Origin of the sequence: Nocardioides coralli (assembly GCF_019880385.1) — a bacterium.
Lineage (GTDB): Bacteria > Actinomycetota > Actinomycetes > Propionibacteriales > Nocardioidaceae > Nocardioides > Nocardioides coralli.
The window spans coordinates 1,856,428-1,911,885 of record NZ_CP082273.1 but is presented as its reverse complement, the minus strand read 5'-3'; the positions used below and the strand labels follow the sequence as shown (position 1 = coordinate 1,911,885).

Sequence of the window (55,458 nt, the reverse complement as noted above, 5' to 3'; positions counted from 1 at the left end):
CCACCGTCGTCGACCTCGTCACCAGAGCGAAGTCGCACATCGAGAACCTGACACCTGCCGAGGTCGCCGTGGAGCAGGAGCGCGGCTGCCTGCTGGTCGACCTGCGCGAGCCGAGCGAGCGGGAGGGGGGACACATCAGCGGCTCGGTGTCGGCTCCGCGGGGGATGCTGGAGTTCTACGCTGACCCGACCAGCCCCTACCACCGCGCCGAGTTCGACCCCGACCGCCGCACCATCCTCTTCTGCGCCTCGGGCGGCCGTTCGGCGCTCGCCACCATGGCGCTCCGCGAGCTGGGCTACCGCGACATCGCCCACCTCGACGGCGGCATGAAGGCCTGGGTCGCCGAGGGGCGTCCGACCGCGACCGACTGACCCGCTCGAGTCCGCACCGGGACGGGCGCCCGCCGAGCGGCGGCGGCCCCGTCCCGGGGGCGGTGGGACGCCAGCGCAGACCCGCCGACCAGCGGTGTCAGAGCCAGGCGTGCAGCCGGACCGTGGTCCCGTCCGCGCTGGATCGCAGCTGCACCAGGTCGCACAGGTGGTTGGCGAGGTAGACACCGCGACCGCCGTGACCGTTGAGCGACGGGGGCCGACGACCGACCAGCGGGTCGGTGATGCGGCCCGCGTCCTCGAACTGGCACACGAGCACCTCGGGCTCCTGCCAGAGCCGCACCCAACCGGCGCCACCGCCGTGCCGCACGCTGTTGACGGCCACCTCCCACGCGGCCAGCACGAGGGCGTCCCGGGTCGAGGGCGGCAGGTCGTGGGCGGCGGCGTGGTCGGCCACGACCGTTCGGACGCCGACGACCGTGGTCTCGTCGAAGTGGTGCACGACCGCGTGCTCGGGTGGCGCGGGCAGGGGCTCGGCGAACGCCTCGTGGACCGTCGCGGCGTCGTAGCCGGGGTTGGTGTGGCTCAGCCCGGACTCGAGACGGCTGGGATGGGTCCGCAGCGCTTCCACGACCGACTCCTCCGGCAACCGGGTGGCGTCGTAGGGGCAGACCAGCCACCACGGCGCACCGCCGTCGAAGGCGGTGTTGAGGAGGAGCTCGTGCAGCCGGCACTCACCGAGCTCGAGCAACCGCCGGCCGGGCCAGGCGGGCTCCCCGATGCCGCGCATGCCACGCCCGGCGGCCTGGCTGCGGCGGACGAAGTCCTCCCAGACCGCGATGATGCGGGCGGGGTTGCGGCCGATCTCGACCATGTCGAAGAACTCGACGGCACCGGCGTCCTCGCCGAGGTGCTCCCGCAGGACCTCGATCTTGTCCTGGGTCTCCGCAACAGCGACGTTCTCGTCGGACCGCAGGCCGTCGAGGACGAAGCTGGTCATGTCGCGGGCGAACTGCGCGGGGGAGTCGTAGACGTAGGCCTCGTGCCGGAACCCCTCCAGGCTCGCGACGGGCATGCCGGCACCCCCGGTCACGTCCTCACCTCGGTCAGCGCAGGTGGCAGCCACCGCGAGAACCCGAGAATCCCCCAAAGTCGGCGGAAGGCGTCAGTCGCCCCGATCAGCTCGACGGACGTCCGCCGCGCGAGGTCGCGCAGCCACGCCTCGAAGACCACCGAGGCGTGCCCGTCGATGAACCTCAACGAGGAGACGTCCACCGTCACCGGCTCCTCGCCGGCGTGGCTCGCGTCGAGCAGCCGCTGGAACCGGTGCACGCCGAACGCGTCGAGCTCACCGGTGAGGACCAGCCGGTGCTGGTCGAAGAAGAAGCGGAACGCCGGCTCCGTCGCCGTTCCTCCGCTGGCGGGGTGGACCGCCGCCAGGTCCTCCAGCCCCGACGCCGACAGCCCGTCCCGGGGGTAGGCGCACAGCGCCGACATGCCCGCACCGGTGCCCATGAAGTAGTCAGCCAGGTGCTCCCAGCGCAGCTGCAGGTGGACGTCCTCCACGGCGGACAGGTCTGCGAGGACCCACAGGCCGGAGTAGCCGTCGGCGAGGGCCTTCCTGGTCATGTCCTCGTAGTAGGTGAGCTGGTCACGCAGGTCGCCGGTGTAGACGGCGTCGGCGGCCGCCACGGTCAGGCTGCCGGAGGAGAGGAGCCTCTCCGCGTCGGGAAGGCCGTCCGGGTCGTGGGCCGTCGCCTCCGCGAGAGGTCCCACGCACAACAGGCGGTCGCCTCGTTGGGCGCCCTCGATGAGGAAGCGACGTGCCAGCGCACGGAACTGTCGTTCATCGTCGTAGACAAAGCATCGGTGAGTTCCGTCGGCGCCGGTGTGGGCGGCGGCGCCCTGGGGTCGCATGGCCCTGACGTTACGCCTCGCCGGGCCCGGGGGGAATGGTTCAGGCGGGTGGGCTTCGGCCTGACCCACCTCGCGACCGTCCGGTGGCCTCAGGACGACCTCATCAGCCCGAGGCTCTCGGCCTGGGTGTAGCCGGGGAACACCGACGCGGTGCTGACGTCGAACCGGGCCGCCACGACCTCCGACAGGACTGCGCGGTAGTCGGTGGTCACCACCAGGTCGCTGTCGAGCTGGCCGCTGAGACCCGGCCACGTGCCGTAGTACTGCCCACCCCGGACCCCCGCCCCCAGGACGAACATGACGTTGCCGTGACCGTGGTCGAGACCCACGTTGGCGTTCTCCTTCACCCGGCGGCCGAACTCGCTGAGCACGACCACCGTCACGTTGTCACCGTGGCTGCCCAGGTCCGTGAAGAAGCCGGCGAGGGCGCTGCCGAGCTGCTTGGTGAGGTTCTGCATCCGTCCCCACTCGAGCGTCCCCACGTTGGTGTGCATGTCCCAGTCGCCGTGGTCGACGGTCAGGACCTCCACGCCCACGTTCCCCTTGATCACGCGCGCCGCGGTCTGCAGCGCCCTCCCGAGGTCCGAGCTGCCGTAGCTGGCGCCGTTCGCGGGGCCGGCCGGCGTCTGCCGGACGGGCTGGAGGTCGCGGATCGCGCGGAACACCGACCGCATCGCCCCGCCTAGCTCGGCCGGCGCACCGTCCCACATGGTCTGCAGCGACCGGACGCGGCGACCCTGCGGGTCCCACTCGTCGTCCCCGGCGATCCGCAGGTCGTCGACGTCGTCGGCGGCGAGGAACGGCTCGGGTCCCAGCAGGGAGGTCGGGGCGACGCCGCCACCGACGGCGAAACCCTGGAGCGGCGAGCGGTCGCCGTCGGTCCCGAGCAGCCGGTTCAGCCAGCCGACGCGCGCCGAGGACCCCGGGTCGGCGTCCTCCACCTCCTCCATGGCCGCGAAGTGGGAACGGTTCGCCACCGGCAGCCCGGTGGCGTGGACCGCCGCCATCCTCCCGGCCTGCCACAAGGGGAGCAGCGGCCGGAGGTCGGGGTGGAGCCCGAAGAAACCGTCCTTGGCCAGCAGGGCGCTGGACGGTACGGCGATGCGGGGCCGGGCGGAGTAGTAGACCGGGTCGGCGTGGGGGACCACGAGCGAGAGCCCGTCGGCCGCGCCCCGCAGCGACACCACGACCAGCACCGACCGGGCGACCCCGGCGGCGCTGGCCGCCGTGGTCAGCAGGGTGGAGCCGAACAGGGTGCTGGTACCGGCCAGGGCGACGCCGGTGAAGAGGCCACGTCGCGTCATCGCGGCGTACTCGGGGCAGCAGGAGTCGGTCATGGCGTCACCGGGTGTAGAAGGTCGGGGAGTCGAGGATCGTGGCGAGCAGCCGCGGCATGCCCCACCGGATCAGGGCATGGTCGCGGGTGATGCGCTCGCGCTTGCCGATCTCCGTGGCCTCGCAGCAGGCCTGCAGCAGCACGGGTGTGGCGGGTTGGTGGAGGATCGTCCGGGACAGGTGGTCGACGAGGCGGTCGAAGCGCATGGGGTAGCGCGGCACCCACGCGGCCGGCCTCCGGTAGCGCGCGTCCTCCTTGGGCCACCAGCCACCGCCCATGGCCCAGTGGACCTGCATCGAGGCCATCATCCGGGCGGGGGAGGACCACGCCTGGTTCGTCAGCGGCAGCCCGTCGGGACGGGGCCACGCCTGCGGGAAGGCACCGAGGCTGCCGGTCTGCCAGAGAATCGCGTGGGCAGCGCTCTTGTCGCCGGTGGGGCGCTTCACCTTGACACCCAGGGCACGGTAGGTCGCCACCACGTCCTCGCTCGGTGTCCTCACCTTGGACCCCTTCGAGCCCCGGAACTCCGGGGAGTCCACGAGGGCCCGCAGCACCGGACGGATCGCGGTGTCGTTGTCGAGGTAGACCCGGGCCAGCCGGTCGACGAGACCCGCTGGGGGGTCGTCACGGACGAACTTCACCGCCAGCCGGTGGGCGATGCGCTCCGCGGTCGCGGGGTGGTGGGCGAGGTAGGTCAGCAGCCGGCGCGTGACCGCACGGCCGTCCGGGCTGGCGTTGGGGTCGCTGAAGCCCAGGACGCGGACGGGCCCGGTGGCGTGAGCCGCCTGGTCGTAGAAGGGCTCCCAGGTCTTGAACTGGTCGACGCGCCACCCCGTGAGGATGCGCGCCGTGTTCTTCACGTCGTCCTCGGTGTGGTTCTTCCGGCCGACGGTGTGGAGCTCGAGCATCTCCCGGGCCAGGTTCTCGTTGGGGTGCTTGGCGGTCGACACGGCCTGGTCGAGGTACATGAGCATCGCCGGGTGCGTGATCGCCGCCTGCAGCAGGTCCTCGAACCGGCCCAGCGCGTGCGAGCGGATCGTGTCGCCGTAGTCCTTGCGGTGCACGAAGAACGGCTCGCCGTTGGCCGGGACGTTGAGGTGGTGCTCCCAGAACTCCGTCATCACCTCGTGCACCTGCCGCCGCGTCTTGATGCGGCGCAGCAACAGCCAGCGCTGGTAGTCGAACATCAGCGTCCAGCCGGGCTGGACCTCACTGACGTGGCGGTTCCACGCGTCGGCACCGGAGAAGGCCAGGCCGGGCCACCAGCCCGCGAGGTCCGCCACGCCCCGGTCACGGATCTTCTCGGGCTGCAGCTGCCACTCGAACCAGTCGGTGGCCCCACCGCGGGAGCGCACCTGCTTGGCCAGGCCCGGGGTGAGCCCGTAGGTGAACCGGCTCACGACGAGCCGGGAGTAGCCGCCGAGGACGCGTCGGCGCGCGCGCGAGGCCTGGGGAGCCACCGTCATGCCTATCTCCTGGTGGCCGCGTCCGGGGGGTGGTGACGCCGCCACCGGCAAGGTTAGGTCGCGGCAGCCCGGCGCGTGGGAGAACCGGCAAAGTCAGTACAGTGGCCTCCTCCGACCCCGATCGAAGGAACGACACAGCTTCATGGACGGCCCTCAAAGTAGCCGCTCACCCGAACCGTCCGCCCCGGAGCGCCTCCCGTGACCGAGCTGCTCCTCCTGGCGACGTCGCTGCTGCTGATCGTGGCCTGCGGGCTCTTCGTGGCGGCGGAGTTCGCCTTCGTCACGGTCGACCGGAGCCAGGTCGACCAGGCTGCCGCTGCCGGTGACCACCGCGCCCAGGGCGTGCAGAGCGCCCTGCGGTCGCTGTCAACGCAGCTCTCCGGGGCACAGGTCGGCATCACCGTGACCAACCTGGCGATCGGCTTCCTCGCCGAGCCCGCCGTCGCCCGGCTGATCGACGACCCGCTCGAGAGCGCCGGCCTGCCCCGCGGCGCGGTCACGCCGGTCGCCATCGGCATCGCGCTCACGCTGAGCACCGTGCTGACCATGTTGTTCGGCGAGCTGGTCCCCAAGAACTTCGCGATCGCCCGCCCGCTGGCCACCGCTCGGGCCACCCAGGGTTTCCAGCGCGGCTTCACCGCGGTCAACCGGGGGGCGATCCGCCTGCTCAACGGCTCCGCCAACGCGCTCGTACGCCGTCTCGGGGTCGAGCCGCAGGAGGAGCTCCGCTCGGCGCGGAGCTCGAGCGAGCTGGCCTCGCTCGTGCAGCGGTCGGCCGACCAGGGGACCCTCGACGCCCCCACCGCGGAGCTGATGGAGCGCTCGGTCGAGTTCGGCACCCGCACCGCCGGTGAGATCATGACCCCGCGGGTGCGCAACCTGACCCTGGAGGAGGGTGACCGGGCCTCTGCGGTGATCGAGCTGGCCCGCGAGAGCGGCCACTCCCGGTTCCCGGTGCTCGACAACGACGACCAGGTGGTCGGGACGGTCCACGTCAAGAACGCGGTGGCGCTGCCGGTCCCGGAGCGGGCCACCACCCGCGTGAAGCACATCATGGTCAAGCCGATCGTGGTGCCCGACACCATCCGGCTCGACCCGTTGCTCAACCTGCTGCGCGAGGACGGCTTCCAGATGGCCGTGGTCCTCGACGAGTACGGCGGCCACGCGGGCATCGTGACCCTCGAGGACGTCATCGAGGAGATCGTCGGCGACATCGCCGACGAGCACGACCGGCTGGGCGCGCGCGCCCGGCAGCGCCGGGACGGCAGCTGGCTGCTCTCCGGGCTGCTGCGGCCCGACGAGGTCGAGGACCTCACCGGGATCGAGCTCCCCGAGGACGAGAACTACGACACGGTGGCCGGCCTGGTGATGCAGACCCTGGGGCGGATCCCGTCGGCGGGCGACGTGGCCGAGGTGCCGGTCCCCGACCGCTCGGACCCGGAGGAGGTGCGTGAGCAGCTGGCCACGCTGACGGTGCTGCACATGGACGGCCTGCGCGTGGACCGGCTGGCCCTCCGGCTGCTGCAGGGGACCGCCGCGGGGGAGGAGACGCCATGAGCACCGGCACCGCCATCACCATCGCGATCGTGCTGCTGCTGGCCAACGCGTTCTTCGTCGGCGCCGAGTTCGCGCTCGTGTCGGCACGACGCAGCCAGATCGAGCCGCGGGCCCTCGAGGGGTCACGGATGGCGCGGACGACGCTGCGCGCGATGGAGAACGTCAGCCTCGTCATGGCCGGTGCCCAGCTCGGCATCACCGTGTGCTCCCTGGGCCTCGGTGCCGTCGGCGAGCCGGCCGTCGCCCACCTCATCGAACCGCTGCTGCACGACCTCGGGGTGTCCGACCAGCTGCTCCACCCGATCGCCTTCGCGATCGCGCTCTCCATCGTGGTCTACCTCCACGTCGTGCTCGGCGAGATGGTCCCCAAGAACATCGCCATCGCCGGCCCCGAGCAGTCCGCCCTCATCCTCGGTCCGCCGATGATGGGCGTGGTCACCGTGCTGAGCCCGGTGATCCGGGGACTCAACGCGATCGCCAACGCCACGCTGCGAGCGGTCAAGGTGGAGCCGAAGGACGAGGTGAGCTCCAGCTACACCCGTGAGGAGGTCGCGGCCCTGGTCGAGGAGTCCCGGGGCGAGGGCCTCCTCGAGCAGCAGGAGTACGACCGGCTCGCCGGTGCCCTCGGGTTCACCGAGAAGACGGTGGCGGAGGTCCTGATGCCCGCCGATGACCTCGCGACCGTCCGCCGGGGGTCGACCGTGGCCGACGTCGAGTCGCTGTGCGCGGCGACCGGCTACAGCCGGTTCCCGGTGGTGTCGGAGGACGACCAGCTCGTGGGCTACCTGCACATCAAGGACGTGCTCGAGACCGACGAGGCGCGCCGCGACCGGGTGGTCGACGACAAGTGGGTCCGCCCCTTCGCGCCGGTGCGCGAGGGCGACTGGCTCCACGACGCCCTCACCCAGCTGCGCCAGCGGGGTGCCCACATGGCCCTGGTCGTCCGTGACGACGGCGCGGTGCAGGGGGTCGCGACGCTCGAGGACGTCATCGAGGAGCTGGTGGGGGAGATCCGCGACGCGGCCCACCACGACGAGCCGGCGTGACCTCGCCGGTCGGCGCGCGTCGGGCGGATAGGGTGGCGACGCACCGGCACCCACGACACGCAGGAAGAACACCATTGGCGGACCACTCGACACGTGACGACCGCGTGTGGACCGTGCCGAACCTGCTCAGCGTGGCGCGCCTCGCGGGAGTGCCGGTCTTCCTGTGGCTGGTGCTCGGTCCGGAGGCCGACGCCTGGGCGCTGGGTCTGCTCATGGTCTCCGGCTTCACCGACTGGCTCGACGGTTACCTCGCCCGTCGACTCGACCAGTTCTCGCGGCTCGGGCAGGTGCTCGACCCGGTCGCGGACCGCCTCTACATCCTCGCGGTCGTGCTCGGCCTGGCGCTGCGCGACATCATCCCGTGGTGGGTGGCGGTGATCCTGCCGCTGCGCGACGCGCTGCTGTGGATCCTCGTGCCGATCCTGCGCACCCGGGGAGCCAGCGCGCTTCCCGTGCACTTCCTGGGCAAGGCCGCGACCTTCAACCTGCTCTACGCCTTCCCGCTGCTGCTGCTCGGCGACGGTGACGGCGTGATCCCTACCCTGGCCGACGTCTTCGGCTGGGCGTTCGCCGTGTGGGGGATCGGGCTCTACTGGTGGGCGGGCATCCTCTACGCCTACCAGGTGTTCCGCTACGTCCAGACGACGCCGAGACGCGTGGCAGCGCCCGATGGCTGAGACCCGCCAGCGCGAGCTGCCCGCCCACGTCACGACGCCCCTGCTGTCCCTGATCACCGAGCAGGCGCTCGAGGAGGACTACCGGGTCGCCGCCCAGCGGCGGGCCGCCGAGGGTGCCCCCGCCGAGCCGCCGCGGTCGCGGATGGTCGCGGGCGCCGCGGTCGTCGTCTTCGGCGTCCTGATCGGCCTCGCCGCCGTCCAGACGTCTCGCAGCGAGCAGATCACGGACGCGGGACGAGCGACGCTGATCGCGCGGATCGAGACCGAGCGGGGGGCGCTGGAGGACCTGCGGGCCAGGATCGCCGACCTCGGGCGCGAGAACCGCGCGTTGACCGAGGGTGTCACGGAGCTGACCGCCAGCCGGCAGCAGGCCGAGGCGCAGGTACGCCGGCTCGAGCTGAGCACCGGCTACCGCACCGCCAGCGGCGAGGGGGTGCGGGTCCAGGTGTCGGGCAACCCCAACGGCGACCCGGTCCAACAGGTCACCGACGCCGACCTCGCCAAGCTCGTCAACGGGTTGTGGGAGGCCGGGGCCGAGGCGATCGCGATCAACGACCAGCGGCTGAACCCGCTCGGGCCGATCCGCAACGTGGGCCGGGCGGTGCACGTCAACACCATGCCGCTCACCCCGCCCTACCTCGTGCGGGCGATCGGTGACAGCAGCAACCTGCAGGCCCGGCTCCTCGACACCAGCCACGGCGCGGAGTTCTTCTCCCTGGCGGAGCAGCTCGGTTTCGAGTACACCATGGACAATGTCGACGACATGACCCTGCCGGGTGCCCTGCAGCGCCGGCTCAGCTACGTCGAGGCCGGGACCGCGGACCAGCGCGGGCGGGCCGGCGTCGAGGAGGAGCAGCAGTGATCGCAGCCCTGGGACTGCTGCTCGGGATCGTGCTCGGGCTGATCTTCCAGCCCGACGTTCCCCTGGGCCTCGAGCCGTACCTGCCGATCGCCGTGGTGGCGGCCCTCGACGCCGTCTTCGGTGGCCTGCGCGCCTACCTCGACGGCATCTTCGACGACAAGGTCTTCGTCGTCTCGTTCCTCAGCAACGTCGTGATCGCCGCCGCGATCGTCTACCTCGGTGACCAGCTCGGGGTCGGTGGCCAGCTGTCGACCGGTGTCATCGTGGTCCTCGGCATCCGCATCTTCTCCAACGTCGCGGCCATCCGCCGTCACCTGTTCCATGCCTGAGCCGTCGACCGACACCGGTGACCAGCGGACGGGTGGCCGTCGCCGTCTGCTCGCCGCGCTGCGCCACCCCTCCCGCCAGCAGCTGGTGGTGGGGCTGCTGCTGGCCGTCGTCGGCTTCGCCGCGATCACCCAGATGCGGTCCTACCAGGTCGACGACACCTATGCCGGCTACCGCGAGCAGGCCCTGATCGACGTCCTCAACGGCCTGGCCGGCACCACGCAACGGGCCGAGGCCGAGCTTGCCCGGCTGGAGGAGACGCGCGCCGAGCTGCAGAGCGACACCAGCGCCGAGCAGGCGGCCATCGAGCAGGCACGGGCCGAGGCCGACGCGCTGGCCGTGCTGGCCGGGACGGTGCCGGTGACCGGGCCGGGGATCCGGGTCACGATCACCGAGGAGACCGGCCAGGTCGACATCGACTCGCTGCTCGACACCGTGCAGGAGATGCGCACCGCGTTCGCGGAGGCGATGCAGGTCAACGGGCAGGTGCGGGTGATCGCCTCCACGTCCTTCGAGGACGGCGTCGGCGGCATCTACGTCGACGGCACCCTGCTGGAGCCGCCCTACGTCATCGACGTGATCGGCGACCCCGCGACGCTCCACGGCGGCATGGTCTTCCCCGACGGACCGGTCGACCAGCTCGAGCGCGACGGGGCCTCGGTGCAGATCGAGGAGCTCCAGTCGCTCGACATCGAGTCCGTCGTCGAGCCGCAGCGCCTCGACTACACCCAACCCGGCTCGGGGTCCTGAGCCCCAGCCGCTAGCCTGCAGGCGTTGAGTCCCGCCCACGCCAGCGACGAGGAGAGCCCGTGTACCCCGAAGACCTGAAGTACACCGCCGAGCACGAGTGGGTCCGGGAGCCCGGCGAGAGCGACGGCTCCATCCGGGTGGGGATCACCCACTACGCCCAGGACGCGCTCGGCGACATCGTCTACGTCTCCCTCCCCGAGGTCGGCGAGTCGGTCGAGGCAGGTTCGCCGTGCGGTGAGCTGGAGTCGACGAAGTCGGTGAGCGACATCTTCGCTCCCGTGTCCGGTGAGGTGGTGGCGCGCAACGAGTCGCTGGACGCCACCCCCGAGCTGGTCAACAACGACCCGTACGGCGGTGGCTGGCTGTTCGAGCTGGTGCCGGCCGACAGCGGGTCGACCGACGGGCTGCTCGACGCGACCGCCTACCAGGGGACGCTCGACTCCTGACTCTTTCCCCCGTGCCGGCGCTGCCGGTGCTGATAGGTTCGGGACAACCATCAACCTCAGCCCCCTGGTGAGGGTTTGACGATCGTGGAGGACTTCCGATGCCGTACTGCACAGCCTGCGGCAAGCAGAACCCGGACGAGGCCAGGTTCTGCTCCCAGTGCGGGACCCGCCTGGTCACTGCCGACGCACCGGACTCGCCCGCCGAGGGCACCGCGACCATCACCTTCGGTGTCTCCCGGGAGAAGACCGACACCTCGGACCGCCAGCTGAGCCCGGTGGACGCGGCCGCGGTCGACGCGCTGCCGCCGGGGCACGCCCTGCTCGTGGTGCAGCGGGGTCCGGGTGCGGGCAGCCGGTTCCTCCTCGACGCCGACGAGATCAGCGCCGGCCGCCACCCCGACAGCGACATCTTCCTCGACGACGTGACGGTGTCCCGCCGGCACGCGGAGTTCCACCGTGAGGGGGAGTCGTTCACCGTGAGCGACACCGGCAGCCTCAACGGCACCTACGTCAACCGGGACCGCATCGACAAGGTGCAGCTCAACGACGGCGACGAGGTGCAGATCGGCAAGTACCGCTTGGTGTTCTTCTCGGGCCACTCGGGGCAGTGATGACCCAGCCTGCCACCGGGTCACCCGGGGCCAGGATGAACATCGGGGAGGTGCTCGACCGGCTCCGACCGGACTTCCCGGGTGTCACCATCCCCAAGATCCGGTTCCTCGAGGACAAGGGTCTGATCAAGCCGGAGCGGACGCCGGCCGGCTACCGCAAGTTCACCCACGCCGACGTGGAGCGGCTGCGCTACATCCTCACCATGCAGCGCGACCACTACCTGCCGCTCAAGGTCATCGGGGAGCACCTCGACGCCATCGACCGTGGCCTCGAGCCGCCGCCGATCGACTCGGTGGTGCCGACCGTCCCGCAGGTGGCGCTCGCTGCCGACGGGCTGCCCAGCGCCGGGTCGTTCGCGCGTCAAGACAACATCCGGCTCTCCCGCAAGGAGCTGGTCAAGATCGCCGAGATCGACGAGGGGCTGCTCGACCAGCTCGAGCAGTTCGGGCTCATCGTGCCCCGAGTCGGCACCGGCCACTACGACACCGATGCCCTCGTCATCGCGCGGACGGCCCGAGAGCTGTCCGAGTTCGGGTTCGAACCCCGGCACCTCCGGGCCTTCAAGACCGCGGCAGACCGGGAGGTGGGTCTGGTGGAGCAGGTCGTGGCGCCCCAGAAGCGGGGCCGCGACACGGCCGCCAAGGCCCGTGCGGAAGAGACCGTCAGCGAGATCGCCGCGCTCTCGGTGCGCCTCCACGCGACCCTGGTCAAGGCCGGCCTGCGCTCGGTCTGAGGGCCCGACCCGGGTGCACCAGCGGGGAGTAGGGTGAAGGCGTGCGCGAAGTGGATGTCATGGGTGTCCGGGTGGAGATGCCCTCCAACAGCCCGATCGTGCTGCTGCGCGAGGTGGCCGGTGACCGCTACCTGCCGATCTGGATCGGGGCGGTCGAGGCCACGGCCATCGCCTTCGCGCAGCAGGGCGTGGTGCCGCCCCGACCGCTGACCCACGACCTGCTGAAGGACCTGCTGGCGGCGACGGGCCACGAGCTCTCGGAGGTGCGGATCACCGACGTCCGCGACGGGGTCTACTTCGCCACGCTCGTGCTGTCCTCTGGGGCCGAGGTCAGCGCCCGGCCCTCGGACTCCATCGCGCTGGCGCTGCGCACGGGGTCCCGGATCGTGTGCAGCGAGGACGTGCTCGACGAGGTGGGGCTGGCGGTCCCGGCCGAGCAGGAGGACGAGGTCGAACGGTTCCGCGAGTTCCTCGACCAGGTCTCACCCGACGACTTCGAGTCGCCGGAGCCTCCCTCATCCTCAAGCTGAGGTTGAGGGTTGCGACACGCCGCCGTCCTGATTGACCACCCCCGGCGCGCGGCCTACCGTGAACTGTCTCTGTTGTAACTCCACCGTTGTGGTCACCACCTCGTGATCCGCGGTCCGGTCTTCCCCGGGAGTTACGCCCAACGGAGTAGCAGCAGGAGGAACGAGTGGCCGGTAACGAGTTCGAGCCGGACGGCGCCGAGCGGGCAGCCCACGACGACACCGCGCTGGCCGCCGAGGCGGCCGAGGAGCAGGGGCTGCTCTTCACCGACGACGTCTCGCCGCTGCCCAGCGACACCGGCTACCGCGGCCCCACCGCCTGCAACGCCGCAGGCATCACCTACCGCCAGCTGGACTACTGGGCCCGCACCGGCCTGGTCGAGCCGAGCGTCCGCGGGGCCAAGGGCTCCGGGTCCCAGCGGCTCTACTCCTTCCGCGACATCCTCATCCTCAAGGTCATCAAGCGACTGCTCGACGCAGGCATCTCCCTGCAGCAGATCCGTACCGCCGTGCAGCACCTGCGCGAGCGCGGCACCGACGACCTGACCCGCGTGACGCTGATGAGCGACGGCATCTCGGTCTACGAGTGCACCAGCAATGACGAGGTCATCGACCTGCTCCAGGGTGGGCAGGGCGTCTTCGGCATCGCCATCGGCGGCGTGTGGCGCGAGATCGAGGGCACCCTCGCCGAGCTGCCGAGCGAGCGCACGGCCGAGGACGACGCCCCGGTCGAGGGCGACGAGCTCGCTGCCCGTCGGGCCGCCCGCCAGACCGGCTGAGCCACCGCGGCTCCCCACCTGCGACCGGCGAGGAACCGAGGACCTCGCGGTCGCGGTGGTAGGTTGGCACCGCTGACGAACCCGCGCGGGAGAGTCTCCGCGTCGCGCCTGTGGGCCGGCGTACGGAGCGCCGAAGGGGCAACTCCTCCCCGGAACCTCTCAGGCGCCAGGACTGCGCGGGCCAGGCAACTCTGGAGCCCGCCGTACGGGCGACAGAGGGGGAGGCCGATCGATCGAGACGACTGCAGCCGATCCGAGGAGCCACCCGTGTCCGACCACCCCAGCCTGAGGGCGCTCGACGCCGCGTCGCCCTTCCTCGACCGCCACCTCGGTCCACGGCCCGACGACATCGAGCGGATGCTCCAGACGCTCGGGTACGCCTCGCTCGACGCCCTCATGGAAGCAGCCGTGCCCGGCGCCATCCGCAGCGCCGAGGACCTCGCGCTGCCCGACGCCGCCGACGAGTCGACCGTGGCGCGTGAGCTGCGCGCCCTCGCTGCCCAGAACCGCCCCGCGGAGTCGATGATCGGCCTGGGCTACCACCCGACGATCACGCCGCCCGTCATCCGGCGCAACGTGCTGGAGGACCCCAGCTGGTACACCGCCTACACGCCCTACCAGCCCGAGATCTCCCAGGGCAGGCTCGAGGCACTGCTGAACTTCCAGACGGTCGTGGGCGACCTGACCGGCCTGCCGACCGCCAACGCGTCGCTGCTCGACGAGGGCACGGCCGCGGCCGAGGCGATGACGCTCGTGCGTCGCGCCAAGCGGTCGGCGAGCGGCCCGTTCGTGCTGGACGCGGACGCGCTGCCGCAGACCATCGACGTGGTCCGGACCCGCGCCGAGGCGATGGGCATCGAGGTCGTCGTCGCCGATCTCGACGGGGGACTGCCCGACGGCGACCTGTGTGGCGTGCTGGTCCAGTACCCCGGCGCCGAGGGCAGGGTCCGCGACCCGCGGCCGCTGATCGAGGCCGCCCACGACCGGGGTGCGCTCGCCGTGGTCGCCGCCGACCTGCTGGCCCTCACCCTGCTCGAGGCGCCCGGCGAGCTGGGTGCCGACGTGGTCGTCGGGTCCTCGCAGCGCTTCGGGGTGCCCCTGTTCTACGGCGGCCCGCACGCCGGCTACATGGCGGTCGGCCCCGGCCTCGAGCGACACCTGCCCGGGCGCCTGGTGGGCGTCTCGGTCGACGCCGAGGGACGCCCTGCCTACCGGCTGGCCCTCCAGACCCGCGAGCAGCACATCCGCCGCGACAAGGCGACCTCCAACATCTGCACCGCCCAGGTGCTGCTGGCCGTCGTCGCCTCCATGTACGCCGTCTACCACGGCCCCGAGGGGCTGCGGGCGATCGCCACCCGGGCCCACCGCTACGCCGCCGTCCTCGCCGCCGCCCTGCGCCAGGCCGGTCACGTCGTCGAGACCGACGAGTTCTTCGACACCATCGTGGTCCGCGCGGAGGGCCGCGCCGCCGAGGTGGTGGCCGCTGCCCGCGAGGACGGCATCCACCTGCGCCTCGTCGACGACGACCGGATCGGCATCTCGACCTCGGAGAGCACGACCCTCGCGACCCTGCAGTCGGTGCTGGGGGCCTTCGGGGAGGAGGAGGCGACCGACCTGGAGGCGCTCGACCAGGCCACCGGCGACGCGATCCCGGAGGCCCTGCGGCGCACCACCCCCTACCTCACCCACGAGGTCTTCTCGACCCACCACAGCGAGACGGCCATGCTGCGCTACCTGCGACGGCTCTCCGACCGTGACTACGCCCTCGACCGCGGCATGATCCCGCTCGGCTCCTGCACGATGAAGCTCAACGCGACCACCGAGATGGAGCCCGTCTCCCTGCCGGGGTTCGCCGACCTGCACCCGTTCGCGCCCGCCGACGACGCGATCGGCTACCGCGAGCTGGTGGCGCAGCTCGAGGACTGGCTCGCGACGGTCACCGGCTACGACCGGGTGTCGATCCAGCCCAACGCCGGCTCCCAGGGCGAGCTGGCCGGGCTGCTGGCCATCCGCGGCTACCACCGGGCGCGCGGCGACGAGCAGCGCGACGTCTGCCTGATCCCGTCCTCGGCCCACGGCACCAACGCCGCCTCCGCGGTCATGGCCGGGATGCGGGTCGTGGTGGTGAAGGCGGCCGACGACGGGTCGGTGGACCTCGACGACCTCCAGGCGAAGTGCGAGGAGCACGCCGCCGACCTCGCCGCCATCATGGTGACCTACCCCTCCACGCACGGGGCCTACGAGGACGGAATCACCCGCCTCTGCGAGGTCGTCCACGAGCACGGCGGGCAGGTCTACGTCGACGGCGCCAACCTCAACGCACTGCTCGGTCACGCGCGACCGGGCGAGTTCGGCGGCGACGTCTCCCACCTCAACCTGCACAAGACCTTCTGCATCCCGCACGGCGGCGGCGGGCCCGGGGTCGGGCCGGTGGCCGTGCGCCAGCACCTGGCGCCGTACCTGCCCTCGCACCCGATGCACCCCGAGCACCCCAAGCGCGAGGGCATCGGCGCCATCAGCGCGGCGCCGTACGGGTCCGCCGGCGTCCTGCCGATCTCGTGGGCCTACGTCAGGCTGATGGGCGCGGCCGGGCTGGCCACGGCGACCTCGGTCGCCGTGCTGGCGGCCAACTACGTCGCGGCACGGCTCGACGAGCACTTCCCGGTGCTCTACCGCGGACACAACGGGCTGGTTGCCCACGAGTGCATCCTCGACCTCCGTGGCCTCACCAAGGACACGGGTGTCACCGTCGACGACGTCGCCAAGCGGCTCATCGACTACGGCTTCCACGCGCCGACCATGTCCTTCCCGGTGGCCGGCACCCTCATGGTCGAACCGACCGAGTCCGAGGACCTCGCCGAGCTCGACCGGTTCGTGGCGGCGATGATCGCGATCCGTGGCGAGATTGACCGGGTCGCCGCGGGGGAGTGGAGCGCCGAGGAGTCCCCGCTGCGCCACGCGCCCCACACCGGGCGGGCGCTCGTCGGTGACTGGGACCGCGACTACCCCCGCGAGCTGGGGGCCTACCCGGCGGGCATCGACGCGGACAAGTACTGGCCACCCGTCGCGCGGGTCGACCAGGCCTACGGCGACCGCAACCTGGTCTGCGCCTGCCCGCCGCCGGAGGCGTTCGCGTAGGTTCGCCCCGTGACGGAGCGGCGACAGGACTGCCTCGACCTCGCCCAGGCGAACGGGCGCCTGACGTCGGTCGTCGGGGCGGTCTTCGACCGGTACGGCGTCGTCTGGGCGGGCGCGTCGGGCGACTGCCCCGGCATCGACGGCCAGTACCGCATCGGCTCCATCACCAAGACGCTCACGGCGGTCCTCGTGATGCAGGAGCGGGACGCCGGCCGCCTGGACCTCGACGACCCGCTGGGACGCCACCTGGGTGACGTCGGGTACGCCGATGCCCGGATCCGCGACCTGCTCAGCCACACCTCCGGCATGCAGAGCGAGCCAGCGGGTCCGTGGTGGGAGCGGTCCCGCGGCGTGGACATCGCCGCTCTGCTCGCGGCCAACGACGGAAGCGGTCGGGTTGCTGCGCCGGGGGAGTACTACCACTACTCCAACCTCGGCTACGGCCTGCTGGGCGAGGTGGTGGCCCGGCTGGCCGGCCAGCCCTGGCGCCAGGTGGTGGCCGAGCGGCTGCTGGGCCCGCTGGGCATGACCCGCACGTCCTACCTGCCCCGGCCCGGGGCGCAGCCGGGGTGGAGCGTCGACCACTTCACCGGCATCCGGGCGCTCGAGCCGCTGACGAGCACCGGTGCGATGGCGCCGGCCGGGCAGCTGTGGTCCACCGTCGCGGACCTGGTGACGTGGGGGCAGTTCCTGTCTGGCGCACGGCCCGACGTGCTCGCTCCCGCGTCGCTCACCGAGATGTCGCGCCCGGTCGAGGAGTCCTACGGCCTGGGTCTGCGTCTCTCGGCCAACGCCGGGGGAGTGCTCATCGGCCACGGCGGCTCGATGCCGGGCTTCATGGCCGCCCTCTACGTCGACCCCGGCTCCGGCATCGGGGGTGTGGTCCTGAGCAACGCCACGACGGGCATCGATCCCGAACGTCTGGTCATGGACCTGATCGACGGTGACTTCGTCGACGACCTTCCCGCCCCCTGGCGGCCGACGAGCTCCCTGCCTGCCGAGGTCGCCGGCCTCCCGGGCCTGTGGTTCTGGGGGAACTCCGCCCTGGAGCTGCGCTGGCACAACGAGGGCCTGGACCTGCGCAGCCTGGCGGTGCCCGACCGGGCAGGGGAGCGCTTCGAGCTGCACGACGGCCGGCTGCGGGGCGTGTCCGGTTACCACCGCGGCGAGACGCTGCACGTGCACCGGCGGGCAGACGGCACCGTCAGGCACCTCGAGTGCGCCACCTTCGTCTACACGCGGACTCCCTACGACGCCGAGGCGCCCATCCCTGGCGGCGCACCCCGACGGCCCGGCCCGGGTTGATCCGGCCTGCGTTGATCCGGCCCGGGGTGGTCCGGCCGTGCTGGCAGGCGGTCACCCTGGCCGGTGGGGTTCACCGCGCCTGCGACACCGAGCTCATGTTGAAGTCGGGGATCCGCAGCGCGGGCGTGGCGGTCCGGGAGAAGTAGTCGTCGCCCCACTCCCGGCTGAAGCTCGGCACCGTGGCCGAAGCGTGCGTAAACCGGTTGAGCAGCTCCAGGGGACTCTCGTTCCACCGGAAGTTGTTGACGGCCCCGGTGATCTCCCCGCCCTCGACCAGGTAGACCCCGTCGCGGGTGAGGCCCGTGAGCAGCAGGCTCTGGGGGTCCACCTCGCGGATGTACCACAGACACGTGATCAGCAGCCCGCGCTCGATGCCACGCACCATCGTGTCGATGTCACCGGTCCCGCCCTCCACCGACAGCACCAGGTTGTCGACGTAGGGCGTCACCGGCTGCTCGGTGAGCCCCGCGGAGTGACGGGTCTGCAGGAGCGCACGCAGCTCGCCGTCGGCGATCCAGTCGGTGCGTCCCAGCGGCAGGCCGTTGTCGAAGACCGACTGCTCGTTGTCGGAGGTGGCCGCGGTGACGAAGGGTGCGCACTCGAGGTGGGGCTCGTGCGGGTCGGAGTAGAGGGTCACGCCGGGTCGGGCGATCCGCTCGCCGATGCGGGTGCCGCCGCCCCGGCGGCTGTAGGCCGACTGGCCCTCGTGGGCGGTCCGCGCGCCGGCGTACCAGTAGGCGTCGATCATCAGGTCGGCCACGGCCGTCGGCGGCAGGACGGTGTCGTAGCGTCCGGCCGGCAGGTCGACCTGGCGCTCCGCCCAGGCCAGCCGCTGGGCGAGCTCGGCCTCCAGGGCGAGCGCGTCGACGTCGGAGAAGTCGCGGGTCGCCCCGCCGACCCAGGCACTCCGGGTGAGGCTGCGGTCCTTGCCGGTGCACCCGACGTGCCCGGTCGGCTGCACGTGCCGCAGCCGGAGACCCGTCGTGGACCCGAGGTAGGTGGTGGTGTGCGCGTGACTGACGAACCCGTAGAGCGTGCGACCGGCGGCCCCGGCGGTCCCGAAGGCCTCACCGAGGGCGGGAGCGAACCGGTCGAACACCGTGATGTCCGTCGGCACCGGTGGCTGTTCCCAGTCCGGCGACTCCTGACCGGCGACCAGTGGCTGCGCGTCCTCCGCGGGGCTGGCGGCCCGGGCAGCTGCGTCCGCCGCGGCGACGAGACCGGCCACCTGCGCCTGGGTCGTCGCGCTGCCGCTCACCGAGCCCGAGGCCATCCCTCCGGGGTGCTCGACAACGCTCACCACCGTCACGTCCACCCCGTGCGTGACGCCGTTGGTGGTGAGGGTGTTGTTGGCCCAGCGCAGGTTGGCAGCGGTCGTGTCACGGACGATCACGACGCAGTGGTTGGCCGTCGTGGTCGCCAGCGCCTGCTCGACGAGGGACTGCGGAGTCCACGTGGTGGTCGTCATCGGGCGCCTCCCTCGTCGTTGGTGTTGAGGATGCGGACGTCGCGGAACAGTGACACCGGGCAACCGTGGCTGACCGCAGCGACCTGGCCGGGCTGGGCCTTGCCGCAGTTGAACGCACCGCCCAGGACCCACGTCGCGGGCCCACCGACCGCGGCGAGCGAGCCCCAGAACTCCGTCGTGGTCGCCTGGTAGGCGACGTCGCGGACCTGCCCGCCCAGCCGCCCGTCGCGGATCTCGAAGAAGCGCTGTCCGGTGAACTGGAAGTTGAACCGTTGCATGTCGATCGACCAGGACTTGTCGCCCACGACGTAGAGACCGTTCTCGACCTGACCGACGAGGTCCTCGAGGCCGATGTCCTCCGCGGCGGGTTGCAGTGACACGTTGGCCATCCGCTGGATGGGGATGTGGCCCGGTGAGTCGGCGTAGGCGCAACCGTTGGAACGTCCGCCGTTGAGCTCGGGCTTCATCCGGGCCATCGGGCGGTCGAGCTGGTAGCCGACCAGGACCCCGTCACGCACGATGTCCCACTCCTGGGTGGCGACCCCCTCGTCGTCGTACCCGATGGTGGCGAGCCCGTGCTCGGTGGTGCGGTCGCCGGTCACCTGCATCAGGGGCGAGCCGTACTGCAGGGACCCGAGCTGGTCGTAGGTGGCGAACGAGGTGCCGGCGTAGTTCGCCTCGTAGCCGAGGGCCCGGTCGAGCTCGGTGGCGTGGCCGATCGACTCGTGGATCGTGAGCCACAGGTTGGACGGGTCGATGACGAGGTCGTAGGTGCCCGGGGTGACCGTGGGCGCGACGAGCTTCTCGGCCAGCAGCTCCGGCACCTCGGCGAGCTCGGCGTCCCAGTCGTACCCCGACCCCGTGAGGTACTCCCAGCCGCGTCCCACGGGGGGAGCCAGGGTGGCCATGGAGTCGAAGACGCCGGTGGCCTCGTCGGTGCCCATCGCCTCGAAGTGGGGTTGCAGCCGGACCCGTTGCTGGGTGGTCCGGGTCCCGGCGAGGTCGGCGTAGTACTTGTTCTCCTGCACCTGCTGCAGGGACGCGGTCGCGTGCTGGACGGCCGCGTGCCGGCGCAGCCGGTCAGTCCACCCGATGAGGAGGTCCGCCTTCTCAGCGGTCGGTACCTCGAGGGGGTTCTGCTCGTACGCCGACACCCAGGTGACGTCGGCATGGACCGGTTCGTCGGCGATCTCGACGGGCGTGCTGGTCATGTCCGCGGCGACGACCGCCACGGCGACAGCGCGCTCCGCGACGGCGGCCGCCTCCTGCGGGGTCAGGACCACGCCGGCGGCGAAGCCCCAGGCGCCACGGTGGATCACGCGGACGGCGAACCCGAGGTCCTCGCTGTCGGCAGCTCCCTGCAGCACGCCGTCCCGGACCCCGAGGTGCTGGTAGCGCACCCGTTCGAACCGGAAGTCCGCGTGGTCGGCCCCGAGCTCGCTGGCGCGCTGGAGGGCGACGTCGCCGAGGGCGCGGTAGGGGAGGTCCAGGAACGTCGGGTCGAGCGTCGGGGTCACGACGAGAACCTAGCCCACGCCCCCGGGGTGGAGCGTCGAGCCCGTCCGCGTCTTGCGCACGTGCAGCTGGGCCGGGATCCGGTCGCGCAGCTCGGCGACGTGGCTGACCACCCCGACCACCCGTCCGCCGTCGCGCAGACCGTCGAGCATGTCGATCACGTGATCGAGGGTCTCGGCGTCGAGGGTGCCGAACCCCTCGTCGACGAAGAGGGTGTCGAGCTCGACGCCGCCCGCTTCGTGGGTGATCACGTCGGCCAGCCCGAGCGCCAGGGCGAGCGAGACCACGAAGGTCTCGCCACCGGAGAGGGTCGCCGGGTCACGCGACTCACCCGTCCAGTCGTCGCGGACCCGCAGGCTGAGCCCGCCGCGGGTCTCGCCGGCACCACGGTCGCTGCTGTGCTCGAGTCGGTAGCGGGCGTCGGTCATGCCCACCAGGCGTTCGTTGGCCGCGGCGACCACCTGCCGGAGCCGGTAGGCGAGCACGTAGCCGGACAACCGCATCCGGAGCCGGTTGTCCGCGTCGCTGCCGTCGACCAGGGTCGCCATCCGGTCCACGAGCGCGAGCTGGTCCCGGGCCGGCCCCCAGGCCGCGGCGGCAGCCGAGAGGTCGCCACCCAGGCTCGCGAGGCGGGCGGTGCGCTCCTCCGCCCGGCTGGCCGCCGCGCGGGCAGCGGAGAGGCGTTCAGCCGCGGTGTGACGACTCTGCTCGTGGGCGACGAGGTCGACCTCGGGAACGGCCTCGGAGGCCAGCAGGTCGGGATCGCCGAGCACCTCGAGGACCGCCGCCAGCCGGACCTCGTGGCGGCGCACGGCGTCGTCGAGCGCGGTGATCTCCTCGTCGGGCAGCTCGGCCGCCCCGATCTCCTCGAGCGAGCCGAAGCCGGCCTCCGCCGCGCAGTCCTCCGCGCGGCGGCGGGCCTCCGCTGCCGCCGTGGCTGCGCGGTCACGTTCGTCGGTGGCGAGGACTGCCTCGCGACAGGCGTCCTCCACCGCGATGAGCTGCTCGACCAGCTGGGGGAGCGTCTCTGCGCCGGTGTCGGCGAGCAATGCCTCGAGCTGGGCGGCGATCGACCGGGCGCGATCGAGCCGCTCGGCCAGCGCCGCGTCGGTGGCTGCCCGCCGGGCGACGAGGTCGGAACGTCGTGTGGTGGCCTGCTCGTGGGCGGCCTCGGCCTCCTGCAGCCCGGCGGCGGCCTGCTCGAGGCGGCAGGCCTCCTGCTCTAGCCGGCGTGCGGACTCGGCGGCGCGGGTCGCCTCGGCCTCGAGCTCGGCCAGGTCGCGTCCTCCGGTCTGCTCCCGGGCCAGCGCGATGGCCGTGTCGAGGTCACGGACCGCCCCGTGACGTGCGTGACGCTCGGCCTCCGCGTCGTCGACGGCACGGCGGGCCTCTCGCTCTGCCTGGGCGTCGGGCGCGTCGGGGGCGGCCTCGGCCGGCCGTGGGTGGTCGGCGGACCCGCACACCGGGCAGCAGGCGCCCACGGCCAGGCCGCCGGCGATCTCCGCCGCCATGCCGGTGAGCCTGCGCTCCTGGATCCCGAGCCAGTGCTCGCGGAGGTCCTGGGCGGCGTCGACCGCCTCGCGCCACCGCTGCTCGGCGTCGGTGCGCCGGGCGGTGAGCTCGTCGGCGCGACGGGCGGCCTCCACCAGGGTGGCCGCCCTCTCCGCGGCCTGCCGGGCACCGGGGAGTCGGTCACCAGCGGCCCGCGCCCGCTCGTGGTCGGCCTGCAGGATCCTCAGCTGGTCGGGCAGGGTGGCCAGCTCGTCCTCGACGGCGGCGACGTCTGCGGAGAGCAGGTCGCGATCGGCGCGGTCGACGGCCGTCGCGGCCTCCAGCCGGGCGTGCTCGTCGGCCAGCGGCAGCTGGGCCCGCGCCTGGGCGACGCGGTCTGAGACCTGCCGGTGGAGGGCGGGGAGCTCGCTGTCAGCGAGCGTGTCGCGGGCGAGGAGGGTCGCGGCGCGCTCCATCGCCGTCACAGCCCGCTGATGCGTCATCGCATGCTCCCGGGCGGTCCGGGCCTGCTCGGCACGGGTCGGCCGCAGCGTGGCGGCGCGACGCGCCACCGCGAGCCGGTGGGAGCGCTCCTGGTGGGTCACCTCCTGCTCCGTCAGCTCGCGGTGCTCGTGTCGGGCACGCGCGAGCCGCTGCTGCCGGTCGTGGTGGCTCCGGGCCCTCTCGAGCTCGACGTGAGCCTCCCGGTCGGCCTCCTCGGCGGCCACGGTCTCCAGGAGCGCGTCGGCATGGGCCTGAGCGGCCCGGGCGAGCACGTCGGTCGCCCACGCCAGCAGCTCCTCGGCGACCGGTGACAGGTCGTGGGGGTCCCAGGCGGCGGGGAGCGGTTCGCCGGCTGCCTCGCTGAGCCGGCCGGCGAGGCCGGCGACGCGGTCGTGGTGGGTTCGGGCATCGCGGCGCAGCGTGCGGCGCCGGTCGCGCAGCCATGCCTCGACGGCCACGAACCGCGAGGTCCTGAACAGCTGGTGGAGCAGGTCGTGCCGCTCGCGGGAGTCGGCGCGGAGGAACGCCTGGAACCGCCCCTGGGGCAGCAGCTGGACCTGGCAGAACTGCGTGAGGTTCATCCCCAGCAGGCCGGTGACGAGGTGCCCGGCCTCGTCGAGCCTGGTCGCGAGCGGCTGCCACGTCCCGTCGACCCGCTCGGTCACGAGGACCCGGGCCTGCTCCTGGGTGGTGCCGGTGCCGCGCCGCTTGGGTCGCACCCAGGCCGGCGAGCGGACGATCCGCAGCCGCCGTGCGGCCACGGTCAGCTCCAGGGTCACCTCGGGTGCGACGCCGGGTGCGGCGTGGTCGGACCGGAGCCGCTTGGCGGTCTGTCGGTCGCCCGGCACGGCGCCGTAGAGAGCGAAGCAGATGGCATCGAGCACGCTGGTCTTGCCGGCACCAGTGGCGCCGGTCAGCAGGAAGAGCCCGGCGTCGGAGAGCTGGTCGAGCTCGACGGCGACACGGTCGGCGAACGGGCCGAAGGCCGTCGCCTCCAGCCGGTGGATCCTCACGACGCCCTGACCGGCGCCACCACGTCGGCATCCGGATCATCGGGACACGCGTCGCAGGCGTCGCGCAGCAACGCAGCCTCGGGGACGGTGGCGGGCCGACCGCGGACCTCCGCCACGAAGTCGAGCGCGATCTCGTGGTCGCTGCGCCCCTGGGTCCGTGCGACCGCGGCCTCCTCGGCCGGCGGGGCGGTCGGCTCGAAGGCGAGGGAGAGTGCATGGGGGAAGCGACGCCGCAGCCGCTCCATGGCCCGATCCGGCCGGAGGTCGTCGGTCAGGGTCGCGTGCACCCACGACCGCTCGTGCTGCGTCAGTCGCGGATCGGCGAGGAGGTCCTCGAGGCCACCCCGCAGGACCGCGAGCGGCCGCGGCACCGGGGCGTCGACGAACTCGGCTCTGCCGAACCCGTCAGGCGCGAGGTCGACCAGCCACGACCCCTTGTGGTGCCCGGCCTCGGAGAACGAGTAGGCGAGCGGGGAGCCGCTGTAGCGGACCGTGTCGGTGAGCACGTGCCGACCGTGGAGGTGGCCGAGCGCGGCGTAGTCGACGCCGTCGAACACGGAGACGGGAACCATCGAGACGCCGCCGACGCTGATGTCGCGCTCGGAGTCGCTGGGCCGGCAACCGGCGACGAAGGCGTGTGCCAGCACCACGGACCGGGTGTGTCGGGCGCGTCGGCCGAGGTCGTCCCGCACCCGGCGCATGGCTTCGGTCAGAGCCGCCTCGTGGGAGGGCACGGACAGCTGCCACGGCTCGCGCAGGAGCCGGGGGTCGAGGTAGGGGAGGCCGTAGACGGCCACGGGACCGTGTCGGTCCTCGAGGACGACGGGATCACCGACGGCGCCGGTGTCGGTGCGCACGTGGATCCCGGCGGCGTCCATCAGCCGGCTGCCGAAGCCGAGCCGCTGGGCGCTGTCGTGGTTGCCGCTGGTCACCACCACGCGGGCGCGGCTCGCTGCCAGCCGGGCGAACGCCTCGTCGGCGAGCCGGACGGCGTCGACCTGGGGGAGCGCCCGGTCGTAGACGTCGCCCGAGACGACGACCAGGTCGACCCGCTCGCGGTCGACCACCTCGAGCAGGTGGTCGACGTAGCTCGCCTGGGCGCTGATCAGTCCTTCACGGTGGAAGGACCGGCCCAGGTGCCAGTCGGAGGTGTGGAGCAGGCGCACGCCCCGACGGTAGGTGGGACCGCCGACAGGCCGGCGGTCCCACGCCGCCAGGAGCGGGAGTCAGCCCTGCTGGCCGAGCGCGAACTCGACCCGACCCTCCTCGTCGACGCGCGCGTCGAGCACCTTGTCGTCGAGCAGCAGGACGGCGTTCTCGTCGAGGTAGACGGTGGCCCCTTCCTGCTCCACGACCTGGTCGCCGGGCTCGGCGGCGCTGGCGGGGGCGACCTCGAGGGACGGTTCTTCGGCGGGTCCGCCGGTGATGCGGAGGCCCGATGCCTCGGGGACCTGGTCGGCGATCCCCTTGACCACGGCGGTGGCGTTCTCGGTGAGGGTGAGCATGTCGCTCGCTTCCGATCTGGAGTACAGGACCCTGTCCACCGTGCCCCATGGGTCCGGCGCACACAAGTCGGGTCAGGCGTAGCGGACGGTGCGGTCGTCGCGGGTGAAGCCGTAGAGGGCCATCCCGGCCTGCTGGGCGAGCGTGACCGCCAGGGCGGAGGGTGCCCCGACCGCCACGAGGGCACCGGTGCCGACGGCCACGGCCTTCTGCACGAGCTCGAAGCCCGCCCGACCGCTGACGACCAGCAGGGCGGCGGCGGGATCCTCGCCGGCCAGCACCCGGGCGCCGGTGACCTTGTCGACGGCGTTGTGGCGCCCGACGTCCTCACGCACCGCGAGCAGCGTGCCGTCGGCGTCGGCGAGCCCGGCGGCGTGCACGCCTCCCGTGATGTCGAAGACCGGTTGCTCATCACGGAGCCGGGCGGGCATCGCGCGCACCACCTCCGCCGGGGCCACCGGCCCGGCCCAGGCGGGTGCGAGCGGCGTGGCGAGCGCGGCCTCGATGCTGTCCTTGCCGCAGACCCCGCACGCCGAGGAGCCGCTGCTCTGGGCGCCGAGTCTCGTCGTGGGGTCGACCGTGGGCGGCGTGGCCAGGGTCACGGTGACGACGTTGAGCTCCTGCTGGGGCGTCAGCTCCACGTCGGTGCAGTAGGCGACGGTCCGGAGGGCGTGGGGCGGCGCGATGCCCTCGTGGACGACCCAGCCGGCGGCGAGCTCGAAGTCATGACCGGGCGTCCGCATCGTCACCCAGACCCGCTGCGCGGCCCGGCCCGGCCAGCCCAGACGCACCTCCAGGGGTTCCTCGGCGGCGACGCGGTCCTCGCGCGGGCGCTCGGTGCCGGGAACCAGCTCACGCGTCCGCACCCGGAGGGTGGGGCCGGGGCGGTGGGTCTGCGTCACGGCCCCAGCCTAGGTCGCCGCCGCTGGTGATCGCCTCCGCCGGGCGGTCGTGGGTGGTGCGCGAGATCACGTGGTCGGCGATGCGGAGGCGGCCCCCGGTCCGACCTAGGATGTAAGGGTCGCGCAAGCGCACTTATCTATTACTTCGATCGGCCGCTGGATCGGCCGGAAAGGGACGAGCGCCACCATGACCTCGCAGTACCTGTCCTTCGGGATCGTCGACGCGCGGACGCACTCGTACGAGGAGCTCGCGATGCTGCGGACGGTGGAGCTCGCCCGGTCGGAGACATCGCGACGTCGGTGGCGGACCCTGCGCCTGCGCACGCGCTGACGGGGGAGGGTCGGGGCGGTCTGGCAGGGTTGCGCCATGACCTCCTCCGACACCTTCCGCTCCGTCGAGCTGACCAAGATCGGTGCCGAGCGCTTCAAGGCGACGAACGCCCGCGGCGGTGAGACCTACTTCGGCAACGGGGGAGAGGACCCCGACTTCACGCCTGTCGAGATGCTGCTGGCGGCGATCGCGGGCTGCAGCGCTCTCGACGTGGATGCGATCACGGGCAAGCGTGAGCTCGCCGACGGCTTCCGGGTCGCCGCGAGCGGGCACAAGGTGCGTGATGAGCACGGGAACCACCTCGTCGACATCACCCTGACCTTCGAGGTCAGCTTCCCCGAGGGGGAGGGGGGCGACGCCGCCCGGGAGATGCTGCCGAAGGCCGTCGACATGAGTCGCGACCGCCTCTGTGCGGTCAGTCGCACGGTGCAGCTGGGCGAGCCGGTGGACTACCGGCTCGCCTGAACCGCCTCAGCCGACGGCCGCGGCCTCGATCGTGACCTCGGTGCTCGGCGGTCCGTCCGGGGCGCCACTCTCGGTGCCGTCCGCGGCCACCTCCTGGACGACCTCCAGGGACTCCCCGGAGACGCTGCCGAAGACGGTGTAGGCCGGAGGCAGCTGGGTGTCCTCGTAGACGATGAAGAACTGCGAGCCGTTGGTGTCGGGACCCGCGTTGGCCATGGCGAGCGTGCCCGCGCCGTACGACGCGTCCTCGGCGACCTCGTCACCGAACGAGTAGCCGGGGCCGCCGGTCCCGGTGGCCGTCGGGTCGCCGCACTGCAGCACGAAGATGCCCTGCGTCGTGAGCCGGTGGCACTGGGTGTCGTCGTAGTAGCCCTGCTCGACGAGGGAGACGAACGAGTTGACCGTGCAGGGGGCCCCGGCGGCGTCCAGGGTCACCGACACGTCGCCCACGGAGGTGCTGAGGGTCACCGGCACCTCGCCCTCGGCCTGGGCCTCGGTCGGCGGCTGCTCGACGTCGCGGGCGGCGCTGCCCGTGTCCGTGTAGGAGCACTGCGTCGTCTCGCCGGTGAAGGACTCCTGGGGTGCGTCCTCAGCTGCAGGGTCGGCGGCGGTGTCGTCCCCGCTGTCGGAGCACGCGGCGAGGGCCAGGGCGAGCAGGAGGGTGGCCGGCAGGGCCAGCAGGCGGGTCGGCATGGGGCGATCGTAGGAGAGCGGCGTCCGCGCCGGCGCCGCGGGTGGTCTGGTGGACGGGTGGTCGGGTGGACGGGGCCCGGGCACGGGTAGGTTGGCCGGAATGACTCACACCAGCCGACAGCGCCACCGTTCCGGCTCCTGCGACGTGGTCGTGGAGATCCCGCGGGGCAGCCGCAACAAGTACGAAGCGAGCGACGACGGCACGATCTGGTTCGACCGGCGGCTGGGCGGGCCGGCCGGGTTCCCGGGGGACTACGGTTATGTCATCGGCGCCGACGGCGAGGACGGCGACGCGCTGGACGCCCTGGTGCTGATCGACGAACCGACCTTTCCGGGTGTCCACATGCCGTGCCGGGTCATCGGGGGCTACCGGCTGCAGGTCGGCGAGATCGTCGAGACCAAGCTCGTCGCCGTGCCGGAGCGTGACCACCACGGCGACCACCTGCGTGATCTCGCCGACCTGCCACCGGCGTTCGTCGAAGAGCTCGACGCGTTCTTCACCGCCTACCGGATGCTCGAGGGGCCGACGGTGGAGGTGCTGGAGCACCTGGACCGCGACGGAGCGGTCGAGGCCCTGCTGGCCGGGGGATGAGAGCACCCGACGTCAACCCTCCGCATACTGACATAATGTCGCTTATCGGCGATTCAGTCAGGCGTGGCAGAGGGCGGAGAGGGGTCCTCGTCCTCCCGTTCCGTGACCATCGGGTGCTCGAGCGCATCTGACGGACGGAAGACGTGCGAAGACGTCGGGCGTCCGCGCCGCGACACCGTCCGTATCCCCGAGATCGGGTAAGCCTGACCTGTTCCGGCACCCTGACGGCTGTCGTTCCCGGACCTTCGTCCTGTGCCTCGACCGCCCCGCGCACGCGTTCCCCTGTCGCTGATGCCGGCGGTGGGCATGGTCGCGGCCGGGCTGGCCGTCATCGGAGGACCTGCAGCGGCGGAGCAGCAGGAACGGGCGGCAGGGTGCCGCTCCGGGTACGTCGCCCTCACCTTCGACGACGGACCGGCCGGCCCGACCGACCGGCTGGTGCGCATCCTGCGCCGCGCCGGGGTCCCCGCCACGTTCTTCATGGTCGGCCAGCGCGTCGCCGCCGCCCCCGCGACAGCGCGCCGCGTCGAGCGGGCCGGCTTCCTCGTCGCCAACCACACCTGGGCGCACGCAGACATGCGGACGCAGAGCGCCGCTGAGGTGGCGCAGACGCTGCGAGCGACCCAGCGGGCGCTGCGCCGGGCCGGGACCCATCCGACCCGGTTGATGCGTCCGCCGTACGGCGCCCTCGACGACACCGCCCTGCGTGCCATCCACGCCTCCGGCTACGTGCCGGTGCTCTGGACCGTCGACTCCCGTGACTGGGCCGGCGGCACCGCGGCGCAGATCGCCAACCGCATCCTCGCCGGGCTGCGGCCCAACGCCCAGAACATCGTCCTGCAGCACGACGGGGTCGGCCACTCGCCCACCTCGGTCGCCGCAGTCCCGCGGGTGATCCGCGGCGCTCGCGCCCGCGGCTACTGCTTCACGGCCCTCGACGAACGTGGCCGACCGGGGTTCCACACCCCGACGGCGTCCCTCTCGGTCTCCGACCGCGTCCGTGAGGGTGGCGCCGCGGTGGCCACGGTGCGGCTGAGCGGGCCGCCGGGACGCGCCACCAGCGTGGTGGTGCGGACGCGCGGTTCCACGGCCCGGATCGGGCGCGACGTGGCGCGCGTCGCCCGTCGGGTCGTGATCCCCGCCGGCAGGCTCGCCACCCGGGTCCGGATCCCCGTGCGCCGGGACGGTCTCGACGAGCACACCGAGCGGTTCCGCGTGGTCCTGGGCGGCGCCCGCGGCGTCCGGCTGGGCCGCCGCGAGCGCTCCGTGCGCATCGTCGACGTCGACCGGCCACCGGTCATCCGGGGCGAGGACCTCTCGGTGCTCGAACCGGTCACCGGTCCGACGACGGCCACGGTGGAGCTGCGCCTCTCCCGGGCCAGCGGCAAGGCCATCCCGCTCACGGTGAGGACCAGGCACGGCACGGCCGACGGCGACGACTACGTCGCGAGGCGGGTCCGGACGGTCCTGCAACCCGGCGAGACGGTGCTCCGGCTGGACGTGAGGCTGCTCCCGGACGCCCTCGAGGAGACCGAGGAGACCTTCACCGTCGAGGTGGTCCGCTCCGGACCGGTCCGGGTGGGCCGCCCGGCGACCGTGACCATCACGCCACCGCCACCGCCACCGCCACCGCCACCCGGGCCGGAGCCACCTCAGCCGACGTAGGCCGCGAGGTGCTCCCCGGTGAGCGTCGTGCGGTCGGCCACGATCGCGGCCGGGGTGCCCTCGAAGACCACCCGGCCGCCGTCGTGCCCGGCGCCCGGACCGAGGTCGATGATCCAGTCAGCGTGCGCCATCACGGCCTGGTGGTGCTCGATGACGATCACCGACTTCCCGCTGTCGACCAGCCGGTCCAGCAGGTTGAGCAGCTGTTCGACGTCGGCCAGGTGCAGGCCGGTCGTGGGCTCGTCGAGGACGTAGACGTCGCCCTTGTCGGCCATCTGCACGGCCAGCTTGAGCCGCTGCCGCTCCCCGCCCGAGAGGGTCGTCAGCGGCTGACCGAGCTTGACATAACCGAGCCCGACGTCGTGCAGCCGCCCGAGGATCTTGTGGGCCGCCGGCGTCCGGGCGTCACCCTCGCCGAAGAACGACTCCGCCTCCGCGACGGACATCGCCAGCACCTCGCTGATGTCCTTGCCGCCGAAGGTGTACTCGAGCACCGCCGCCTGGAACCGCCTCCCCTCGCACTCCTCGCAGGGCGACTCGACCGTGTCCATGATCCCCAGCTCGGTGTAGATGACCCCGGCCCCGTTGCAGGTCGGGCAGGCGCCGTCGGAGTTGGAGCTGAACAGTGCGGGCTTGACGCCGTTCGCCTTGGCGAAGGCCTTCCGGATCGGCTCCAGCAGCCCGGTGTACGTCGCCGGGTTGCTGCGTCGCGACCCCTTGATCGCCCCCTGGTCGACGACCACCACACCGTCGCGACCCGCGACCGAGCCGTGGATCAGCGAGCTCTTGCCGGACCCGGCGACCCCGGTGACCACGCACAGCACGCCGAGCGGGACGTCGACGTCGACCCCCTGCAGGTTGTGGGTGTCGGCCCCACGCACCTCGAGCGCGCCGGTGGCCGACCGCACGGTCTCCTTGAGGGCCGCCCGGTCGTCGAGGTGCCGGCCGGTCGTGGTGTCGCTGGCGCGGAGACCCTCGACGGTGCCCTCGAAGCAGACCGTGCCGCCCTCGGAGCCCGCGCCCGGTCCGAGGTCGACGACGTGGTCGGCGATGGCGATCGTCTCGGGTTTGTGCTCGACGACCAGCACCGTGTTGCCCTTGTCGCGCAGCTGGACCAGCAGCTCGTTGGTGCGTTGGATGTCGTGGGGGTGCAGCCCGATCGTCGGCTCGTCGAAGACGTAGGTGACGTCGGTGAGCGACGAGCCGAGGTGGCGGATCATCTTGGTCCGCTGTGCCTCTCCCCCGGACAGCGTGCCCGCGGGCCGGTCGAGCGAGAGGTAGCCGAGGCCGATCTCGACGAAGGAGTCGAGCAGGTGCTGGATCCCGCCGAGCAGCGGCTTGACCGTCGGCTCGTCGAGGTCGCGCACCCAGTCGGCGAGGTCGCTGATCTGCATCTGGCACAGCTCGGCGATGTTCTTGCCGTTCACCCGCGACGACAGCGCCTCCCGGGTGAGGCGGGTGCCCTCGCAGTCGGGGCAGGTGGTGAAGGTGATGGCCCGCTCCACGAACCGCCGGACGTGGGGCTGCATGGCCTCCACGTCCTTGGAGAGCATCGACTTCTGGATCTTGGGGATGATGCCCTCGTAGGTGAGGTTGACCCCCTCGACCTTGATCTTCTGCGGCTCACCGTGGAGCAGCTTGTCGAGCTCCTGCTTCGTGTACTTCCCGATCGGCTTGTCCATGGGCAGGCCGGCGCCGCTGAAGATCCGCCCGTACCAGCCGTCCATGCTGTAGCCGGGCACGGTCAGCGCACCCTCGGCGAGCGACTTGGACTCGTCGTAGAGCGCAGTGAGGTCGAAGTCGGAGACGTTGCCCATCCCCTCGCACCGCGGGCACATCCCGCCGAGGTAGACGGCGTCCTTGACGACCTTCTTCTCGACCCGGCCGCCCTTCTCGGTGCTCATCACGCCGCCCGCGCGACGGGTCGGCACGTTGAACGAGAACGCCGTCGGCGGCCCGACGTGCGGCTCGCCCAGCCGGCTGAAGAGGATCCGCAGCATCGCGTTGGCGTCGGTGGCGGTGCCGACCGTCGAGCGCGGGTTGGCGCCCATCCGCTCCTGGTCGACGATGATCGCGGTGGTGATGCCGTCGAGGAGGTCGACATCGGGCCGCGCCAGCGTGGGCATGAAGCCCTGCACGAAGGCGCTGTAGGTCTCGTTGATCATCCGCTGCGACTCGGCCGCGATGGTGGCGAACACCAGGGAGCTCTTGCCCGACCCCGACACCCCGGTGAAGACCGTGAGCCGCCGCTTCGGCAGCTCGACGCTGACGTCGCGGAGGTTGTTCTCCCGGGCCCCCTGGACCCGGATCAGGTCGTGGCGGTCGGCCGGGTGCTGCTGGCCCTTGCTCATGTGGCTCCTCGGTCGTGTGGCGTCGTGGGCGTCGTCGGCGCGGGCGTGCGGACCTTCGGCCCGGACTCATCGCGTCGGGCCGCTCACGCCACCTCGTTGATGCGGATCAGGTTGCCGGCGGGGTCGCGCAACGCGCAGTCCCGTACGCCGTACGGCTGGTCGGTCGGCTCCTGGAGCACCTCCGCGCCGCTGGCCTCCAGCTTGCCGTAGACCTCGTCGAGGTCGGGCGTGGCGAAGGCGATGGCGGTGTAGCTGCCCTTCGCGATCAGCTCGAGGACCGTGCGCCGCTCCTCCTCGGTGATGCCGGGGTCGGTGGCGGGCGGGTGCAGCACGATGCTCGTCCCCGGCTGTCCGGCAGGGCCGACGGTGATCCACCGCATGCCCTCGTAGCCGACGTCGTTGCGCACCTCGAAGCCGAGGGTGTCGCGGTAGAAGGCGAGGGAGGCGTCAGGGTCGGTGTGCGGGAGGAAGGCGTAGTGGATGGTGATGTCCATGGGCGTCACGCTAGTGATGGTCCGTGCGGCCGTGCTTCTCGATTCCTGATCGGTCGGGTGACCTGTCGGGCATGGCACGAGGGCATCTCCGGCCCGGTCGGCGCCGCTTGCTCCCGGTACCTGCTCGGGGAGGTCCCGACGAGCTCGCTGAACCGGCTGCTGAAGGTCCCGAGCGAGGAGAACCCCACGGTGAAGCAGACCTCGGTGACGCTGAGGTCACCGCGGCGCAGCAGTGCCATCGCCCGCTCCACGCGACGGGTCATCAGGTAGCTGTAGGGCGACTCGCCGTAGACCTGCCGGAAGCGGCGGCTGAGGTGGCCCGCCGACATGTTGACGCCCCGGGCCAAGGCCTCGACGTCGAGCGGCTGCGCGTAGTCGCGGTCCATCCGGTCGCGCACCCGCCGCAGCAGGGCGAGGTCACGGAGCCGCTGCTCCGCGGCGGGGACGGTGGCCACACCACGATCCTTCCACGGGCGGCGACCTCCCGCGACCAGGACGGAGGGCGGGTTCCACCCCTGCGGGGGAGCCACCGCCCCGCACCTCGTGATGGGCTCGAGACGTCGTCGTCGTTCTCGTCGGCCACCCGGCTGCCGACGGCGACAGGACGGAGGACACCATGCTCAGAGGGATCCTCGGACGTCTCGCCGGGGGCGGTCGCCGGCGACCCGTCGGCGGCACCACGACCGGTCCGGCGACGGGGCGTCCCGCCGCCGGCGGCTCAGCCAACCGGGACGTCGAGCGCGGCGCGCGCACCCTGCTCCGTGGTCTGATGCGGCGTCGCTGACGTCGCAGACCCTCGGCACACCCGGACCACACCCGGGTGTGCCGAGGACCGGCCTGCTAGGAACGTGCCATGGCCTACGACGTGGCGAAGGTGCGCTCCCTCTACCCGGCCCTCGCCAGTGGTGAGGTCTTCCTCGACAACCCTGGAGGCACGCAGGTGCCCCAGCCCGTCATCGACGCCGTGAGCTCGGCCCTCGGCGGGCCGTTGTCGAACCGCAGCCCGCACTCACGACCCCAGCGAGCGGCCGGCGAGGTGGTCGTGGCGTGCCGCGAGGCGCTCGCCGACCTGCTGGCGGCGGACCCGCGGGGCATCGTCTTCGGACGGAGCATGACGGCACTCACCTACGACCTCGCCCGCACGCTCGCCGGGTCGTGGTCACCCGGCGAGGAGGTGGTCGTCACCCGGCTCGACCACGACGCCAACATCCGCCCGTGGGTGCAGGCCGCCGAGCGCGTCGGGGCCGTGGTGCGCTGGGCCGACTTCGACACCGAGACGATGGAGCTGCGTCCTGAGCACCTGGAGGCGGTCCTGGGCGACCGGACCCGGCTCGTGGCGCTCCCCGGGGCCTCCAACGTCCTCGGCACGCGCCCCGACGTCCGGGCCCTGGCCGACCTGGCCCACGAGGCCGGGGCGCTGGTCTTCGTCGACGGCGTCCACCACGCCGCCCACGAGGTGCCCGACCTGGCCGGCCTGGGTGCCGACCTCTACGCCTGCTCCCCCTACAAGTTCGGCGGTCCGCACTGCGGGGTCCTCGCGGCCGACCCCGACCTGCTGGAGGAGCTCCACCCCGACAAGCTCGTCCCCTCCACCGACGAGGTGCCGGAGCGGTTCGAGCTGGGCACGTTGCCCTACGAGCTGATGGCCGGCACGACGGCGGCGGTGGACGTCCTCGCCTCGCTGGGCGAGAGCGACGGCCCCCGGCGCGACCGCCTCGTGTCGGCGTACGACGCCATCGAGCAGCACGAGGACGGGCTGCGCCGCCGGATCGAGGACTGGCTCCTCGGCCGACCCGGCGTCACCGTCTGGTCGCGGGCTCCGCGGCGGACCTCGACGCTCTACTTCTCGATCGCCGGGGTGGAGCCGGCGGAGGTCCACGCGGCCCTCGGCGAGCGGCAGGTGAGCATCTCCTCAGGTCACTGCTACGCCTGGGAGCCCTGCCAGCGGCTGGGGCTCGGAGCGACCGGCGCCCTCCGGGTGGGGCTGGCCCCCTACAACGACGCCGAGGACGTCGACCGGCTGCTGGCGGCGCTGGACGGCGTCCTCCCCCGCTGAGAACGCCCCGACCCCGTCGAACGTCGGGGGTCCTCGGTCCGCCGTGACTAGGTGGGGTGGTCATTGCGGACCAACTTCTGGCGAGTCGTCGACGGGGCGGGTCGGCGCGCTCCTACCGTGATCTCACGCACTTCTTCCGACTCATCACCCGAGGATGAACGCCATGTGGGACACCGTCGACAGCGGATCGGGCCGGCACCTCTCCCACGACCTCCTGTGCCAGCGCTGCGGCCACGGGGTCCACACCTTCCTCGCGTGCTCGGAGACCTGCACCTGCGAGCCGGTCGCGATGCCGGGCTCGGCCCCGCTGGTCACGGCCTGACCGGCACCTCGAACTCCGCCACCGTCCGGATCACGGGGTCGTCCGACGCCCGACCCGTCACGTCGCCGGCGTACCACCGCATCGTCAGCCCGCCGCGGTCGCCGGTCTCCAGCACCGCCAGGTTGTTGTCGTACCAGGGACCACGCTCGATGCCCCACGTCAGCGGCGACGGCGGGACCTTCGCCCAGCGCGCCAGCCGCCGCGGGACCCGGGCGAGCCACCGTCGGGTGCCCCAGGTGGTGACCCGCTGCATCGCCGACGGGAGCGGGTTGCGGATCGGTGAGCACACGGCCTGCAGGATCCGGCTGGTCACCACCCGGTTGCTGACCTCTGCGTCCGGTGCGGCGGTCGCGACGTAGCTGTGGTGGACGTCGCCGGAGAGGAACGTGACGGTGCTCGGCGCGTCGCCCAGCTCTCCGGACGCGACCGCGAGCGTCATGTCGGCCACCTCCTGGAACCCCGGCTGGAAGGCCGCCCAGTGCTCCATGTCGACGACCTGTCGCAACCACTCCCCGACCCGGGCCACTCCCCTCCCCCACGCCCCGTTGCACAAGCCCTCGCTGAAGGCCTCGGCGTGGTGGAGGCCGGGGGCCAGCAGGAACGGCAGCGAGGTCCCCACCAGGAGGTGGTCGAACCCGCCCAGCATCTGCTCGTGCAGCCACGCCATCTCCGTGGCGTCGATCATCGAGCGTTGCTCGGGCGTCAGCACCCGCGCTGCCCGGGAGTCCACGACCACCAGTCGCGCGGTCCCGCCGAAGTCACGCGCGAAGCTCCAGCGGTAGGTGTCGGGCTGCTCGTCGGTCCGCTCGGCGAACGCGTCGAGGGCGGCGGTGAGGTCGAGCTCGTCGGGCCCCTGGTGGGCCACGACCTTCTGCCACAGGGGGTCCTCGGCGCGCTCGGCCACCGACAGGTTGCCGAGGTGCTGGTAGACCCAGTAGGACCCGAGACCGCCGACGATCCGGTCGTGCCACCACGGCTTGGCCGCCATCTGCTGGCGCCAGGTCCAGCTGGTGTTCCAGTCGTCGCGGATGTCGTGGTCGTCGAAGATCATCGCCGTCGGCACCGTGGACAGCAGCCACCGGTTGGCCGGGTCGCTCCAGGCGAGCCGGTAGAGCTCGGCGTACTCGACGTAGTCCTGCAGCTCGGCTCCCGGCGGCTCCTCGAGACTGCGGCGGTGGCTGATGAACTCCCGGATCTCGTCGCTGGTCTCGTCGGCGTAGACCTGGTCGCCGAGGAGCAGCAGCAGGTCGGGCCACCGCTCACCGGCGTTCTTGGCGAGGTGGAGCGCGTAGGCGCGGAGCGCGTCGACGCCGTAGTCGTCGGTGTGCTCGGCGTCGTGCGGGACGCTCACCCGGCAGGACCCGAACGCGAGCCGGAGCTGCTGCTGCCGAGACGGTGTCGCGATCACGGGGTCCGGGAAGTCGTCGACGGGTGCCGGCCAGACCGGGTCGTCGTCCAGCAGCACCCGGTACGCCGTGCGGCTGCCCGGCTCGAGCCCGGTCAGCTCCACCAGCGCGTAGTGATGGCCGTGTGCCCCGAACGTGGCAGCCGACGCGCGCCGGTCGCCCGCCTCGACGGTGACGGTCGCCGCCTGCCCGGTCTGCACCCAGATGCTGGCCGTCGTCTCGTCGACGTGCCGCAGCATCGGCCCCAGGACCAGCCCGGTCATGGCTGCAGCAGCACCTTGATGGCGCGGCGCTCGTCCATCGCCTCATAGCCCTTCGCCACCTTGTCGAGCGGCAGCGTCAGGTCGAAGACCAGCCCCGGCTCGATGGTGCCCGCGAGCACGAGGTCGAGCAGCTCGGGCAGGTAGCGGCGTACGGGCGCCATGCCGCCGGCGAGGCCGATGTTGCGGCTGAACATCCGGCGCACCGGCAGCTCGACCCCGTGTGGTGCACCCACGAAGCCGACGGTCGACCCCGGCCGGGCCACCGCGAAGGCGGTCTGCATGGCGGCATCGGTCCCGACGCACTCGAGCACCGCGTCGGCGCCCACCCCGCGCGTCAGCTCGAGGACCGCTGCCTCCCCCTCCTCCCCGCGCTCGGCGACGACGTCGGTGGCGCCGAAGCGGCGGGCGAGCTGCTGGCGTGGCTCGTGGCGCGACATCACCACGACCCGCTCGGCGCCCAGCTGCGCGGCGGCGATCACCCCGCACAGCCCGACGGCGCCGTCGCCGACGACGACGGCGGTGTCACCCGGGGACACTCCAGCGGTCACCGCGGCGTGCCACCCGGTCGCCATCACGTCGGAGAGCGTCAACAGCGACGGGACGAGCTCGGCGTCCGGCTGGTCGGCGGTGCCGACGAGGCTGCCGTCGGCCTGGTGCACCAGCGCGTACTCGGCCTGACCGCTGAGGGTGAAGCCCTGCTGCTCGCAGGCCGACTGCATCCCGGCCCGACAGTGCGGGCAGGTGTTGTCGCAGTGGACGAACGGCACGACCACGAAGTCGCCGGGGCGGAAGGACCGCACCTCGGAGCCGACCTCGGCGACCACTCCCACGCACTCGTGGCCGATGGTCGACCCCACCTCGATCGGGTTCTCGCCGCGGTAGGGCCACAGGTCCGACCCGCAGATGCAACCGGCGGTCACCTGCACCACCGCGTCGGTGGGGCTGCTGATCCCCGGTGTCGGCACGTCGGTGAGGCGGATGTCACCCGGCCCGTGGATGGTGGTCGCACGCATGGCTGGCATCCTTGCAGGCGGTGCCACCCCGCCCCACGGATGATGCCCGTATCTCATATCTGAGATACGGTGCCGCCATGACCGAGGACTACAAGGGCCGGATCGGGAACCTCATCCGCGACGCCCGCAAGCACCGCGGGATGACCCAGCAGCAGCTCGCCGAGCGGCTCTCCACGAGCCAGAGCGCGATCAACCGCATCGAGAAGGGGCACCAGAACCTGTCCCTGGAGATGCTCGCCCGGATCGGCTCCGCGCTCGACTCCGAGATCGTGGCGCTGGGGGCCGGGCCCACGCACCTGCGCGTGACCGGACCGACCACGCTGTCCGGGAGCATCGAGGTCAAGACCTCCAAGAACGCCGGCGTCGCGCTGCTCTGCGCGACGCTGCTCAACCGCGGCCGCACGACGCTGCGCAAGGTCGCGCGCATCGAGGAGGTCAACCGCCTGCTCGAGGTGCTCGACTCGCTCGGCGTGCAGACCCGCTGGCTCAACGACGACAACGACCTCGAGATCGTGCCGCCCGCCGAGCTCGACCTGTCCAACATCGACGAGGAGGCCGCCCGCCGCACGCGGTCGGTGATCATGTTCCTCGGCCCGTTGCTCCACCGCTCGGAGAACTTCGAGCTGCCCTACGCCGGCGGCTGCAACCTCGGGACCCGCACGGTCGAGCCGCACATGTCGGCGCTGCGGCCCTTCGGCCTCGAGGTGAAGGCGACCGAGGGCAGCTACCACGCCCGGGTCGAGAACCAGGTCGCCCCGGGCCGTCCGATCGTGCTGACCGAGCGCGGCGACACCGTCACCGAGAACGCGCTGATGGCCGCTGCCCTCCACCCGGGCACCACGGTGATCCGCAACGCCTCCTCGAACTACATGGTCCAGGACCTCTGCTTCTACCTCGAGCGGCTCGGCGTCACGGTGGAGGGGATCGGCACCACGACGCTCACTGTGACCGGCCGCGAGCAGATCGACATCGATGTCGACTACGCGCCCGCGGAGGACCCCATCGAGGCGATGTCGCTGCTGGCCGCGGCGATCGTCACCGACTCCTCGATCACCATCGAGCGGGTCCCGATCGAGTTCCTCGAGATCGAGCTGGCGCTGCTGGAGGAGATGGGGTTCCAGTACACCCGCTCCGAGGAGTACGTCGCGCTCAACGGTCACACCCGGCTGGTGGACATCTCCACCCACCCAAGCGTGCTCCACGCACCGCTGGACAAGGTGCACCCGATGCCGTTCCCCGGCCTCAACATCGACAACCTCCCGTTCTTCGCCGTCATCGCGGCGGTCGCCAACGGGCAGACCCTGATCCACGACTGGGTCTACGAGAACCGGGCCATCTACCTCACCGACCTCAACAAGCTGGGCGGCCAGGTCAAGCTGCTCGACCCCCACCGGGTGATGGTGGAGGGCCCGAGCAGCTTCACGGGCACCGAGATGATGTGCCCGCCGGCGCTGCGGCCGGCCGTGGTGCTGCTGCTGGCGATGCTGGCAGCCAAGGGCACCTCGGTCCTGCGGTCGACCTACGTCATCCACCGCGGCTACGAGGACCTCGCCGAGCGGCTCAACCAGCTCGGCGCCACCATCGAGGCCTTCCGCGACATTTAACCCCTGGTCAGAAGCGCTGCGGCACGAAGGTCTGCTCCTGCAGGGGCGGGCGGACGTAGGGCTCCTGGCGCATCTGCGGCAGCTCGACGACGCCGGGGGCGACGTCCTCGTAGTCGAAGCAGCTCAGCAGGTGGGAGATGCAGTTGAGCCGGGCCGCGCGCTTGTCGTCGGAGGGCACGACGTACCAGGGCGCCTGCTTGATGTCGGTGTACTGGAACGTGGTGTCCTTCGCCATCGAGTAGCGCACGTAGAGCTCGTGCTCGGCGAGGTCCATGTCGGAGAGCTTCCACCGCTTGAGCGGCTCGGCGTTGCGGGCCTCGAACCGCTTGCGCTGCTCCTCGTAGGACACCGAGAACCAGTACTTGAGGACCGTGATCCCGGACCGGACCAGCATCCGCTCGAACTCCGGGCAGGAGCGCAGGAACTCCTGGTGCTCCTCCTCGGTGCAGAAGCCCATCACCCACTCCACGTTGGAGCGGTTGTACCAGCTGCGGTCGAACAGGACCATCTCCCCAGCTGCCGGCAGGTGCTCGACGTAGCGCTGGAAGTACCACTGCGTCTGCTCGCGCTCGGTGGGCCGAGGCAGCGCCACGACCCGCACGGTGCGGGGACTGGTGCGCTCGGTGATCCGCTTGATCACCCCACCCTTGCCGGCCGAGCCGCGGCCCTCGAAGATCACGAGGACCTTGAGCCCCTGGCGCTGGATCCAGTACTGCAGCTGCACCAGCTGCTCCTGCAGCCGCTCGATCTCGTGGTCGTAGACGTCGCGCCGCAGCTTGCCCTTCTTGGTGTAACGCTCCGGGTCGCGGCCGACGTCGCGGAGCTCCCGCGGGTCGTCGGCGCCGGCCGGCGGCAGGAGCGTCATCGCCGGTGGCCTACCGGAACAGCGTCTCCACCCAGGCCCGGGCAGGGGTGCGCGAGGCGGGCGGCGCCGTCATGTCGGCGGTGATCCTGGGCAACGGAGCCGTCGACTGGCTGGCGTTGCGGTGCCAGTCGTTCTCGGCCTCGATGAGGTTGCCGAGCTCGGCACGCTCGAGGAAGACGCCGTGCCCGTCGGGGCACTGGCTCACCTGACCGGTCCCGAGGGGTCGGCTCACCATGGCGGAGTCGCAGCGGGGGCAGGTCAACTCGTCCATGTGGCGACCGTACTCCTCCCCCGGCAGACCCTCGACCCGGCGCGCGGGCGCCGCCCGGGCCGGCCGCGCGGGGTGGATACTGCGGTTCGTGACCGCGCCCCGGACCGGCTACCCGTTCCTCGACGACCACCCGATACCGCTGGCGTTCGCCCACCGGGGTGGTGCCACGCACCCCCACCTGGTCGGCCTGGAGAACACGATGGCGGCGTTCCGGCACGCCGTCGCGCTGGGTTACCGCTACCTCGAGACGGATGTCCACGCGACCCGGGACGGCGTGCTGCTGGCGTTCCACGACGCCTTCCTGGACCGGGTCACCGGCACCAACGGCGGGCTGCTCGACATCGACCACGCCGACCTCGCCGACGTGCGAATCGCCGGCACGGAGCCGATCCCGACCCTGGGCGAGCTGTTCGAGGCCTTCCCCGACTGCCGCTTCAACATCGACGTGAAGGCGGAGGCCGCCGTACCCCTGCTCGCCCGGTTCCTCGACGAGCACGGGGCCCACGACCGGGTGCTCGTCGGGTCGTTCTCCCGCCGGCGGCTGCAGCGGTTCCGCCGGTTGAGCGGGGGCCGCGTCGCGACCTCCGCGCACCCGCTCGAGGTGGCCGCGTTCCGCTTCCTGCCGTCGGCCCGGATGGCCACGCTCGTCACCGGCGGGCACTTCGCCGCCCTGCAGATCCCCCACCGGCAGGGGCCGCTGACCGTGACCACGCCGGGCCTGGTGCGGCGCGCGCACGCGGCCGGCAAGCACGTGCACTGCTGGACCATCGACGACCCCGACGAGATGCGGCTGCTCCTCGACCGTGGTGTCGACGGCCTGATGACCGACCGGACCGACATACTCAGGGACGTGCTCGTCGACCGCGGGCTGTGGAGGGACAACGCATGAGTGCAACGACCGGCGCAGCCGACCGCGCGTCCACGAGCGGGGGCAGGGAGCAGCGGGCCTGGTACTTCTACGACTGGGCCAACAGCGCGTTCGCCACCACGGTGGCCGGCGTGCTGTTCGGGCCCTACCTGATCGCCGTCGCCAAGAACGCCGCCGTGGACGACCGGGTCGGGCTGCTCTGGTTCGAGGTGGCGCCCGGGGCGCTCCCGGCGTTCGTCGTGACGACCTCCACGCTGATCTCGGCGCTGGTCCTGCCGCCGCTGGGCGCCGTCGCCGACCGGACGGCCCGCAAGAAGGACCTCCTCGCGGGCTTCGCGTGGGCCGGCGCCGCGTTCGCCGCGCTGCTGTTCTTCATGACCGGGGACAACTGGCAGCTCGGCGTGGTGTCCTTCATCGCCGCCAACCTCTGCTTCGGCGCGGCCGCGGTCTTCAACGACTCCATCCTGCCGCTGATCTCCACCGAGACCGAGCGGGACCGGGTCTCCTCTCGCGGGTGGGCCATGGGGTACGCCGGCGGCGGGCTGCTGCTGGCCCTCAACTTCGTGCTCGTGAGCTTCCACGGGACCTTCGGGCTCGAGGAGGGCCTGGCGGTGCGCATCAGCCTGCTCTCGGCGGCCGTCTGGTGGGCGGGCTTCACCTTCATCCCGTTCCGGGGCATCAAGAACCGGCCGCCCCGCGACGTCGAGCACGTCGAGGGCGGCGTCTTCGCCCGCAGCTTCGGGCAGCTGTGGCAGACGCTCAAGGAGATGCGCCACTACCCCACCGCGCTGACCTTCCTGTTGGCCTACCTGTTCTTCAACGACGGCATCCAGACGGTGATCAGCCAGGCGTCGGTCTACGGGGTGGAGGAGCTCGGCTTCGACACCGGGACCGTGCTGGCGGTCTACCTGCTGGTGCAGTTCGTGGCGGTCTTCGGCGCTCTCGCCTTTGGTCGGGCGGCGGCGAGGATCGGCGCGAAGCGGACGATTCTCTTCGGCCTGGTCGTCTGGATGGTCATCGTCACCCTCGCCCTGTTCGTTCCCGAGGGTGCGCTGCTGCCGTTCCTCGCCCTCGGGGTCGCCATCGGCATCGTGCTCGGCGGCACCCAGGCCCTCGCGCGGTCCTACTTCTCGCTGTTCATCCCGGCCGGCAAGGAGGCCGAGTACTTCAGCTTCTACCACGCGATGGAGCGCGGCACGTCGTGGTTCGGCACCCTCGTCTTCGGCATCGTCTTCACGCTCACCGGCTCCTACCGGCCGGCGATCTTCGCGCTCATCGTGTTCTTCGTCATCGGTGGGCTGCTGCTGCTCCGGGTCGACACCGCCCGGGGTATCCGCGAGGCGGGAAACAAGGTCCCGAGCGTGATCTGAACCGCCTCGGCGGCGATTCGGGGAATTGCGCCGGGGGTCGTACCGTTGAACGACGTAGCGGCGGAAGATCCGCACGCCCGCGTCCTGGAACACCTCACCAGCACGTTTCAGTGCGCGGTCATCGGGGGACCATAGGTTCAGGAGGTGGCTCATGGCGGAGCGCACACTGCGTGGAGCTCGGCTCGGAGGCCAGAGCTTCGAGGACGAGCGCGGCATCGAGTTCGCGGCCCGACAGCAGGTCGGCTATCGGTGCGAGCGTGGCCACGAGTTCGAGATCACGATGTCGGACGAGGCCGAGATCCCGGCGACGTGGGAGTGCCCGCGCTGCGGGGCGGAGTCGCTGAGCGTCTCCGGCATCCAGCCCGAGGCGAAGGCCGAGAAGCCCGCCCGCACCCACTGGGACATGCTGCTGGAGCGCCGCTCGGAGAAGGAGCTCGAGGACATCCTCAAGGAGCGCCTCGAGCTGCTGCGCGGCGGAGAGATCGGGCCGGCCCACCTGCACCGGGCGTCGACCCGCAAGAAGAAGGTCAGCTGACCCTCACTCGTCCACCACGTCGCCCCGGACCACCGGCCCACCGGTCGGAGGACCGGGGCGTCGTCCTGTGTCGGTGCCCAGCAGCCGCCGTGACACGGCAGCCGTCAGCGCCCGACGGGCGACCGGACGCGAGAACGGCAGCACCAGCAGCAGCCCGACGGCATCGGTCGCGAAGCCGGGGGTGAGCATCAGGGTCCCGCCGATGAGCACCAGCGCGCCGTCGGCCAGCTCGCGCGCCGGCATCCGTCCCGTACGGAGCGCCTCGGTCAGTGCCCGCCAGGTCCGGCCGCCCTCCCGACGTACGAGCCAGGCGCCGAGCACGCTGGCGAGCACGAGGAGCAGCAGCGTCCACCACGCCCCGATGACCCGGCCCACCACGATCAGCAGGTAGATCTCCAGCAGCGGGACCCCGACGAAGGCCACCACCAGCAGGACCCGCAGCACGCCCGCCCTCCTCATCGGCGCCCCCACAGGCGCCCGAGCTGCGCCCACCGCTCGCGCAGCCCCCACACCGTGATCCGGCGCAGCGACTCGACGGCGACCGCACCGCTCATCTTGGAGTCACCGCGCACCCGCTCGACGAACTCGATCGGCACCTCGCGCACGGTGAGGCCCGCACGCAGGGTCCGAGTCGCCAGGTCGGTCTGGAAGACGTAGCCGGTGGAGCGCACGGTGGCCAGGTCCAACTTCTCGAGCGTCTGCCGGCGGAAGAGCCGGTAGCCGGCCGTGGCGTCGCGGACACCGATGCCCAGCAGCCAGCGGACGTAGAGGTTGCCACCGCGCGACAGCGCCCGCCGGTGGAGCGGCCAGTTGACCACGGAACCGCCGGGGACCCAGCGCGACCCGATCACCAGGTCGGCGTCGTCGAGGGCGCTGCGCAGCCGGTCCAGCTGCTCTGGCTGGTGGGAGCCGTCGGCGTCCATCTCGCCGATGACGTCGTACCCGGCGTCCAGTGCCCAGGAGAACCCGTGGAGGTACGCCGCCCCCAGCCCGCTCTTCCCCGCGCGGTGCAGGACGTGGACCCGGTCGTCCGCCGCAGCCATCCGGTCGGCCTCGGCGCCGGTGCCGTCCGGTGAGTTGTCGTCGACGACCAGGACGTCGACGTCGGGATGGGCGGCGTGCAGGCGACCCACGATCCACGCGAGGTTGTCACGCTCGTTGAAGGTCGGGACGACCATCACGGTCCGCTCGTCCGAGCTCATCATCCACCCCCTCCCCAGGTCGCGGCCGACGGTACGTGAGCACCGACCACGCTGCCGCCACCAGGGTGGCGACGACCGCCACCCGACCGGGCCAGGCCCCCAGGCGCACCGCGGGGGTGATGCCGGTGGCCAGGGACACCTGCTCCTGCAGCACGGCCTGGGTCCGGGTGCCGGCGCGCGCCACGACCTCACCGTCAGGGGCGATGACGCCCGAGACGCCGTTCGTCGCCGCCACGAGGACGTGACGACCGGTCTCGACCGCCCGCAGCCGACTGATCTCGAACTGCTGGTCGATCTGGTTGGTGTGGATGAACATCGCGTTGCTGGTCTGCACGACCACCAGCTGGCCGCCCCGCAGGAGCTGGGCGTGGATGCCGTCGTCGTAGGCCACGTCGAAGCAGATGGCAGCCGCCACCGGGGTGTCACCCAGGACGATCGGCTCCTCCCGGGTGCCGCTGAGCATGTCGCGCGGGATCAGCGCGAGGCGCCCGAAGTTCTCCTGGAACACCCCGCGCCAGGGGATGTACTCACCGAAGGGCACGGGGTGCCACTTGGTGTAGCGGTCGGTCGCACCGACGCCGGGCTCCCACACGATGCTCTGGTTGAGCACGTTCTCCGGGCCCGAGTCCACCATCGCGCCCACGAGAACGGGTACGCCGATGGCGTCGCTGGCGCTCCGGATGGCGGCGTTGACGTCCGCGGTGCGGAACGGGTCGACCGCGGTCGAGTTCTCCGGCCAGACCACGAAGTCGGGCGCGGGGGCACGCCCGGCGCGGACGTCGCCGGCCAGCGCGACCGTGGCCTCGACGTGGTTGCGCGTGACCTGCCGGTGGTCGAGCAGGATGTCGCTGCCGTCCCCCGGCACGTCGCCCTGCACGACGGCCACCTGCCTGTCGCCGACGGTGGGGACGGGGTAGGCGGTCAGGGCCGGGACCAGCGAGACGACGGCCACTCCCCCGGCGACAGCCGCCGCCACCACGCGGGCGCGACCCGTGCGGGCGACGACCTCGGCGGCCAGGGCGCCCAGCAGGGCGAGCAGGAAGGAGAGGCCGGTCATGCCCACCCACGGCAGGGCGTCCTGCCACAGGGTGTCGCCGGTCGCGTAGGCCAGCCGGCCCCACGGCATCCCGCTGAAGGGCCAGGAGGAGCGCACGGTCTCCACCGCGACCCAGGCGGCGGCGAACCAGACCGGTCCCCCGCGCAGCCGCATCACCCAGGCGGCGAGGACGCCGAGCGGCGCGTGGAAGGCCGCCTGGAGGCCGGCCAGGGCCAACCAGGCGTCGTACCCGACCACCCGCATCCAGAACAGGAGCACCAGGTGGAAACCGAGCCCGAACGCGAGGCCCGGTAGCCACGCGCGTCGCGCGGGGAGGCCGCGGACGGCGAGCGCGAGCCCCATGATCCCCACCGGCAGCAGGACCACGAGCCCGACGGGCTCGAAGGCCTGGGCCAGCAGCACGCCGGCCAGCAGGGCCAGGCCGGTCCGGGACAGCACGTCTTCACGGTACCGGGAGGCGCGTGGCCGGGCGTGGCAGGCGCGGAAGGGCCACTGCGTCCTTCGGGCCTTCCCACCCCCGACTGGCTGCCAGAGCCCGGGAAGTTGTCTAGGGAACCAGGGGCCCTTCCGCGTCCGAACTCGCGGCGTCGGACCGGCCTTCGCGAACCACATCGGACGGCGTTGGAGGGACCACCTCCGACGCGATCACTCGGACGCCGGTCCGCCGACCACGAACTGCATGGACGGACAAACCGCACCTTGGTTGCTGGGCGGGATCCTGTCAACCGGCCCCTCACCTGCGACGACGCGCGAACCCGCAGGTCAGACGCACCTCTCGTTCACGCAAGTGTGGGAGAGATTTTCCTTTGTCGGCCGGGTCAGGCCGGGACGACCACGGTGCCGGTGGCCGAGGTGGCCAGCAGCGGGGCGTCCAGCACCTCCGCGGCGCCGGGCCGGTCGGGGGTGGCCGCGCCTCGGGCGAGGACGTGGACAGCGAAGTCGAGGGTGCGCGACCGGGTGCCGACCCTGGTGACCGCGCAGCTGATCTCGAGCACGTCTCCGGCCCGGACCGGGGCGTGGAACTGGACGTCGGAGTAGGAGGCGAAGAGCCCCTCGTCGCCGTCGGTGCGGATGCACATCTCGGTCGCCACGTCGCCGAACAGCCCGAGGCTGTAGGCACCGTCCACGAGGTTGCCGGCGTAGTGGGCGTGGGAGTACGGCACGTAGCGGCGGTGTCGCACGGTCATGCCGACCTCGGCGTTGGTCATCACGAAGCCTTCCGGGTGGGGCGGTCGGTCACCCGGTGGACGAGGTAGGAGGCGACCTCCCCGGGAGTGGTGCCACGGCTGAAGACCCGGTCGACCCCGAGCTCGTCGGCCATGGCCTCGTCGAATCGGGGGCCACCCACGACGAGGAGCGGCCGCTTGCCCGCGGGGAACGCCTCGCGGAAGGCGGCCGACATCTCGCGCGTGTTGAGGAGGTGGGCGTCGCGCTGGGTCACGACCTGGGAGACGAGCACCGCGTCGGCGTGCTCGGCGAGCGAGCGCTCGACGAGCTCCGGCACCGACACCTGGGCCCCGAGGTTGACCACCTTGAGCTCGCGGTAGTACTCGAGCCCCTTCTCCCCTGCCCAGCCCTTGATGTTGAGGATCGCGTCGATGCCGACGGTGTGGGCGTCGGTGCCGATGCAGGCGCCGACCACGACCAGCCGGCGCCGCAGCGAGCGCTTGATCGCGGCGTTGGCCTCCTTGGGGGTGAGCAGCGGGAAGTCGCGCTCGACCACGGTCACCTGGTCCGGCTCGACGAGGTGGTTGACCCGGCCGTAGACCACGAAGAAGGTGAAGCCCTCGCCCATCGGCTTGCTGTGCACGACCAGGGCGGGGTCCATGCCCATCTTGCTGGCCAGCTGGAGCGCGGCGCCGTCGGCGACCTTGGAGTGGGGCATCGGCAGGGTGAAGGACAGCTGCACCATGCCGTCGCCGGTGGTGTCGCCGTACGGGCGCAGCGGGCTCATCGCTCCTCCAGGATCTCGGTCGCCGGGTTGTAGTAGCTGGTCGACTTGCGGGCCACGCCGTCGAGGCCGCGGCCGCCGTCGGCGGGGCGCTTCATCAGCCCGAAGGTGCCGTCGCCGATCGCGGAGAGCAGCGGCGGCAGGCCCGCTGCGGAGGTGTCGTGGGCGATCTGGTCGAGCAGGGTGATGGTCTCGTCGAGGACGTGCTGGGCGCGCTTCTCGATGAAGCCGCCGGGGGCGGGCCGGAAGTCCTCGTGGAGGTTGCCGGCGGCGTTCATGACGTAGCGGACGTTCTGGAGAGCGAGGTCGCGGTCGGAGAGCCACGGCGTGACCACTGCCTCGGTCATCATGCCGACCAGGAGGATGCCCTGCCCCGTGAGCGCACCCACGAGGTTGAAGAAGCCGTCGAGCAGGTAGCCGCGGAAGACGTCACCGGTCATGTGGCGCGTCGGCGGCATCCACTTCAGCGGCGCCTTCGGGAAGAGGTCGCGCGCCAGCATGGCGTGGGCCAGCTCGAGCCGGAACGAGTCGGGGATGTCCGGGTCGATCTCGAAGGCGTGGCCCAGCCCGAGCTGCCAGTCCTCGAGCCCGGCCTCCTTGCCGAAGTACTCGTTGAGGAGCTGGCTGGTGGTGACCGTGTGAGCGGCCTCGACGGCGTCGGCGGTGGTGAGGTAGTTGTCCTCGCCGGTGTTGATGATGATCCCCGCCCGGGCGTGCACCTGCCGGCTGAACCGCTGGTCGACGAAGGTGCGGATCGGGTTGATGTCGCGGAAGAGGATCCCGTACATGGAGTCGTTGAGCATCATGTCGAGTCGCTCGAGCCCCGCCAGCGCCGCGATCTCGGGCATGCACAGCCCGGAGGCGTAGTTGGTGAGCCGGACGTAGCGGCCGAGCTCCCGCGACGTCTCGTCGAGGGCCGCCCGCATCAGCCGGAAGTTCTCCTGGGTGGCGTAGGTGCCGGCGAAGCCCTCGCGGGTGGCGCCCTCGGGCACGAAGTCGAGCAGTGACTGGCCCGTCGACCGGATCACCGCGATCACGTCGGCGCCCTCGCGGGCGGCCGCCTGCGCCTGGGGGATGTCCTCGTGGATGTCGCCGGTGGCCACGATCAGGTAGATCCACGGCTTGCTCGGGGCGTCCCCGACCCGGGCGATGAGCCGCTCGCGCTCGTGGCGGCGCTGGTCGATGCGCCGGATCCCGGCGCCGACGGCCTTCCTCGAGGCGGCGGTGGCCCGGGTGGCGTCGCGACCCTCGGGGAGCCGGAAGCGGACCGACCCGGCGCCCGCCTTCTGCGCGAGGGTGAGCAGGTCGTCGGCCTCGCCGCGCAGCAGCGCGTCCCAGACAGGCAGGGCCACCCCGTGCTCGAGCCCGACGTCGGCGCGGACGACCTCCGCGAGCCGGTTGACCCACGGGGTGCCGTCGGGGTCCGCGCCGGCCAGGCCGGCGAGGCGCAGGGTGGCGCGCTCCACCGAGACGGTCGTGTGCCTCTTGGCCAACGACACCACCGGCCGGCCGACCTTGCGCGCCAGCGCCCGGGCCTGCTTGACCCGTTCGCGGTCGAGCTCCAGCCGTCCCACGGTCCGCCGGGACCCCACGTTGGTCGAGCCTGTCGAGACCATCAGAGCCGCTCCTCGAAGAGTCGCCGGACGCCGTCGTTCGCCCGCAGCAGCTCCAGCGCGTACGCCGCGTGGCCGGGCACGTACCCGTTGCCGACCAGCATCGTGACGTCGGCGGCCAGGCCTTCCGCCCCCAGGGCGGCGGCCGGGAAGGAGGTGGCCATGGAGAAGAAGATCACCGTGCCGCCCTCGGCCGTGGCGAGGATCGCCCCGCCCTCACAACCGGGGACGTCCACGCACACCACGGTGATGTCGGCCGGGCCGCCGGCCGCGGTGACCGCGTCGCGCAGTGCGATGGGGTCGCGGGCGTCGGCGACGACCACCGCGTCGGCGAGACCGGCGCCCCGGAGCCGCTCGGCCTCCTGCTCATGGGGTACGACGCCGAGCAACCGGTCGGCGCCGGCGTCGCGGGCAGCGGCCAGGCTGAGCGAGCCGGACTTGCCGGCGCCGCCGATCACGGCCACGGTGGGCCGTCGCGTGGCGGCGTACTGCCGGACGACGCGGGCGGTGAGCGCGGGAGCGCCGCAGACGTCCATCACGGCGAGGCTGAGCTCGGGGGCCAGGTCGTCGGGAAGGACGGCCGCGATCGAGCGGCCGAAGAGCACGGCGTAGCCGTCGCAGGGCACCTGCTCGCTCCGGCCGTCCCAGCGCGCCAGGTCGTCCTCGATCACCAGCGGGGTGAGGGTCAGGGAGACCAGGGTGGCGACGCGGTCGCCGACCCGGAGGCCCAGCGGCGACTCCTCCCCCACGGCCTCGACCGTGCCGACCAGCATCCCGCCGGACCCCGTCTCGGGGTTCTGCATCTTGCCCCGCGCCGCGACGATGCCGAGCACCTCGGCGCGGACCGCGTCGCCGTCGCCGTCGTGCTTGCGCTCGAGCTGGCGGAACGAGGCCGCGTCGAGGTTGAGACGCTCCACGCGCACCCGCACCTCGTCGGGCCAGAGCTCGCGCCGGGTGTCGAGGCGGGCGGCGGCCTGGGGCAGCACCGCGACGTCGTCGAGGACCCGGTGCAGCCCGGTCGGGTCGCTCGCCACGGAGGTCGTCACTGTCTCTTCTCCACTGATTTCGTCGATCACCCGCAAATCCTCCGGCGGGTGGTTGGACTTGCCGGATGGTGTTCTCGTACTCTCGCAGATGAGCGGTGAGTCACACAATCGACCCACCGCCGCGCGCCACGACCCAGGAGGTCCCCCATGAGCATCGAGACGGCCATCGGACTCGAGACCGGCCAGCCCTACCCCTACCGCCGGACCGAGCTGGTCGAGCCCGACTGGACGCGGTTCCCGGGGTGGCGCGACGTGACGACCGAGGAGTGGGAGTCGGTGCAGTGGCAGCGGGCCCACTGCGTCAAGAACCTCAAGCAGCTGCGCGAGCTGATGGGCGACCTGCTCGACGAGCGGTTCTACGAGGACCTCGAGCGCGACCAGGCCGAGCGGGCGACCATGTCGATGCTGGTGCCGCCGCAGATGCTCAACACCATGGCCCCGCACGTGGAGCCGGCCGGCCCCGGGTCGCTGACCGAGGCGTTCTACGCCGACCCGATCCGGCACTACATGCTGCCGGTGCTCAGCGACCGGCGTACCGACTGGCCCTCCCACCCGCACGCCACCCGCGACTCGCTGCACGAGCACGACATGTGGGTGGCCGAGGGGCTCACCCACCGCTACCCCACCAAGGTGCTGGCCGAGCTGCTGCCGACCTGCCCTCAGTACTGCGGCCACTGCACGCGCATGGACCTGGTCGGCAACTCGACCGCCCAGATCGACAAGCTCAAGTTCGTCGGCAAGCCCAACGACCGGCTCGGCGACATGATCGACTACCTGCGACGTACGCCGAGCGTGCGCGACGTCGTGGTCTCCGGCGGTGACGTCGCCAACATGCCGTGGCCCCGGCTCGAGGCGTTCCTGACCTCGGTGCTGGAGGTCGAGAACATCCGCGACATCCGACTGGCCACCAAGGCCCTCATGGGTCTCCCCCAGCACTGGCTGCAGGGCGACGTGGTCGACGGCATGGGCCGGGTCGCCTCCATCGCGCGGGAGCGCGGGGTGTCGATCGCGATCCACACCCACGTCAACCACGCCAACTCGGTCACCCCGCTGGTGGCGAAGGCCGCCCGGGCGATGCTCGACACCGGGATCCGTGACGTCCGCAACCAGGGCGTGCTGCTCAACGGCGTCAACGCCGACCCCGAGGCGCTGCTCGACCTGTGCTTCCGGCTCCTCGACGGGGCGCAGATCATGCCCTACTACTTCTACATGTGCGACATGATCCCGTTCTCGGAGCACTGGCGGGTCTCGGTCGCCGACGCGCAGCGGCTGCAGCACCACATCATGGGCTACCTGCCGGGCTTCGCGACCCCGCGGATCGTGTGTGACGTGCCGTTCGTCGGGAAGCGCTGGGTGCACCAGCTCGCCGACTACGACGAGGTGCGCGGCATCTCCTACTGGACGAAGAACTACCGCACCTCCATCGAGGCCGCCGACCCCGAGGCCCTGTCGCGGACCTACGAGTACTACGACCCGATCCACACGCTGCCGGCCGAGGGCCAGGCGTGGTGGGCCGAGCACGGCCGGCTCGACGAGTCGGCGCTCCGGGCCGCCGAGATCGCCGAGGCCTCCCGGCGTACCGCCGCCCTCCAGGCGCACTGAGGGGTTTGCGGTTTCCCCGGTCGGCCGGGGAAACCGCAGGTTGTCGGCTGATCCTGCACCCCTTGTCCGGCAACTTCGCCTGTCCGGCCGCGCCGTGGTTCTCCACAGACAGCCAGATCGCTGCCCCGGGGTGACGCCCAGCGGGGCAGGGTGCTGGCATGCAAGCACCTGCGCGTCTGGACGGGCTCCCCGCTGTCCACCTCCGCCGCGAGCTGGTCGGTCAGGGCATGACCGACCACGCCATCGCTCGCGAGGTGGCGCGAGGCAACCTCCACAAGGTGCGCCACGGCGCCTACACGGCGGCCGCTCCCTGGCACGAGCTGGACGAAGGCGGCCGCTACGCGCTCCTCTGCGTCGCCGCGGCGGCCCAGGCCAGGACCGACGTCGTGCTCAGCCACCTGAGCGCCGCAGGCCTGTGGGGGGCACCGCTGTGGGACGTGAGTGCCGAGCTCGTCCACCTCACCCGGACCGACCAGAAGACCGGCCGCAAGGAGGCCGGGATCCAGCAGCACCGCGGCATCCTGCTCCCGGAAGACGTCTGGTCGGGTGCCGGCGTACAGGTGATGAGCCCGACGCGAGCGGCGCTGGAGCTGACCACCCTCACCGACGTGGAGCATGCTGTCGTCGAGATCGACTGGCTGCTCCACACGGGCCTCACCGATGTCCAGAAGCTCCGGACGCGGTACGCCGCCACGACGTCGTGGCCGAACACGCTGCACACGGACCTGGTCCTGCGGCTCGTCGATGGCCGGTCGGAGTCGGTCCTCGAGAGCCGAGGCCGCTTCATGTGCTGGTCGCAGCGGCTGCCGACACCGATTCCCAACTACCCCATCCGCAACCGCCGGGGGCGGGTCGTTGCTCGGGTCGACCTCGCGTGGCCGGAGCTCGGGGTGTTCGTCGAGCTCGATGGGAAGGTGAAGTACGAGACGCACCGACGTCCCGGTGAGAGCGTGACCGACGCGGTGGTGCGCGAGAAGCGCCGTGAGTCGATGATCGTCGAGCTCACGGGGTGGCGCTGCATCCGGCTGGTGTGGGCGGATCTCCGCCATCCCGCAGCCTGCGCCGCGCGCATCCGTGCCGGGTTCCGGCCGACCGCCGCCTGAGCCGCGTGGTTGTCAGGCTCTTCTGTCGGTTGTCCGGGTTTGCGAACCCTGACAACCGACAGTTTCCCCGGCCGACCGGGGAAACTGCGCGCCCCTACGTCACCGGGCGGTTCTCGTACGGCGTGGAGAGGACGATCGTGGTGCGGGTGGAGACGTTGGCGGCGGCACGGACCCGGGCGAGCAGGTCCTCGAGATCGGCCGGGGTGGCGACGCGAACCTTGAGGATGTAGGACTCCTCCCCCGCGACCGACCAGCACGACTCGATCTCCTCGATGCCCTGCAACCTCTCGGGATAGTCGTCGGGCTGGGCGGGATCGATCGGCGTGACCGAGATGAAGGCCGCGAGCGGCAGCCCGATGGCGTCGTGGTCGATCGTGGCGCCGTACCCGGTGATCAGGCCGCGCTGCTCGAGCCGCTTGACGCGCTGGTGCACCGCCGAGGTGGACAGCCCGGTGGCCTTCCCGAGGTCGGTGTAGGACATGCGGCCGTCGACGGCGAGCAGCTCCACGATCCGGCGATCGGTCGCCTCGAGCTCAGGGCGGGTCACGGCCGACAGCGTAGTGGCACGCCGTGGCAGGATGCCGGCGTGACGACGCGACTCATGCTGCTCGACACCGCCTCCCTCTACTTCCGGGCGTTCTTCGGTGTCCCGGAGATCAAGGCCGACAACGGCACGCCGGTCAACGCCGTGCGCGGGCTGCTCGACTTCATCAGCCGCCTCGTCGGTGAGTACTCCCCCACTCACCTGGTCTGCTGCTGGGACAACGACTGGCGCCCGCAGTGGCGGGTCGACCTGATCCCCAGCTACAAGTCCCACCGCGTCGTCGCCGCCCGCCCGGGCGACCAGCCCGACGTCGAGGAGGTGCCCGACCCGCTCGAGGTGCAGGTCCCCGTGATCCGCGCCGTCTTGGGGGCCCTCGGAATCGCGATCGTGGGAGCCGACCACTACGAGGCCGACGACGTGATCGGCACCCTCGCCACGGGTGCCGGGATGCCGGTCGACATCGTCACCGGCGACCGCGACCTCTTCCAGCTCGTCGACGACGACGCCGGCGTCCGGGTCCTCTACATCGCCCGGGGCGTGGGCAGGCACGAGCGCGTCACCGCCGAGGTCGTGCGCGACAAGTACGCCATCGAGGCCGCCCAGTACGCCGACTTCGCGACCCTGCGCGGCGACGCCTCCGACGGGCTCCCGGGGGTCTCGGGGATCGGCGAGAAGACCGCCGCGACACTGCTCCAGCGGTTCGGCGACATGTCGGGCATCCTCGCCGCCGCCGAGGACCCCGACGCCGACCTCGGCCCCAACCCGCGGAGCAAGATCCGGGCCGCCGCCGACTACCTCGCCGTCGCCCCCCGGGTGGTGGCCGTCGCCCGTGACATCGAGCTGCACGACCACGACGCGACCCTGCCCCGGGAGCCCCGCGACCCCGAGCTGGTCAAGGCCCTCGCGGAGGAGTTCAACCTGGAAGGACCCCTGACCCGCCTCGTGGAGACCCTCGCCGACCGTTGACCCGGCCCACGTACGGTGGGTGGCATGACTCGCATCGCCGTCGTCGGAGGCCATGGCCAGATCGCCCGCCTGCTGCACCCCATGCTGCTCGGCGCGGGCCACGAGCCCGTCGCCCTGGTGAGGTCGGAGGCCCAGGCCGCCGAGCTCGAGGCGACCGGCGTCACCACCCGCCACCTCGACATCGAGGCCGGTGACGTGGACGACTTCGTCTCCGCGTTCGAGGGCTGCGGGGCCGTGGTCTTCGCCGCAGGCGGCGGACCCGACGGCAACGTCGAGCGCAAGAAGACCGTCGACCTCGACGGCTCGCTGCTCTCCATCGAGGCCGCCAAGCAGCTGGGCATCGACCGGTTCGTCCAGGTGTCCGCGATCAACGTCGACGAGCCGGTGCCCGACGACGCCGGCGAGGTGTGGGCGGCGTACGTCGCGGCCAAGCGCGACTCCGACGCGGCCCTGCGCGAGAGCGGACTCGACTGGACGATCCTGCGGCCCGGTCGTCTGACCGACGCGCCGGGCACGGGCCTGGTGGCCCTCGGCCCCGACGTCGCCCGGGCCGAGATCCCCCGGGCCGACGTGGCCGAGGTGATCGCGGCGGTGCTCGAGGACCCCGCCACCGCCGGGAAGCAGTGGAACCTCGTCTCCGGGGACCTCCGGGTGGGAGACGCGATCGCCGCGGCGCTCTAGCATCTGTCCATGAGGCGCGCCCTGGTGGTCGCCGCGGTGGCCGCGGTCGTGGCCGTCTCGAGCCCGGGATCGGCCGCCGCGCCCGGGGCCGAACCCCCAGCACCCCCTGCCGACGAGCTCCGTGGCACGCGGGTGCTGCCGCTCCCGCCTCCCTCCCAGCCAGGCGCCGGCTGCGTCGTGCCGGTCGGCGGCTCCGCGCTCGATGCCTGCCCCAGACCACGGCGCACCGCACCCCCGGCCTCCTGCGTGCTGCCCCTGATCCACGGGACGCAGCTGCTGCGGTGTCCCACCGGCCCGCGTCCCCCCGACCGCGGCTGGGTGGTCCC

Annotated in this window: 55 protein-coding genes and 1 riboswitch (2 of these 56 cut by a window edge); of the genes, 29 read left to right on the top strand and 26 right to left on the bottom strand. The window is 72.1% G+C overall.

Annotated elements, in window-relative coordinates; all coding sequences use genetic code 11:
* Positions 1-371: the 3' portion of a rhodanese-like domain-containing protein gene (locus tag K6T13_RS09360; protein WP_222894329.1), read on the top strand. The gene continues 7 nt to the left of window position 1, outside the view; only the last 371 of its 378 coding nucleotides appear in the window; its start codon lies off the left edge, out of view; it ends in the stop codon at positions 369-371.
* A gap of 97 nt (positions 372-468) precedes the next feature.
* Here the strand turns inward: K6T13_RS09360 and K6T13_RS09355 are convergent, their stop codons facing one another.
* The 4 genes from K6T13_RS09355 to K6T13_RS09340 form a co-directional block, all read right to left on the bottom strand.
* The gene (locus tag K6T13_RS09355; RefSeq protein ID WP_222894328.1) at positions 469-1,404 is read right to left on the bottom strand and encodes a sensor histidine kinase; all 936 of its coding nucleotides are present in this window, start codon (positions 1,402-1,404) and stop codon (positions 469-471) included.
* A 14-nt stretch (positions 1,405-1,418) separates the two neighbouring features.
* Positions 1,419-2,246, bottom strand: a complete 828-nt coding sequence (locus K6T13_RS09350; protein ID WP_222894327.1) for an MEDS domain-containing protein — start codon at positions 2,244-2,246, stop codon at positions 1,419-1,421.
* A gap of 89 nt (positions 2,247-2,335) precedes the next feature.
* Complete coding sequence (locus K6T13_RS09345) at positions 2,336-3,583, bottom strand: DUF1501 domain-containing protein (protein ID WP_222894326.1); 1,248 nt, start codon at positions 3,581-3,583, stop codon at positions 2,336-2,338.
* A gap of 4 nt (positions 3,584-3,587) precedes the next feature.
* Positions 3,588-5,048, bottom strand: coding sequence for a DUF1800 domain-containing protein (locus K6T13_RS09340; RefSeq protein ID WP_222894325.1), 1,461 nt, complete (start codon positions 5,046-5,048; stop codon positions 3,588-3,590).
* 198 nt (positions 5,049-5,246) lie between these two features.
* Here K6T13_RS09340 and K6T13_RS09335 point away from each other — a divergent pair, with 198 nt between their 5' ends.
* The 13 genes from K6T13_RS09335 to K6T13_RS09275 all read left to right on the top strand — a co-directional run bounded on the left by K6T13_RS09335 (position 5,247) and on the right by K6T13_RS09275 (position 17,807).
* Positions 5,247-6,605: a hemolysin family protein gene (locus K6T13_RS09335; RefSeq protein ID WP_222894324.1), complete on the top strand. Its 1,359-nt coding sequence runs from the start codon at positions 5,247-5,249 to the stop codon at positions 6,603-6,605.
* A complete protein-coding gene (locus tag K6T13_RS09330; protein ID WP_222894323.1) occupies positions 6,602-7,651 on the top strand; it encodes a hemolysin family protein in 1,050 nt (349 codons plus the stop codon). Before K6T13_RS09335 ends, K6T13_RS09330 begins: the two co-directional genes overlap by 4 nt.
* 74 nt (positions 7,652-7,725) lie before the next feature.
* Positions 7,726-8,328 carry a cardiolipin synthase ClsA gene (gene clsA / locus K6T13_RS09325; protein ID WP_222894322.1) on the top strand — a complete coding sequence of 201 codons (603 nt, stop codon included), beginning with the start codon at positions 7,726-7,728 and terminating at the stop codon, positions 8,326-8,328.
* A complete protein-coding gene (locus tag K6T13_RS09320; protein ID WP_222894321.1) occupies positions 8,321-9,190 on the top strand; it encodes a DUF881 domain-containing protein in 870 nt (289 codons plus the stop codon). The genes clsA and K6T13_RS09320 overlap by 8 nt, the downstream gene beginning before the upstream one ends.
* Complete coding sequence (locus tag K6T13_RS09315) at positions 9,187-9,519, top strand: small basic family protein (protein WP_222894320.1); 333 nt, start codon at positions 9,187-9,189, stop codon at positions 9,517-9,519. Before K6T13_RS09320 ends, K6T13_RS09315 begins: the two co-directional genes overlap by 4 nt.
* Positions 9,512-10,267, top strand: a complete 756-nt coding sequence (locus K6T13_RS09310) for a DUF881 domain-containing protein (protein WP_222894319.1) — start codon at positions 9,512-9,514, stop codon at positions 10,265-10,267. Before K6T13_RS09315 ends, K6T13_RS09310 begins: the two co-directional genes overlap by 8 nt.
* A gap of 59 nt (positions 10,268-10,326) precedes the next feature.
* Complete coding sequence (gene gcvH / locus K6T13_RS09305; protein WP_222894318.1) at positions 10,327-10,713, top strand: glycine cleavage system protein GcvH; 387 nt, start codon at positions 10,327-10,329, stop codon at positions 10,711-10,713.
* Between the two features lie 98 nt (positions 10,714-10,811).
* Positions 10,812-11,324, top strand: a complete 513-nt coding sequence (locus K6T13_RS09300) for a zinc-ribbon and FHA domain-containing protein (RefSeq protein WP_222894317.1) — start codon at positions 10,812-10,814, stop codon at positions 11,322-11,324.
* Positions 11,324-12,058, top strand: a complete 735-nt coding sequence (gene ftsR, locus K6T13_RS09295) for a transcriptional regulator FtsR (RefSeq protein WP_222894316.1) — start codon at positions 11,324-11,326, stop codon at positions 12,056-12,058. The genes K6T13_RS09300 and ftsR overlap by 1 nt, the downstream gene beginning before the upstream one ends.
* 41 nt (positions 12,059-12,099) lie before the next feature.
* Positions 12,100-12,588: a bifunctional nuclease family protein gene (locus K6T13_RS09290; RefSeq protein ID WP_222894315.1), complete on the top strand. Its 489-nt coding sequence runs from the start codon at positions 12,100-12,102 to the stop codon at positions 12,586-12,588.
* 164 nt (positions 12,589-12,752) lie between these two features.
* Positions 12,753-13,364: a MerR family transcriptional regulator gene (locus tag K6T13_RS09285; RefSeq protein ID WP_430227059.1), complete on the top strand. Its 612-nt coding sequence runs from the start codon at positions 12,753-12,755 to the stop codon at positions 13,362-13,364.
* Positions 13,365-13,440: 76 nt separating this feature from the next.
* A riboswitch (glycine riboswitch) is annotated at positions 13,441-13,549 on the top strand.
* Positions 13,550-13,631: 82 nt separating this feature from the next.
* Positions 13,632-16,502 (top strand): aminomethyl-transferring glycine dehydrogenase, encoded by a 2,871-nt coding sequence (gene gcvP / locus K6T13_RS09280; protein ID WP_222894314.1) that lies wholly within the window; start codon positions 13,632-13,634, stop codon positions 16,500-16,502.
* 9 nt (positions 16,503-16,511) lie between these two features.
* Complete coding sequence (locus K6T13_RS09275; RefSeq protein WP_222894313.1) at positions 16,512-17,807, top strand: serine hydrolase domain-containing protein; 1,296 nt, start codon at positions 16,512-16,514, stop codon at positions 17,805-17,807.
* A 70-nt stretch (positions 17,808-17,877) separates the two neighbouring features.
* Here the strand turns inward: K6T13_RS09275 and K6T13_RS09270 are convergent, their stop codons facing one another.
* From K6T13_RS09270 to K6T13_RS09245, 6 genes are all read right to left on the bottom strand, one after another.
* Complete coding sequence (locus K6T13_RS09270) at positions 17,878-19,275, bottom strand: metallopeptidase TldD-related protein (RefSeq protein WP_222894312.1); 1,398 nt, start codon at positions 19,273-19,275, stop codon at positions 17,878-17,880.
* A complete protein-coding gene (locus K6T13_RS09265) occupies positions 19,272-20,792 on the bottom strand; it encodes a TldD/PmbA family protein (RefSeq protein ID WP_222894311.1) in 1,521 nt (506 codons plus the stop codon). Before K6T13_RS09265 ends, K6T13_RS09270 begins: the two co-directional genes overlap by 4 nt.
* Before the next feature lie 9 nt (positions 20,793-20,801).
* Positions 20,802-23,798 (bottom strand): AAA family ATPase, encoded by a 2,997-nt coding sequence (locus K6T13_RS09260; RefSeq protein WP_222894310.1) that lies wholly within the window; start codon positions 23,796-23,798, stop codon positions 20,802-20,804.
* Positions 23,795-24,964, bottom strand: coding sequence for an exonuclease SbcCD subunit D (locus K6T13_RS09255; RefSeq protein WP_222894309.1), 1,170 nt, complete (start codon positions 24,962-24,964; stop codon positions 23,795-23,797). The genes K6T13_RS09260 and K6T13_RS09255 overlap by 4 nt, the downstream gene beginning before the upstream one ends.
* Positions 24,965-25,024: 60 nt before the next feature.
* Positions 25,025-25,303, bottom strand: coding sequence for a Fe-S cluster assembly protein HesB (locus tag K6T13_RS09250; protein WP_222894308.1), 279 nt, complete (start codon positions 25,301-25,303; stop codon positions 25,025-25,027).
* A 72-nt stretch (positions 25,304-25,375) separates the two neighbouring features.
* Positions 25,376-26,203: a formate dehydrogenase accessory sulfurtransferase FdhD gene (locus tag K6T13_RS09245; RefSeq protein WP_222894307.1), complete on the bottom strand. Its 828-nt coding sequence runs from the start codon at positions 26,201-26,203 to the stop codon at positions 25,376-25,378.
* Positions 26,204-26,390: 187 nt separating this feature from the next.
* On the opposite strand from K6T13_RS09245, the gene K6T13_RS09240 reads away from it, so the two are divergent.
* Together K6T13_RS09240 and K6T13_RS09235 are read left to right on the top strand one after the other, a co-directional pair.
* The gene (locus K6T13_RS09240; protein ID WP_222894306.1) at positions 26,391-26,534 is read left to right on the top strand and encodes a hypothetical protein; all 144 of its coding nucleotides are present in this window, start codon (positions 26,391-26,393) and stop codon (positions 26,532-26,534) included.
* Positions 26,535-26,570: 36 nt separating this feature from the next.
* Positions 26,571-26,999 carry an OsmC family protein gene (locus K6T13_RS09235; RefSeq protein WP_222894305.1) on the top strand — a complete coding sequence of 143 codons (429 nt, stop codon included), beginning with the start codon at positions 26,571-26,573 and terminating at the stop codon, positions 26,997-26,999.
* Between the two features lie 6 nt (positions 27,000-27,005).
* Here the strand turns inward: K6T13_RS09235 and K6T13_RS09230 are convergent, their stop codons facing one another.
* The gene (locus K6T13_RS09230) at positions 27,006-27,692 is read right to left on the bottom strand and encodes a peptidylprolyl isomerase (protein WP_222894304.1); all 687 of its coding nucleotides are present in this window, start codon (positions 27,690-27,692) and stop codon (positions 27,006-27,008) included.
* Between the two features lie 100 nt (positions 27,693-27,792).
* Here K6T13_RS09230 and K6T13_RS09225 point away from each other — a divergent pair, with 100 nt between their 5' ends.
* The gene (locus tag K6T13_RS09225; RefSeq protein WP_222894303.1) at positions 27,793-28,284 is read left to right on the top strand and encodes an inorganic diphosphatase; all 492 of its coding nucleotides are present in this window, start codon (positions 27,793-27,795) and stop codon (positions 28,282-28,284) included.
* A 291-nt stretch (positions 28,285-28,575) separates the two neighbouring features.
* On the top strand, positions 28,576-29,949 hold the full coding sequence (locus K6T13_RS09220) for a polysaccharide deacetylase family protein (RefSeq protein WP_222894302.1): 1,374 nt from the start codon (positions 28,576-28,578) through the stop codon (positions 29,947-29,949).
* Here the strand turns inward: K6T13_RS09220 and K6T13_RS09215 are convergent.
* The 3 genes from K6T13_RS09215 to K6T13_RS09205 all read right to left on the bottom strand — a co-directional run bounded on the left by K6T13_RS09215 (position 29,937) and on the right by K6T13_RS09205 (position 33,249).
* Positions 29,937-32,300: an ATP-binding cassette domain-containing protein gene (locus K6T13_RS09215; protein WP_222894301.1), complete on the bottom strand. Its 2,364-nt coding sequence runs from the start codon at positions 32,298-32,300 to the stop codon at positions 29,937-29,939. The two genes, K6T13_RS09220 and K6T13_RS09215, sit on opposite strands and share 13 nt — an antisense overlap.
* Before the next feature lie 83 nt (positions 32,301-32,383).
* Positions 32,384-32,794: a VOC family protein gene (locus tag K6T13_RS09210; RefSeq protein ID WP_222894300.1), complete on the bottom strand. Its 411-nt coding sequence runs from the start codon at positions 32,792-32,794 to the stop codon at positions 32,384-32,386.
* 5 nt (positions 32,795-32,799) lie between these two features.
* The gene (locus K6T13_RS09205; protein ID WP_430227052.1) at positions 32,800-33,249 is read right to left on the bottom strand and encodes a helix-turn-helix transcriptional regulator; all 450 of its coding nucleotides are present in this window, start codon (positions 33,247-33,249) and stop codon (positions 32,800-32,802) included.
* A 398-nt stretch (positions 33,250-33,647) separates the two neighbouring features.
* Between K6T13_RS09205 and K6T13_RS09200 the strand changes: the two genes are divergently transcribed.
* Both K6T13_RS09200 and K6T13_RS09195 read left to right on the top strand, forming a co-directional pair.
* The gene (locus K6T13_RS09200) at positions 33,648-34,850 is read left to right on the top strand and encodes a cysteine desulfurase-like protein (protein WP_222894299.1); all 1,203 of its coding nucleotides are present in this window, start codon (positions 33,648-33,650) and stop codon (positions 34,848-34,850) included.
* A 163-nt stretch (positions 34,851-35,013) separates the two neighbouring features.
* The gene (locus K6T13_RS09195) at positions 35,014-35,172 is read left to right on the top strand and encodes a hypothetical protein (protein WP_222894298.1); all 159 of its coding nucleotides are present in this window, start codon (positions 35,014-35,016) and stop codon (positions 35,170-35,172) included.
* Here the strand turns inward: K6T13_RS09195 and K6T13_RS09190 are convergent.
* Together K6T13_RS09190 and K6T13_RS09185 are read right to left on the bottom strand one after the other, a co-directional pair.
* Entirely contained in the window at positions 35,162-36,841 is a 1,680-nt protein-coding gene (locus K6T13_RS09190; protein WP_222894297.1) for an alkaline phosphatase D family protein, read from the bottom strand. The genes K6T13_RS09195 and K6T13_RS09190 overlap by 11 nt on opposite strands.
* A complete protein-coding gene (locus K6T13_RS09185; protein WP_222894296.1) occupies positions 36,838-37,854 on the bottom strand; it encodes a zinc-dependent alcohol dehydrogenase family protein in 1,017 nt (338 codons plus the stop codon). Before K6T13_RS09185 ends, K6T13_RS09190 begins: the two co-directional genes overlap by 4 nt.
* Before the next feature lie 77 nt (positions 37,855-37,931).
* On the opposite strand from K6T13_RS09185, the gene K6T13_RS09180 reads away from it, so the two are divergent.
* Positions 37,932-39,458 carry a helix-turn-helix domain-containing protein gene (locus tag K6T13_RS09180; protein ID WP_222894295.1) on the top strand — a complete coding sequence of 509 codons (1,527 nt, stop codon included), beginning with the start codon at positions 37,932-37,934 and terminating at the stop codon, positions 39,456-39,458.
* A 7-nt stretch (positions 39,459-39,465) separates the two neighbouring features.
* Here the strand turns inward: K6T13_RS09180 and ppk2 are convergent, their stop codons facing one another.
* Both ppk2 and K6T13_RS09170 read right to left on the bottom strand, forming a co-directional pair.
* On the bottom strand, positions 39,466-40,323 hold the full coding sequence (ppk2, locus tag K6T13_RS09175; RefSeq protein WP_222894294.1) for a polyphosphate kinase 2: 858 nt from the start codon (positions 40,321-40,323) through the stop codon (positions 39,466-39,468).
* A 10-nt stretch (positions 40,324-40,333) separates the two neighbouring features.
* The gene (locus K6T13_RS09170) at positions 40,334-40,594 is read right to left on the bottom strand and encodes a TFIIB-type zinc ribbon-containing protein (RefSeq protein ID WP_222894293.1); all 261 of its coding nucleotides are present in this window, start codon (positions 40,592-40,594) and stop codon (positions 40,334-40,336) included.
* An 88-nt stretch (positions 40,595-40,682) separates the two neighbouring features.
* On the opposite strand from K6T13_RS09170, the gene K6T13_RS09165 reads away from it, so the two are divergent.
* From K6T13_RS09165 to K6T13_RS09155, 3 genes are all read left to right on the top strand, one after another.
* The gene (locus K6T13_RS09165; protein WP_249423692.1) at positions 40,683-41,483 is read left to right on the top strand and encodes a glycerophosphodiester phosphodiesterase family protein; all 801 of its coding nucleotides are present in this window, start codon (positions 40,683-40,685) and stop codon (positions 41,481-41,483) included.
* Positions 41,480-42,832 (top strand): MFS transporter, encoded by a 1,353-nt coding sequence (locus K6T13_RS09160; protein ID WP_222894291.1) that lies wholly within the window; start codon positions 41,480-41,482, stop codon positions 42,830-42,832. Before K6T13_RS09165 ends, K6T13_RS09160 begins: the two co-directional genes overlap by 4 nt.
* A 151-nt stretch (positions 42,833-42,983) precedes the next feature.
* A complete protein-coding gene (locus K6T13_RS09155; protein WP_222894290.1) occupies positions 42,984-43,367 on the top strand; it encodes an RNA polymerase-binding protein RbpA in 384 nt (127 codons plus the stop codon).
* 3 nt (positions 43,368-43,370) lie between these two features.
* On the opposite strand, the gene K6T13_RS09150 is transcribed toward K6T13_RS09155, so the two are convergent.
* The 7 genes from K6T13_RS09150 to kdd form a co-directional block, all read right to left on the bottom strand.
* The gene (locus tag K6T13_RS09150) at positions 43,371-43,811 is read right to left on the bottom strand and encodes an FxsA family protein (protein ID WP_249423691.1); all 441 of its coding nucleotides are present in this window, start codon (positions 43,809-43,811) and stop codon (positions 43,371-43,373) included.
* A gap of 11 nt (positions 43,812-43,822) precedes the next feature.
* Positions 43,823-44,569 (bottom strand): polyprenol monophosphomannose synthase, encoded by a 747-nt coding sequence (locus tag K6T13_RS09145; protein ID WP_249423690.1) that lies wholly within the window; start codon positions 44,567-44,569, stop codon positions 43,823-43,825.
* Complete coding sequence (gene lnt / locus K6T13_RS09140) at positions 44,517-46,064, bottom strand: apolipoprotein N-acyltransferase (protein ID WP_249423689.1); 1,548 nt, start codon at positions 46,062-46,064, stop codon at positions 44,517-44,519. Before lnt ends, K6T13_RS09145 begins: the two co-directional genes overlap by 53 nt.
* 380 nt (positions 46,065-46,444) lie before the next feature.
* The gene (kal, locus tag K6T13_RS09135; protein ID WP_222894286.1) at positions 46,445-46,834 is read right to left on the bottom strand and encodes a 3-aminobutyryl-CoA ammonia lyase; all 390 of its coding nucleotides are present in this window, start codon (positions 46,832-46,834) and stop codon (positions 46,445-46,447) included.
* On the bottom strand, positions 46,834-47,580 hold the full coding sequence (kamE, locus tag K6T13_RS09130; protein WP_222894285.1) for a lysine 5,6-aminomutase subunit beta: 747 nt from the start codon (positions 47,578-47,580) through the stop codon (positions 46,834-46,836). Before kamE ends, kal begins: the two co-directional genes overlap by 1 nt.
* Positions 47,577-49,193, bottom strand: coding sequence for a lysine 5,6-aminomutase subunit alpha (gene kamD / locus K6T13_RS09125; protein WP_222894284.1), 1,617 nt, complete (start codon positions 49,191-49,193; stop codon positions 47,577-47,579). Before kamD ends, kamE begins: the two co-directional genes overlap by 4 nt.
* Positions 49,193-50,236: an L-erythro-3,5-diaminohexanoate dehydrogenase gene (gene kdd / locus K6T13_RS09120; RefSeq protein WP_222894283.1), complete on the bottom strand. Its 1,044-nt coding sequence runs from the start codon at positions 50,234-50,236 to the stop codon at positions 49,193-49,195. Before kdd ends, kamD begins: the two co-directional genes overlap by 1 nt.
* A 147-nt stretch (positions 50,237-50,383) precedes the next feature.
* On the opposite strand from kdd, the gene K6T13_RS09115 reads away from it, so the two are divergent.
* Complete coding sequence (locus tag K6T13_RS09115; protein ID WP_222894282.1) at positions 50,384-51,838, top strand: KamA family radical SAM protein; 1,455 nt, start codon at positions 50,384-50,386, stop codon at positions 51,836-51,838.
* A gap of 158 nt (positions 51,839-51,996) precedes the next feature.
* Complete coding sequence (locus K6T13_RS09110; RefSeq protein ID WP_222894281.1) at positions 51,997-52,941, top strand: hypothetical protein; 945 nt, start codon at positions 51,997-51,999, stop codon at positions 52,939-52,941.
* Between the two features lie 94 nt (positions 52,942-53,035).
* Here K6T13_RS09110 and K6T13_RS09105 read toward each other — a convergent pair whose 3' ends face one another.
* The gene (locus K6T13_RS09105; RefSeq protein WP_222894280.1) at positions 53,036-53,488 is read right to left on the bottom strand and encodes an Lrp/AsnC family transcriptional regulator; all 453 of its coding nucleotides are present in this window, start codon (positions 53,486-53,488) and stop codon (positions 53,036-53,038) included.
* Between the two features lie 54 nt (positions 53,489-53,542).
* On the opposite strand from K6T13_RS09105, the gene K6T13_RS09100 reads away from it, so the two are divergent.
* The 3 genes in view from K6T13_RS09100 to K6T13_RS09090 are tightly spaced (at most 24 nt apart) and all read left to right on the top strand, a layout consistent with a single transcriptional unit that may run on beyond the window.
* Positions 53,543-54,451 (top strand): 5'-3' exonuclease, encoded by a 909-nt coding sequence (locus K6T13_RS09100; RefSeq protein ID WP_222898226.1) that lies wholly within the window; start codon positions 53,543-53,545, stop codon positions 54,449-54,451.
* 24 nt (positions 54,452-54,475) lie between these two features.
* Positions 54,476-55,132, top strand: coding sequence for an SDR family oxidoreductase (locus K6T13_RS09095; RefSeq protein ID WP_222894279.1), 657 nt, complete (start codon positions 54,476-54,478; stop codon positions 55,130-55,132).
* 9 nt (positions 55,133-55,141) lie between these two features.
* On the top strand, positions 55,142-55,458 hold the 5' portion of the coding sequence (locus K6T13_RS09090) for a hypothetical protein (protein ID WP_222894278.1). 25 nt of this gene lie beyond the right edge of the window; only the first 317 of its 342 coding nucleotides appear in the window; the start codon lies at positions 55,142-55,144; its stop codon lies off the right edge, out of view.

Excerpts from the sequence above, each read along its gene's own strand:
- K6T13_RS09095 (WP_222894279.1), top strand. The coding sequence starts at position 54,476 with ATGACTCGCATCGCCGTCGTCGGAGGCCATGGCCAGATCGCCCGCCTG.
- K6T13_RS09185 (WP_222894296.1), bottom strand. The coding sequence starts at position 37,854 with ATGCGTGCGACCACCATCCACGGGCCGGGTGACATCCGCCTCACCGAC.
- kamE (WP_222894285.1), bottom strand. The coding sequence starts at position 47,580 with ATGAGCCCGCTGCGCCCGTACGGCGACACCACCGGCGACGGCATGGTG.
- K6T13_RS09310 (WP_222894319.1), top strand. The coding sequence starts at position 9,512 with ATGCCTGAGCCGTCGACCGACACCGGTGACCAGCGGACGGGTGGCCGT.
- K6T13_RS09300 (WP_222894317.1), top strand. The coding sequence starts at position 10,812 with ATGCCGTACTGCACAGCCTGCGGCAAGCAGAACCCGGACGAGGCCAGG.
- K6T13_RS09155 (WP_222894290.1), top strand. The coding sequence starts at position 42,984 with ATGGCGGAGCGCACACTGCGTGGAGCTCGGCTCGGAGGCCAGAGCTTC.
- K6T13_RS09180 (WP_222894295.1), top strand. The coding sequence starts at position 37,932 with ATGACCGAGGACTACAAGGGCCGGATCGGGAACCTCATCCGCGACGCC.
- K6T13_RS09195 (WP_222894298.1), top strand. The coding sequence starts at position 35,014 with ATGTGGGACACCGTCGACAGCGGATCGGGCCGGCACCTCTCCCACGAC.
- kamD (WP_222894284.1), bottom strand. The coding sequence starts at position 49,193 with ATGGTCTCGACAGGCTCGACCAACGTGGGGTCCCGGCGGACCGTGGGA.
- ppk2 (WP_222894294.1), bottom strand. The coding sequence starts at position 40,323 with ATGACGCTCCTGCCGCCGGCCGGCGCCGACGACCCGCGGGAGCTCCGC.
- K6T13_RS09115 (WP_222894282.1), top strand. The coding sequence starts at position 50,384 with ATGAGCATCGAGACGGCCATCGGACTCGAGACCGGCCAGCCCTACCCC.
- K6T13_RS09230 (WP_222894304.1), bottom strand. The coding sequence starts at position 27,692 with ATGCCGACCCGCCTGCTGGCCCTGCCGGCCACCCTCCTGCTCGCCCTG.
- K6T13_RS09235 (WP_222894305.1), top strand. The coding sequence starts at position 26,571 with ATGACCTCCTCCGACACCTTCCGCTCCGTCGAGCTGACCAAGATCGGT.
- K6T13_RS09170 (WP_222894293.1), bottom strand. The coding sequence starts at position 40,594 with ATGGACGAGTTGACCTGCCCCCGCTGCGACTCCGCCATGGTGAGCCGA.
- K6T13_RS09340 (WP_222894325.1), bottom strand. The coding sequence starts at position 5,048 with ATGACGGTGGCTCCCCAGGCCTCGCGCGCGCGCCGACGCGTCCTCGGC.
- K6T13_RS09145 (WP_249423690.1), bottom strand. The coding sequence starts at position 44,569 with ATGAGCTCGGACGAGCGGACCGTGATGGTCGTCCCGACCTTCAACGAG.
- K6T13_RS09320 (WP_222894321.1), top strand. The coding sequence starts at position 8,321 with ATGGCTGAGACCCGCCAGCGCGAGCTGCCCGCCCACGTCACGACGCCC.
- kal (WP_222894286.1), bottom strand. The coding sequence starts at position 46,834 with ATGACCAACGCCGAGGTCGGCATGACCGTGCGACACCGCCGCTACGTG.
- K6T13_RS09350 (WP_222894327.1), bottom strand. The coding sequence starts at position 2,246 with ATGCGACCCCAGGGCGCCGCCGCCCACACCGGCGCCGACGGAACTCAC.
- K6T13_RS09100 (WP_222898226.1), top strand. The coding sequence starts at position 53,543 with ATGCTGCTCGACACCGCCTCCCTCTACTTCCGGGCGTTCTTCGGTGTC.
- K6T13_RS09250 (WP_222894308.1), bottom strand. The coding sequence starts at position 25,303 with ATGCTCACCCTCACCGAGAACGCCACCGCCGTGGTCAAGGGGATCGCC.
- K6T13_RS09210 (WP_222894300.1), bottom strand. The coding sequence starts at position 32,794 with ATGGACATCACCATCCACTACGCCTTCCTCCCGCACACCGACCCTGAC.
- K6T13_RS09160 (WP_222894291.1), top strand. The coding sequence starts at position 41,480 with ATGAGTGCAACGACCGGCGCAGCCGACCGCGCGTCCACGAGCGGGGGC.
- K6T13_RS09225 (WP_222894303.1), top strand. The coding sequence starts at position 27,793 with ATGACTCACACCAGCCGACAGCGCCACCGTTCCGGCTCCTGCGACGTG.
- K6T13_RS09270 (WP_222894312.1), bottom strand. The coding sequence starts at position 19,275 with ATGACGACCACCACGTGGACTCCGCAGTCCCTCGTCGAGCAGGCGCTG.
- K6T13_RS09220 (WP_222894302.1), top strand. The coding sequence starts at position 28,576 with ATGCCGGCGGTGGGCATGGTCGCGGCCGGGCTGGCCGTCATCGGAGGA.
- K6T13_RS09345 (WP_222894326.1), bottom strand. The coding sequence starts at position 3,583 with ATGACCGACTCCTGCTGCCCCGAGTACGCCGCGATGACGCGACGTGGC.
- K6T13_RS09355 (WP_222894328.1), bottom strand. The coding sequence starts at position 1,404 with ATGCCCGTCGCGAGCCTGGAGGGGTTCCGGCACGAGGCCTACGTCTAC.
- ftsR (WP_222894316.1), top strand. The coding sequence starts at position 11,324 with ATGACCCAGCCTGCCACCGGGTCACCCGGGGCCAGGATGAACATCGGG.
- K6T13_RS09190 (WP_222894297.1), bottom strand. The coding sequence starts at position 36,841 with ATGACCGGGCTGGTCCTGGGGCCGATGCTGCGGCACGTCGACGAGACG.
- K6T13_RS09110 (WP_222894281.1), top strand. The coding sequence starts at position 51,997 with ATGCAAGCACCTGCGCGTCTGGACGGGCTCCCCGCTGTCCACCTCCGC.
- K6T13_RS09330 (WP_222894323.1), top strand. The coding sequence starts at position 6,602 with ATGAGCACCGGCACCGCCATCACCATCGCGATCGTGCTGCTGCTGGCC.
- K6T13_RS09240 (WP_222894306.1), top strand. The coding sequence starts at position 26,391 with ATGACCTCGCAGTACCTGTCCTTCGGGATCGTCGACGCGCGGACGCAC.
- K6T13_RS09200 (WP_222894299.1), top strand. The coding sequence starts at position 33,648 with ATGGCCTACGACGTGGCGAAGGTGCGCTCCCTCTACCCGGCCCTCGCC.
- K6T13_RS09215 (WP_222894301.1), bottom strand. The coding sequence starts at position 32,300 with ATGAGCAAGGGCCAGCAGCACCCGGCCGACCGCCACGACCTGATCCGG.